Source organism: Acinetobacter sp. RUH 2624 (genome assembly GCF_000162375.2).
In the GTDB taxonomy this organism is placed as follows: Bacteria; Pseudomonadota; Gammaproteobacteria; order Pseudomonadales; family Moraxellaceae; genus Acinetobacter; species Acinetobacter nosocomialis.
The window spans coordinates 2210397-2268067 of the sequence record NZ_KI391939.1 but is presented as its reverse complement, the minus strand read 5'-3'; the positions used below and the strand labels follow the sequence as shown (position 1 = coordinate 2268067).

The 57671-nt window shown below is 38.0% G+C and carries 49 protein-coding genes and 4 tRNA genes (2 of these 53 cut by a window edge); 28 read left to right on the top strand and 25 right to left on the bottom strand.

All coding sequences use genetic code 11. The features are described from left to right. The 3 genes from HMPREF0014_RS17255 to HMPREF0014_RS17245 all read left to right on the top strand — a co-directional run. On the top strand, positions 1 to 2680 hold part of the coding region annotated (locus tag HMPREF0014_RS17255; protein ID WP_020992270.1) for a BapA/Bap/LapF family large adhesin (this coding region is incomplete at its 5' end). The annotated region extends 2720 nt beyond the left edge of the window; 2680 of 5400 annotated nt are visible. A gap of 148 nt (positions 2681 to 2828) precedes the next feature. Continuing rightward, positions 2829 to 4484, top strand: a complete 1656-nt coding sequence (locus HMPREF0014_RS17250; protein WP_006580504.1) for a poly alpha-glucosyltransferase — start codon at positions 2829 to 2831, stop codon at positions 4482 to 4484. Then, on the top strand, positions 4481 to 6205 hold the full coding sequence (locus HMPREF0014_RS17245; RefSeq protein WP_006580505.1) for a CapA family protein: 1725 nt from the start codon (positions 4481 to 4483) through the stop codon (positions 6203 to 6205). Before HMPREF0014_RS17250 ends, HMPREF0014_RS17245 begins: the two co-directional genes overlap by 4 nt. Here HMPREF0014_RS17245 and HMPREF0014_RS17240 read toward each other — a convergent pair. Next, a complete protein-coding gene (locus tag HMPREF0014_RS17240) occupies positions 6202 to 6918 on the bottom strand; it encodes a hypothetical protein (RefSeq protein WP_006580506.1) in 717 nt (238 codons plus the stop codon). The two genes, HMPREF0014_RS17245 and HMPREF0014_RS17240, sit on opposite strands and share 4 nt — an antisense overlap. A 79-nt stretch (positions 6919 to 6997) precedes the next feature. Here HMPREF0014_RS17240 and HMPREF0014_RS17235 point away from each other — a divergent pair, with 79 nt between their 5' ends. Continuing rightward, positions 6998 to 7327, top strand: coding sequence for an MGMT family protein (locus HMPREF0014_RS17235; protein ID WP_004707331.1), 330 nt, complete (start codon positions 6998 to 7000; stop codon positions 7325 to 7327). 25 nt (positions 7328 to 7352) lie between these two features. Beyond that, on the top strand, positions 7353 to 8099 hold the full coding sequence (locus HMPREF0014_RS17230) for a hypothetical protein (RefSeq protein WP_004885515.1): 747 nt from the start codon (positions 7353 to 7355) through the stop codon (positions 8097 to 8099). A gap of 37 nt (positions 8100 to 8136) precedes the next feature. Here the strand turns inward: HMPREF0014_RS17230 and HMPREF0014_RS17225 are convergent, their stop codons facing one another. The 3 genes from HMPREF0014_RS17225 to HMPREF0014_RS17215 all read right to left on the bottom strand — a co-directional run bounded on the left by HMPREF0014_RS17225 (position 8137) and on the right by HMPREF0014_RS17215 (position 9832). After that, on the bottom strand, positions 8137 to 8574 hold the full coding sequence (locus tag HMPREF0014_RS17225; RefSeq protein ID WP_006580508.1) for a universal stress protein: 438 nt from the start codon (positions 8572 to 8574) through the stop codon (positions 8137 to 8139). Between the two features lie 121 nt (positions 8575 to 8695). Next, complete coding sequence (locus HMPREF0014_RS17220; protein WP_004885518.1) at positions 8696 to 9328, bottom strand: CatB-related O-acetyltransferase; 633 nt, start codon at positions 9326 to 9328, stop codon at positions 8696 to 8698. Between the two features lie 114 nt (positions 9329 to 9442). Next, positions 9443 to 9832 (bottom strand): RidA family protein, encoded by a 390-nt coding sequence (locus tag HMPREF0014_RS17215; protein ID WP_004885520.1) that lies wholly within the window; start codon positions 9830 to 9832, stop codon positions 9443 to 9445. Between the two features lie 139 nt (positions 9833 to 9971). Between HMPREF0014_RS17215 and HMPREF0014_RS17210 the strand changes: the two genes are divergently transcribed. Then, positions 9972 to 10559, top strand: a complete 588-nt coding sequence (locus HMPREF0014_RS17210) for a TetR/AcrR family transcriptional regulator (RefSeq protein WP_002048596.1) — start codon at positions 9972 to 9974, stop codon at positions 10557 to 10559. Positions 10560 to 10638: 79 nt separating this feature from the next. Here the strand turns inward: HMPREF0014_RS17210 and greA are convergent, their stop codons facing one another. From greA to carA, 3 genes are all read right to left on the bottom strand, one after another. Further along, entirely contained in the window at positions 10639 to 11115 is a 477-nt protein-coding gene (gene greA, locus HMPREF0014_RS17205) for a transcription elongation factor GreA (protein ID WP_002048557.1), read from the bottom strand. Positions 11116 to 11202: 87 nt separating this feature from the next. Continuing rightward, complete coding sequence (carB, locus tag HMPREF0014_RS17200; protein WP_004707343.1) at positions 11203 to 14433, bottom strand: carbamoyl-phosphate synthase large subunit; 3231 nt, start codon at positions 14431 to 14433, stop codon at positions 11203 to 11205. A 14-nt stretch (positions 14434 to 14447) separates the two neighbouring features. After that, positions 14448 to 15587: a glutamine-hydrolyzing carbamoyl-phosphate synthase small subunit gene (carA, locus tag HMPREF0014_RS17195; protein WP_000106446.1), complete on the bottom strand. Its 1140-nt coding sequence runs from the start codon at positions 15585 to 15587 to the stop codon at positions 14448 to 14450. A gap of 313 nt (positions 15588 to 15900) precedes the next feature. On the opposite strand from carA, the gene HMPREF0014_RS17185 reads away from it, so the two are divergent. Continuing rightward, positions 15901 to 16488 carry a hypothetical protein gene (locus HMPREF0014_RS17185; protein ID WP_004885524.1) on the top strand — a complete coding sequence of 196 codons (588 nt, stop codon included), beginning with the start codon at positions 15901 to 15903 and terminating at the stop codon, positions 16486 to 16488. Positions 16489 to 16547: 59 nt separating this feature from the next. On the opposite strand, the gene HMPREF0014_RS17180 is transcribed toward HMPREF0014_RS17185, so the two are convergent. Both HMPREF0014_RS17180 and yhbY read right to left on the bottom strand, forming a co-directional pair. Then, positions 16548 to 17084, bottom strand: a complete 537-nt coding sequence (locus HMPREF0014_RS17180; protein ID WP_004707346.1) for a DOMON-like domain-containing protein — start codon at positions 17082 to 17084, stop codon at positions 16548 to 16550. 14 nt (positions 17085 to 17098) lie between these two features. Next, complete coding sequence (gene yhbY / locus HMPREF0014_RS17175; protein WP_000729551.1) at positions 17099 to 17422, bottom strand: ribosome assembly RNA-binding protein YhbY; 324 nt, start codon at positions 17420 to 17422, stop codon at positions 17099 to 17101. Positions 17423 to 17621: 199 nt separating this feature from the next. On the opposite strand from yhbY, the gene rlmE reads away from it, so the two are divergent. From rlmE to HMPREF0014_RS17155, 4 genes are all read left to right on the top strand, one after another. After that, positions 17622 to 18272: a 23S rRNA (uridine(2552)-2'-O)-methyltransferase RlmE gene (gene rlmE, locus HMPREF0014_RS17170; protein ID WP_000235573.1), complete on the top strand. Its 651-nt coding sequence runs from the start codon at positions 17622 to 17624 to the stop codon at positions 18270 to 18272. A gap of 134 nt (positions 18273 to 18406) precedes the next feature. Beyond that, positions 18407 to 20302, top strand: a complete 1896-nt coding sequence (gene ftsH, locus HMPREF0014_RS17165) for an ATP-dependent zinc metalloprotease FtsH (RefSeq protein ID WP_001286662.1) — start codon at positions 18407 to 18409, stop codon at positions 20300 to 20302. A 130-nt stretch (positions 20303 to 20432) separates the two neighbouring features. Continuing rightward, a complete protein-coding gene (folP, locus tag HMPREF0014_RS17160) occupies positions 20433 to 21284 on the top strand; it encodes a dihydropteroate synthase (protein ID WP_004885530.1) in 852 nt (283 codons plus the stop codon). A 132-nt stretch (positions 21285 to 21416) separates the two neighbouring features. Continuing rightward, on the top strand, positions 21417 to 21731 hold the full coding sequence (locus tag HMPREF0014_RS17155; protein WP_004707350.1) for a DUF5713 family protein: 315 nt from the start codon (positions 21417 to 21419) through the stop codon (positions 21729 to 21731). On the opposite strand, the gene HMPREF0014_RS17150 is transcribed toward HMPREF0014_RS17155, so the two are convergent. Further along, a complete protein-coding gene (locus HMPREF0014_RS17150; RefSeq protein WP_002048533.1) occupies positions 21732 to 22073 on the bottom strand; it encodes a hypothetical protein in 342 nt (113 codons plus the stop codon). Positions 22074 to 22149: 76 nt separating this feature from the next. After that, positions 22150 to 22235, bottom strand: a tRNA-Leu gene (locus HMPREF0014_RS17145). Between the two features lie 196 nt (positions 22236 to 22431). On the opposite strand from HMPREF0014_RS17145, the gene HMPREF0014_RS17140 reads away from it, so the two are divergent. Continuing rightward, positions 22432 to 24195, top strand: a complete 1764-nt coding sequence (locus tag HMPREF0014_RS17140) for an alkaline phosphatase D family protein (RefSeq protein ID WP_004707360.1) — start codon at positions 22432 to 22434, stop codon at positions 24193 to 24195. 102 nt (positions 24196 to 24297) lie between these two features. On the opposite strand, the gene HMPREF0014_RS17135 is transcribed toward HMPREF0014_RS17140, so the two are convergent. After that, positions 24298 to 24383 (bottom strand) — tRNA-Leu (locus tag HMPREF0014_RS17135). Between the two features lie 11 nt (positions 24384 to 24394). Beyond that, a tRNA-Cys gene (locus HMPREF0014_RS17130) sits at positions 24395 to 24468 on the bottom strand. Between the two features lie 152 nt (positions 24469 to 24620). Between HMPREF0014_RS17130 and folD the strand changes: the two genes are divergently transcribed. After that, positions 24621 to 25469 (top strand): bifunctional methylenetetrahydrofolate dehydrogenase/methenyltetrahydrofolate cyclohydrolase FolD, encoded by an 849-nt coding sequence (gene folD / locus HMPREF0014_RS17125; protein ID WP_001229846.1) that lies wholly within the window; start codon positions 24621 to 24623, stop codon positions 25467 to 25469. Between the two features lie 233 nt (positions 25470 to 25702). Continuing rightward, complete coding sequence (locus HMPREF0014_RS17120; protein WP_001278008.1) at positions 25703 to 26371, top strand: 50S ribosomal protein L11 methyltransferase; 669 nt, start codon at positions 25703 to 25705, stop codon at positions 26369 to 26371. A gap of 21 nt (positions 26372 to 26392) precedes the next feature. On the opposite strand, the gene HMPREF0014_RS17115 is transcribed toward HMPREF0014_RS17120, so the two are convergent. Together HMPREF0014_RS17115 and HMPREF0014_RS17110 are read right to left on the bottom strand one after the other, a co-directional pair. Further along, the gene (locus HMPREF0014_RS17115; RefSeq protein WP_001043188.1) at positions 26393 to 26815 is read right to left on the bottom strand and encodes a hypothetical protein; all 423 of its coding nucleotides are present in this window, start codon (positions 26813 to 26815) and stop codon (positions 26393 to 26395) included. A 114-nt stretch (positions 26816 to 26929) separates the two neighbouring features. Next, a complete protein-coding gene (locus HMPREF0014_RS17110) occupies positions 26930 to 28261 on the bottom strand; it encodes an MFS transporter (RefSeq protein WP_006580510.1) in 1332 nt (443 codons plus the stop codon). A 373-nt stretch (positions 28262 to 28634) separates the two neighbouring features. On the opposite strand from HMPREF0014_RS17110, the gene glpK reads away from it, so the two are divergent. Both glpK and glpD read left to right on the top strand, forming a co-directional pair. Then, positions 28635 to 30143, top strand: a complete 1509-nt coding sequence (gene glpK / locus HMPREF0014_RS17105) for a glycerol kinase GlpK (RefSeq protein ID WP_004885534.1) — start codon at positions 28635 to 28637, stop codon at positions 30141 to 30143. A gap of 153 nt (positions 30144 to 30296) precedes the next feature. Continuing rightward, complete coding sequence (gene glpD, locus HMPREF0014_RS17100) at positions 30297 to 31814, top strand: glycerol-3-phosphate dehydrogenase (RefSeq protein WP_004885535.1); 1518 nt, start codon at positions 30297 to 30299, stop codon at positions 31812 to 31814. Between the two features lie 41 nt (positions 31815 to 31855). Here the strand turns inward: glpD and HMPREF0014_RS17095 are convergent, their stop codons facing one another. Beyond that, the gene (locus tag HMPREF0014_RS17095; RefSeq protein WP_004707365.1) at positions 31856 to 33688 is read right to left on the bottom strand and encodes a phosphoenolpyruvate carboxykinase (GTP); all 1833 of its coding nucleotides are present in this window, start codon (positions 33686 to 33688) and stop codon (positions 31856 to 31858) included. A 391-nt stretch (positions 33689 to 34079) separates the two neighbouring features. On the opposite strand from HMPREF0014_RS17095, the gene HMPREF0014_RS17090 reads away from it, so the two are divergent. From HMPREF0014_RS17090 to groL, 4 genes are all read left to right on the top strand, one after another. Then, complete coding sequence (locus HMPREF0014_RS17090) at positions 34080 to 35018, top strand: diacylglycerol kinase family protein (RefSeq protein ID WP_004885536.1); 939 nt, start codon at positions 34080 to 34082, stop codon at positions 35016 to 35018. Next, a complete protein-coding gene (locus HMPREF0014_RS17085) occupies positions 34999 to 35757 on the top strand; it encodes a metallophosphoesterase family protein (protein WP_004885538.1) in 759 nt (252 codons plus the stop codon). The genes HMPREF0014_RS17090 and HMPREF0014_RS17085 overlap by 20 nt, the downstream gene beginning before the upstream one ends. Positions 35758 to 35942: 185 nt before the next feature. Next, complete coding sequence (locus HMPREF0014_RS17080; protein ID WP_000065579.1) at positions 35943 to 36233, top strand: co-chaperone GroES; 291 nt, start codon at positions 35943 to 35945, stop codon at positions 36231 to 36233. A gap of 58 nt (positions 36234 to 36291) precedes the next feature. After that, positions 36292 to 37926 (top strand): chaperonin GroEL, encoded by a 1635-nt coding sequence (gene groL, locus HMPREF0014_RS17075; RefSeq protein ID WP_002048605.1) that lies wholly within the window; start codon positions 36292 to 36294, stop codon positions 37924 to 37926. Between the two features lie 170 nt (positions 37927 to 38096). On the opposite strand, the gene HMPREF0014_RS17070 is transcribed toward groL, so the two are convergent. Beyond that, positions 38097 to 38471 (bottom strand): diacylglycerol kinase, encoded by a 375-nt coding sequence (locus HMPREF0014_RS17070; protein WP_004699662.1) that lies wholly within the window; start codon positions 38469 to 38471, stop codon positions 38097 to 38099. Positions 38472 to 38578: 107 nt separating this feature from the next. Between HMPREF0014_RS17070 and HMPREF0014_RS17065 the strand changes: the two genes are divergently transcribed. Continuing rightward, complete coding sequence (locus HMPREF0014_RS17065; RefSeq protein ID WP_004885578.1) at positions 38579 to 39541, top strand: MBL fold metallo-hydrolase; 963 nt, start codon at positions 38579 to 38581, stop codon at positions 39539 to 39541. Positions 39542 to 39585: 44 nt separating this feature from the next. Here HMPREF0014_RS17065 and HMPREF0014_RS17060 read toward each other — a convergent pair whose 3' ends face one another. Continuing rightward, entirely contained in the window at positions 39586 to 40725 is a 1140-nt protein-coding gene (locus HMPREF0014_RS17060; protein ID WP_004707374.1) for a glycerophosphodiester phosphodiesterase, read from the bottom strand. A 264-nt stretch (positions 40726 to 40989) separates the two neighbouring features. Between HMPREF0014_RS17060 and HMPREF0014_RS17055 the strand changes: the two genes are divergently transcribed. Both HMPREF0014_RS17055 and HMPREF0014_RS17050 read left to right on the top strand, forming a co-directional pair. Beyond that, positions 40990 to 44085, top strand: coding sequence for a multidrug efflux RND transporter permease subunit (locus tag HMPREF0014_RS17055; protein ID WP_004885581.1), 3096 nt, complete (start codon positions 40990 to 40992; stop codon positions 44083 to 44085). A 72-nt stretch (positions 44086 to 44157) separates the two neighbouring features. Continuing rightward, positions 44158 to 44736, top strand: coding sequence for a DUF4112 domain-containing protein (locus HMPREF0014_RS17050; protein ID WP_004707378.1), 579 nt, complete (start codon positions 44158 to 44160; stop codon positions 44734 to 44736). A gap of 39 nt (positions 44737 to 44775) precedes the next feature. Here HMPREF0014_RS17050 and htpX read toward each other — a convergent pair whose 3' ends face one another. After that, positions 44776 to 45681, bottom strand: coding sequence for a protease HtpX (gene htpX / locus HMPREF0014_RS17045; RefSeq protein WP_002048489.1), 906 nt, complete (start codon positions 45679 to 45681; stop codon positions 44776 to 44778). A gap of 257 nt (positions 45682 to 45938) precedes the next feature. Continuing rightward, positions 45939 to 46805, bottom strand: a complete 867-nt coding sequence (locus tag HMPREF0014_RS17040) for a lytic transglycosylase domain-containing protein (protein ID WP_004885585.1) — start codon at positions 46803 to 46805, stop codon at positions 45939 to 45941. A gap of 504 nt (positions 46806 to 47309) precedes the next feature. Between HMPREF0014_RS17040 and ttcA the strand changes: the two genes are divergently transcribed. Together ttcA and HMPREF0014_RS17030 are read left to right on the top strand one after the other, a co-directional pair. Continuing rightward, positions 47310 to 48215 carry a tRNA 2-thiocytidine(32) synthetase TtcA gene (ttcA, locus tag HMPREF0014_RS17035; protein ID WP_002048552.1) on the top strand — a complete coding sequence of 302 codons (906 nt, stop codon included), beginning with the start codon at positions 47310 to 47312 and terminating at the stop codon, positions 48213 to 48215. Positions 48216 to 48423: 208 nt separating this feature from the next. After that, positions 48424 to 48807 (top strand): SCP2 sterol-binding domain-containing protein, encoded by a 384-nt coding sequence (locus HMPREF0014_RS17030; protein WP_001110719.1) that lies wholly within the window; start codon positions 48424 to 48426, stop codon positions 48805 to 48807. Positions 48808 to 48898: 91 nt separating this feature from the next. On the opposite strand, the gene HMPREF0014_RS17025 is transcribed toward HMPREF0014_RS17030, so the two are convergent. Beyond that, on the bottom strand, positions 48899 to 50011 hold the full coding sequence (locus HMPREF0014_RS17025) for a transglycosylase SLT domain-containing protein (RefSeq protein ID WP_004707379.1): 1113 nt from the start codon (positions 50009 to 50011) through the stop codon (positions 48899 to 48901). A gap of 372 nt (positions 50012 to 50383) precedes the next feature. Between HMPREF0014_RS17025 and greB the strand changes: the two genes are divergently transcribed. Then, complete coding sequence (gene greB, locus HMPREF0014_RS17020; protein ID WP_002048569.1) at positions 50384 to 50878, top strand: transcription elongation factor GreB; 495 nt, start codon at positions 50384 to 50386, stop codon at positions 50876 to 50878. Positions 50879 to 50967: 89 nt separating this feature from the next. Beyond that, a tRNA-Ser gene (locus HMPREF0014_RS17015) sits at positions 50968 to 51057 on the top strand. Positions 51058 to 51356: 299 nt separating this feature from the next. Here HMPREF0014_RS17015 and HMPREF0014_RS17010 read toward each other — a convergent pair. The 4 genes from HMPREF0014_RS17010 to HMPREF0014_RS17000 form a co-directional block, all read right to left on the bottom strand. After that, a complete protein-coding gene (locus tag HMPREF0014_RS17010; protein WP_006580513.1) occupies positions 51357 to 52445 on the bottom strand; it encodes a hypothetical protein in 1089 nt (362 codons plus the stop codon). After that, positions 52442 to 53563 carry an inovirus-type Gp2 protein gene (locus HMPREF0014_RS17005; RefSeq protein WP_020992269.1) on the bottom strand — a complete coding sequence of 374 codons (1122 nt, stop codon included), beginning with the start codon at positions 53561 to 53563 and terminating at the stop codon, positions 52442 to 52444. Before HMPREF0014_RS17005 ends, HMPREF0014_RS17010 begins: the two co-directional genes overlap by 4 nt. Before the next feature lie 470 nt (positions 53564 to 54033). Next, entirely contained in the window at positions 54034 to 54267 is a 234-nt protein-coding gene (locus HMPREF0014_RS25545; RefSeq protein ID WP_020992268.1) for an AlpA family phage regulatory protein, read from the bottom strand. Between the two features lie 121 nt (positions 54268 to 54388). After that, a complete protein-coding gene (locus HMPREF0014_RS17000; RefSeq protein ID WP_006580516.1) occupies positions 54389 to 55537 on the bottom strand; it encodes a hypothetical protein in 1149 nt (382 codons plus the stop codon). Positions 55538 to 56572: 1035 nt separating this feature from the next. Between HMPREF0014_RS17000 and HMPREF0014_RS16995 the strand changes: the two genes are divergently transcribed. After that, positions 56573 to 57671: the 5' portion of a hypothetical protein gene (locus HMPREF0014_RS16995; RefSeq protein ID WP_006580517.1), read on the top strand. Its footprint extends 26 nt past the window's final position; only the first 1099 of its 1125 coding nucleotides appear in the window; it begins with the start codon at positions 56573 to 56575; the stop codon falls past the right edge of the window.

The following is a 57671-nucleotide window of genomic DNA, read 5'->3' as shown; positions in this document are numbered from 1 at the left end:
TGATGTAACGTTTAACTATAGTGCGCTTATCAGTGCAAGCTTGTTAGCCGATTATGTTCTTGTAGTACAAAAATTTGATACCGCAACGAATCAATGGGTAGCTGTAAATGGTACTGGAGATGCTAACTTACTTAGTCTTGCAGCCTTTGGTGGAAATTCAGTGACATTGGAAGGCCTAGCTGCTGGTCAATATAGAGCTTATATGACTTATGCTGGTAGTGGTGTTGGAGTTAGCTTATTAGGTACATTGTCAGTTCAGAAAGATGTATTTGATGCGACAAATATCACAGGCTACAGTACAAAAGTTGCTGAAGGTAATGTTATCCATGATGTTGGATTAAATGGACACGCAGATACTGCTTCTGGTTTTAGTACAGTAACGAGCGTTGAATTTAATGGCATAGCACATGCGGTTAATCCGACAGGTGTAACAAATATTGTTGGTGACCATGGTACATTGTCAATCTATGCTAATGGTAATTACAGCTATCAACCAAATGGTGAGGCTGCAAGCCTTGGTCAAGTTGATCAGTTTACTTACACCTTGTCAGATGGTCTAAATACATCGCAAGCGACCTTGTATCTCCATATTGATAGCGACGCTGTCGATATGACTTGGAATACAAGTGATCCATCACAACCTGCTGACATCACAATTACTCCTGTAGATGCAATTGATAATGTGGCTTCTGCTGCTGTAGATATCGTTCCTCAAGGCGACCTTGGTGTAGCTGTAGGTTCTGCAACCTATTTAGCACTGATAGGAATTACAGAGAATTTAAATGTACCTGTTTTAGGAACTCCTAGTGTTGGTTTTACTATTGACGCTGGTCACGAAGCTGAAGTGACCTTCTCATACAGTGCAGCACTATCAGTATCATTATTGAATGATTATAAAGTGGTATTGCAACAAAAAGGTTCGGATGGTTCTTGGTATAACATTAATGGTGGTACAAGTACGGGCTTACTTAATATTGGTTTATTAGGAAGCGGTGGTATTGGTGTAACTGTTCCAGATCTAGGCCAAGGTGAATACCGAGCATTTATGGTTTACACCGGTTTAGGAGTAGGTATCTTAGGTACAATGAGTGTAGTGAAAGATGACTTCAATTACACAGTTGCTCCTACAAATAACGCTATCGTTGCAGATGGTAACGTATTGACGAATGATATAACGACCTTAACTACACAGGTTTCAACTGTAACCTCTGAAGTTGTAGGTGCTTTACCACAAACAGTAGGAACAGATACTGTTATAAATGGTGCATACGGTACATTGGTTATTTCTACAAATGGTCACTATACCTACACACCAAATACAATTGATACAAGTGCAATTGGTAAAGTGGATTCATTCACTTACACAATTCGTGATGCATTAACAGGAGCAACAGATACAGCGACATTACATGTTCAGGTTGGTTCTCCAGATGTAAATATCACTTGGGACAGTGCTAACCCTGGTGCAGATGGCGTAATTCCGTTACCTGTAGCAAATGCTGATACCAATCATGCAACTATTAGTATGAAACAAGTGACTGATGCAGTTGCTGATGTACCAAGTGGCACGGTAACTATTGGTAACCTTACAGGTTTCCCGCCATTACCTGTATTAAGCAATACAGTCACTTCGAATCAATTCGTTATTGCTAATAATACGGTAAGTGATGTTCATGTTGAGTTAGACTATACGGCAACATTAAGCTTGTCAGCTCTTCCAACAACTGGTTATAAAATCCAGCAATTGGTTGGTGGAACATGGGTAGATACTGTTTACTCGGGTTCTGCGACAGCCTTGGCAGGAGTTTTAGGTGCACCAGCATACTCAGCTGATGTATCTCACTTATCTGCTGGTACTTATCGAGTGGTATTTAGTTTATCTAGTCTGATTTCTTTAGGAACTGTGACTCTAGATTCTGCAGTAACTACAAAAGCTACACATCTAGATCAATACACACCTGATGGTCAGTCTGATTGGATTCACGGTAATATCTTGTTAGGCGATACAACTGGTGGAGTTGCAGATACTTCAACTGGCTCTCAACTATATGTTGAAGTTACACCAGGTAATTACCAAATTGCTGCTGGTCAGGCGATCAATACTGGTGAAGGTACGTTGTATCTCTACCATGATGGTTCGTACCATTACAAAGCTCTTGATACTGCGGCAAATGCTACGATTGATACGATTAACTACAAACTTGTATCAGTGACTGGTGCAGAGTCAACTAGCACATTAACTATCAACTTAAGTCAAGAATTGAATAGCCTAGCTGTAAGTACAGGAGCAAATGATACATTTACGCTTGGAAATGGCTCGGATACCTTGATTTACAACACGTTGACTGCTGCTAGTGTGAATAGTCCAACAGGAGGAAACACAACTGCAGGTGGTGTAGATACATGGACTGATTTCCATGTAGGTAATACAGCAACTGATAACCAAGCCGATAAGATCGATATAAGTAACCTGTTACTTACTCATCCAAACAGTTTGACTATTGGTCAGTATGTCTCTGTAAGCTATAACGCAGCGACACAAAATGCCACCATTAGTGTAGACCGTGATGGCTTAGGTACGACTTACACAAGCACACAATTGTTGACGATTCATATAGATGAACCAAGAACATCATTAACGCTTAATGATCTTCTCAACAATGGTCAAATTATCTATTAATAGATAATTAACCAAATAAAAAAAGAGAACCCTAGGGTTCTCTTTTTTTATGTTTAAACAATACGTTAACTTAGCTTTTAAAGACTTCATGCTATGATGTATTGAAAATTTTATAGAACAACAAATAACGAATAGGGACTTAATTCGAGTGGCGGTATTTTTAGACTTTAAAAGACAACTTAAGCTTTGGTTGGAACATTTCGTTCAGCATGTTCCAAACCTTCCGGAAAAAACAATTTTGTTTATATCATTTGGTCCTAAAGATCAAAGATGTAGTGTCTGGCATACCGAAAAAACAGCTTTTTCACAAGCAACTATACAGTTACTCGATTTTATTGATAACCAGTTTTCTCCAGATCAACTTCCAGACTATATAAAAATTGATGTTGCGTACAACCTGGAAAAACAAAGTTGGAGTCAAATAGAACAACTTGTTCATCATCAATTTCATAATAATCATTACCGCAGAGGAATTGCATTTGATGAAGCATGTTCGGTGGTTTTTCTGGAGCAAGAGATATATGGCAAAGCAATTATTCGAGGTTTGAGTTATGACAAACCTAACTTTTTTGATGAAACCAATCTCAACTATGCAATTAAGCAAAAATATAACGCTCCTAAACCACAAATTAGACTACAAGAGCTGCAAGACATTTGGACTTTCGATACCTATGCAACTTTTTATGAAAATGGACAGTTTATTAATTTAGCAAGCCGTTATGATGCAAATGGTATTAGAGGTATTGCGACCAATAAAAAGCTGCATTTTAGAGAGCTCATTGAGAAAAATGCAGCGTTTTTGCACAGCCAGATTCAAGAAAATGGCAAATTCATTTATGGCTATTTTCCTGCCTTCGATCGAGATATCCGCAACTACAATACTGTACGTCATTGCACATCACTTTATGCACTATTAGAAACTTTCGAATTACAAGATAAATCTGAGTACTGGCCTAAAATTATTGCAGCAATTCAATACGCTCTTACTACTTTCTATAAAGAAAAAGACTCTACAACTGCTTTTATGATTGATGGTAAAGAAGGGGAGTTTGAAATTAAATTAGGTGCAAACGCAGCAGCTATTTTAATGTTAACGAAATATCAGGAAATTACTCAAAAAACAGATTATTTAAAATATGCAGAGAAACTTGCAAATGGTATTTTAAAATTAGTTGATTCAGATGGATTAACTACTCATGTATTAAATTATCCAGACTATGATTTAAAAGAAAAGTTTAGAATCATTTATTATGATGGAGAAGCAGCATTAGCTTTACTCAGGTTGTATCAAATAAATCAGGATAAAAGATTATTAGACACTGTTAAATTAATGTTTGAAAATTTTATTTATAAAAGATATGAAAAATATCATGATCATTGGTTAAGTTACTGTACCAATGAGCTTACAAAAATATGTCCTGAAGAAAAATATTTTATTTTTGGTTTAAATAATTATTTAAAACATTTTATTTTTATTCGAAATAGAAAAACAACGTATGCAACTTTGTTAGAAATGCTAATGGCTGCTTATAAAATGGTAAATCGTTTAAAAAAGCAAGGCTATCAAAAACTTTTTGAACAAGCTTATATGCACGAATTAAAAAAACTGATTACATTTCGGGCTGAGTTTCAAACCACAGGTTTTTTCTATCCGGAAATAGCGATGTACATGGCGCGTCCAGATAAAATATTAAATGCTTTTTATGTACGACATGATCGTTTTAGAGTAAGAATTGATGATCAGGAACATAACTTGTCTGGCTACATTGCTTACGTAAAAGATTTCGAAGGAGAGGAGATATGACTGATCCTCTATTTGAAATTAAGCTGCTAGCCTCTCTTGATCATGCTCAATTTGAAGAGGCAATTTGGACATTTGAAATTGATGGAGACATTTCTACTTTATTATTGATTGATTATGCATTAGAACAATTCCATCAAAAAAAAGTTCAAGCTGATAAAGTCTATCGGGTTTCTGAACAAAAAAATAAGAAAATTGGTGAACAATATTTGGGCTTGGAAAAAAATGAATCTTATACATTTGCCCAGCTTTTACAATTCGTAATTTTTACTCAGGCAAATGATGTTAAAGATGCCTTAAGCAATATACTGTTTGATTCCGTTGAGCAAGCTCAATTGATCTTGTCTAAGAGAGCGGAAAACTACAAATTAACTTTAAAAGCACCTAATCAATTAAAAAATCTATTTTTGTTGGTAAAACACATTTATAGCTACCCAGCCGAGCTGAAAAAACTTTTCTTTATCAAAACACTTTTTTTTAAAAATAAAGTATATCAACCGATTACGCCTTTGCTTGCTCATCCAGTACTCACCTCGGTTTTATATCTCTCACATACCTTTAGACAGATTTATATCACTTATTCCGAACAGAACCAGAGCATTGGATTTTTCTCTTTTTTAGATGATATTCACCGTCTTGAGCATTTGGTTCCTTACTACCATTTTTTTCAAGAAAAGTATGTCGAGGCAAAAAAATGTTCTTCTCAAACAGGCATTATCAATATTATGGGAGATACCTATTTCGGTGAAATGTACACTGAAAAGCGTAAGTCTAGAGGACAAACAGATGCTTTACAGCAGTATGGATATCACTATTCATTTCAAAAAATACAGCCATTTTTAGGTAAAAATGACATAAACATAGCTAACTTTGAAGCAGTCTTTTCTTTAGAAAATCAATCGCCGTTAAAAGATAAAAAGCCATTCATTCTAAAAGCCGACGCTAAAAAAACATTAGAAGAGCTTAAGAGCATTCATTTGAATTATTTGGTGTTGGCGAACAATCATCTGAAGGATTATGGTGATGAAGGGTTGGCCCATACATTACAACAGTTGGATCAGGCGAGTATTGCTTATATTGGCGCTGGACTGAACCAAAAAGATGCTCACAATTACTTTGAAATAGCTTTTGAAGCTAAGCACTATGCGATTTTTAATGGTTATTGGCATAGAGACAGTGCTTATCTAGACTATGATTTCTATGCACTAGGGTCAAGAAGTGGAGTAGCTTGTTTAAACGCTGTTTTACTTGAACAAATAATGCGTTATAAGCAGAATCATCCAGAGCGCAAAATTATTGTTATTTGTCATTGGGGTATCGATTTTAAGCCTATTACAAAAGACCAAACTAAACTCGCGACTATTCTTGCTCAAGCAGGAGCTGATCTTATAGTTGGTCATGGCGCTCATACTATTCAGCCAATCCAGATCATCAACCAAAAGCCTGTTGTGTTTGGTATTGGTAATGCTGTGTTTAATAGTGATGGAGAATATGAACAGCAAAATGCTTTGCCATTTGGTTGTATAGCCAAACTCGATTTGGCAAATGACTTACTTCGTCTTTATCCAATTTATACGGATAACTTAAAAACTTTTTGGCAACCGTATCCAGTAGATATTGAAGATTTCTCAAAGGCCAGTACTTATATGACATCTTTACTGACCCATGAGAATTATATGGCATCCCAAGATAACTTGGGGAGATATGTTGAAATTAAATTTTAAGAATATTGTTTATAAGTTGATAAGATGGTTTGAAGCTGTGTTTGAGTAAACCCCAAATTTCTTAAACCGCCACTGCCTAATTTACACTCAGCACTGGCCATAATATTGGTGGGGGTGGTTTTGGTTGCATTAGGTACACACACATGTTTTAAGCCGAAAGCATGGCCCATTTCATGAATACTACCCGCTTGAATGTTGTAATTTAATCGATTCCAGTCTAATAAAATAAAGGGTTTTCCATTATTACGGAATGTACGACTAGTAACATCATCAAATTCTAAGTTTTTTGAATACGCATCGTATATAAAGACTATGACCTCTTTACGTGCTGTTCGTTTAGGAAAGCATGCATTCACGCTTGCAGGAATCGAGCCTATAGAAATAGGACGAGCCTGGTTTATTTCATTACCAAGTTCGCAATGCATTTTTGAAAAATCTTGGTAAGAAATATAACGGTTTAATTTGAAATTAAAGATTTTATTGCCTTGGTCATCTAAATAATATGTATTTAATATGCGGACTTCTTTTCGCATTTGTGTAAGGTTATCAAAGCGTGCAGCAGAAGGATTGTCTGTAGTAAAAACGAAAGTAACTGGAACTACAGGTCTATTATTGGCAGGTTCCTCTGATAAATCTGGCGTTTGTAGAGGAGGGCGGGTCGTACAAGAAACACACAGAAGTGTCCCTGTAATCATCAGTAAGGTTTTTTTCATATTCATCGCAATGTCTCTGCATATTCTTTTAAAGAGATTTAAAGTAAATTTTTATATGATATGAACGATGTCAATTTTTATGGATTCCATTTTGACAACTCAGTATGAACTACATCGACAGATTTTAGAAGTCATTGCTCTAATTCCGTATGGAAAAGTAGCAACTTACGGACAAATAGCACGTATGGCAGGGTTACCCAAACACGCCAGATTAGTAGGTTATGTTCTTAAGCATCTTGATGCAGATCATCAAGTTCCTTGGTACCGTGTTATTAACTCACAAGGTAAAATTAGCCTAAGTAAGTTTAATGAAAAAGGTGAAAATGTTCAGCAGTTAAAGCTTGAAGCTGAAGGAGTCTATTTGTTGAATGGCAAAGTGAACTTAAAGCAGTTCGCATGGCAACCTTAAAATTATTAATAGAGAACAAATACAAATGCAGAATTATAAATGGCAGAGTCTAGCCATATTACTACTAGGTTTAACAGTGCAATCGAGTTTTGCAGAGCAGGCTATTTCAGCTCAACCTTTTATAAATGTGAAAGTCTCCTCACAAGATATACATTCGATTTGTCAGCAGTTAAGTCATAAATGTAGCGATGAAGCTAAGCTATGGAAAGTCAAAAACACACAAGATCAGACTTATTATTTAATAGATGAAACTCCACAAATTGCTGAAGTTAAAAAGCAAAATAATCAATATACGGTGTTGAATCAGTGGAATTTTAAAAATTATGAACATAGTAATAAAGAGCCACATTCTGATGATTTAGGCCCTAATGGACTCAAAATCTTTCCAGCACTATATCCACTCAATAAAAATGAGCATGCAATAGCAGTGCTAAACACATGGTTTACTGGTTATTCTGGAGGAGGGCGTTTTGAGGAAAACGCTGATTTTATTGAGCTTAAGTCTAAAGGTCAGTATCAAGTTGCCTTAAAAGATATTAATTTTTCTTCAAGTAAAATGATTCGAGCATGTTTTTCAGAACAAGAGTATAAGAAGTCACCGCATTGCCATGATGAAACATGGATGACATTAAATATTAGGTTTAAAGATATCGGTCAATCTTACTATTTATGGCAGTTAAATTATAAAAATTATTCTTGGGATGCTTTTAAAAGTAAAAAAACAATAACGGTTGAGCAATCAAGAGAAGACGTTATTCCTTTTAAAAAATAGGTGCCTATCTGGCCGAATTGAGCCAGACAGGCATTTTTTAGCGAACAATTAAAACAGGAATATGGCTTTCACCTAAAACTTTTTGTGCAACACTTCCTAATACAAGTTTTCGTACGCCTGTACGGCCATGAGAGCCCATTATAATCAAGTCAGCATTAAGCTCTTGTGCAGCTTGAATAATTTCTTCATGCACAACGAAACCTTCAAGTAATTTGGTTTCTAAGCTAAGACCTTCTTGTAAAAACTGTTGTTTGGCTTGTTCTAAAATATCAAGTAAGTATGTTCTAGTCCGCTCAATTAGTTCATTGGTTTGGCCAGTCTTGACATAAAGATCTGCAATAATTGGATCAAGTGCCATGACCTGTACGATAGTAATTTTACTATTTAATGCTTTGCCAAGTTTGATCGCTTCTTTCATAGCGACCATAGATGTTTCAGAACCGTCAATTGGTACAAGAATATGTTGGTATAACATGAGAATGTTCCTTATTGTAATGATGCTTATTTATTCAATACTTTATACTTCTTTTCTTACGATTTAAATTCGACCACGTAATCATTTGTGGTTTTTAAACAAGAAAATTTGAGAATATATTTTACTTATCTCTTAAATTTTCAATATAGATTGTTAAAGCGTCAATATCATCAGTTTGCAAATATTCCCGCATTTTTAAAACTTGTTTTTCATCTAAATCATAAATCTTTAAAGCGAGTAGTTTTTCTATTTGCTCTTGAGGAAAACGGTATTTAATAACTTTTGCCGGAACTCCACCTACAATTGCATAGGGTGGGACATCTTTAGTGACGACAGCTCCAGTTGCAATAACAGCACCTTCACCGATTTTTACACCTTGCATAATCATGGCACGGCTTCCAATCCAGCAACCATCTGCAATGATGGTGTCACCAGCTGGTAAAAAACTGCGGGTATCAAAAGGGAAAGTCGAAATCCAGTCTGGTCTATGAAGCTGATTACCACCCATCATAATCACACACTCAGCCCCAAAACATACAAAATTACCAATATAAAGCTGATCGATTGGTTTATCGGGAGTAGATGGTTTGTCGTGTAAATAGCGTACGACACAGCGTTCAAAACCTTGATCCCAGTAGGCTGAGTAGTAAGAATAATTACCTTTAATATGGATATTCGGATTTTTTACAGTTTTGGAAATAAATTCAAATTCGCACCAATGACGGACAGGGGAGCTAATTAACTTTTCAGCCATAAGGAAGATATAAAAAGGGAATAGGTCATTATACCCAATTGCGATTCAAGCTGAACCAATAATCTTAGTTCAGCTAGTGAATCGAATACTAAAGCACGTACTAATTTGTCTTCATTACTTATGAGGAATACGTGCAATGACTTTAATTTCAAAATCAAAACCTGCTAACCAAGTTACGCCAACAGCTGTCCAGTTGGGATAAGGCTTTTGTGTAAAGATTTGATTTTTAACCTTCATAATACTTTCAAACTGCCGTTCGGGATCCGTATGAAAAGTAGTGACATCAATAATATCATCGAAAGTGCAACCTGCTGCTTTTAATGTCTCTTCTAAGTTTTTAAAAGCTTGTGTTACCTGTTTTTCAAAATCAGGTACAGGCGAGCCATCTTCAAGGCTACCAACCTGCCCTGAAACAAAGAGTAAATCTTTCAATTGAATTGCGGCTGAATAGCCATGCTGTTCATATAAGGCATGACGATTTTGGGGAAATATTGCAGTTCTCATCAGGTTTGTTCTCCTTCAGTATTTAACTTCTAATCAATAAATGTCGGTTAATTTTCACATACGCCTCGTATGTAAACTTAATTGACATACGAGGCGTATGTCAATTAATATTTTTTGTGATGATTAGCAGGTGAAATATATGTCTGTTCGTGAAAGAAAAATGGCGGAAACCCGCAAAAAACTAATTGAAGTAGCACGTCATGCATTTGCGGAATATGGCTATACCGATACTTCAATGGATAAACTCACGGCCGAGGCAGGATTGACTCGTGGGGCGCTTTATCATCATTTTGGCGATAAGCGTGGTTTATTTGCAGCAGTTGTAGAACAAATTGATTCACAGATGGCCGAATATGCTCAGCAGCATCGAGAGCAGTTTGATGATCTTTGGGAAGGATTACTAGTTGAAGGGCAGACTTATATTCAAAATGCTTTGAAGCCTGAATTTCAGCGTATTGTGCTACGTGATGGCCCTGCAGTGTTGGGTGATCCGGCGCATTGGCCAAGTCAAAATAGATGTTTGCAGTCTACTCGGGAGTGCGTTGAACAGCTTTTGATAGAGGAACGAATTAAAATTGTAGATCCAGAAGCAGCAGCAGTGCTTTTAAATGGTGCTGCCATGAATGCAGCCTTATGGGTGGCTTCTAGTGAATATCCTGAACAGGTACTTCCTGAAGCATTAAATGCTTTTCAAATCTTTGCATCAGGTTTTTTAAAAGACGCATAGTGAATTTTTTACTATTTATCTTAAATGTAAAAACCCCTCAATTGAGGGGTCTTATAGCCTAAGTATATCTAATTAAAAATTAAAGATATTCTACACTTACAACTTCGTATTCAACTTCGCCTTGAGGAGTGGTAATTTTTACTTCATCACCTTCATTTTTACCCAAAAGGCCACGTGCAATTGGTGAATTTACTGAAATTTTATTGATTTTAAAATCAGCCTCATCATCACCAACAATCTTATAAGTCTTACGTTCTTCAGTATCAAGGTTTTCAATCGTTACCGTAACACCGAATACAACACGACCGTTTTGTTCTAAGTCTTTAACATCGATGACTTGTGCAGCACCCAATTTCCCTTCGATATCTTGGATACGGCCTTCACAGAAACCTTGCTGTTCACGAGCAGCATGGTATTCTGCGTTTTCTTTTAAGTCCCCATGTTCACGTGCTTCAGCAATCGCTTGAGTAATACGTGGACGTTCAACAGATTTCAGATGTTGTAATTCTTTCTCTAAGGCGATTTTACCTTCAGGGGTCATTGGATAACGTTGCATTTCGGTCCCTCTTAAGTTGAGAAAACACAGTTAAAAAAATGAAAAAATCCCGCCACCGATAAGGTGGCGGGACTTATCGGAAAAAAATTAACCTACAGTTAAATCTTGCAAGCGGTATACATCCATTGGCAATTTCACAGCAAAGGCTTGGCAAACTGCTTCTGCACCATTGATAGTCGTTGTGTAATAAACTTTGCCTTGGAGGGCAGCACGACGAATCATTGCAGAATCATATTGAGCTTGTTTGCCTTCAGTAGTGTTGACAATAAGGTGTATTTCACCATTTTTCAAGCGGTCAACAATATGTGGACGTCCTTCAGTTACTTTATTTACAGATTCACATTCCAAACCTGCTTCTTTAAGTACTTTATACGTTCCACCTGTTGCTACCAGTTTGAAGCCATAAGCTACGAACTTTTTAGCGATATCAGCAATATATTTCTTATCAGATTCACGAACAGATAAGAAAGCAATCTTTTCTTCGCCTTCAGTTGGTAGACCAGGTAAACGATCATTCGAACCTAAAACGGCTTTATAGAATGCTTCGCCAAATGTTTTACCAACACCCATTACTTCACCTGTAGATTTCATCTCAGGCCCAAGCATTGGGTCTACGCCTTGGAACTTAGCAAATGGGAAAACAGCTTCCTTCACAGCAAAGTGAGTTGGAATGATTTCTTTAGTAAAGCCTTGAGATTCAAGTGATTGACCCGCCATACAACGAGCAGCTACTTTTGCTAAAGATTCACCAATACATTTTGATACGAACGGAACAGTACGTGATGCACGTGGGTTTACTTCAAGAACGTAAATATCGTCGCCTTTAACTGCGAACTGAACGTTCATCAAACCAACTACACCAAGTTCTTTCGCCATAGCAACGGTTTGACGACGCATTTCATCCTGTACTTCTTTAGAAAGAGAGTAAGGAGGGATAGAACATGCAGAGTCACCAGAGTGAATACCAGCTTGTTCGATGTGCTGCATGATACCGCCTATTACGACATCTTTACCGTCAGATACGCAGTCAACGTCAACTTCAGTTGCATCATCAAGGAAGTGATCAAGAAGAACAGGCGCTTCATTAGAAGCCTGTACTGCTTCACGAAGGTAACGTTTAAGTTCATCTTCGTTATATACGATTTCCATTGCACGACCACCTAATACATAAGATGGACGAACAACTAACGGATAACCAACTTTCGCAGCTTCAGAGATACCTTCTTCAGCAGATTTTACGATGCTGTTGTTTGGTTGGCGAAGCTGTAAACGTTGAATCATTTGTTGGAAACGTTCACGGTCTTCTGCGCGGTCAATGGCATCTGGAGAAGTACCGATAATAGGAGTACCAGCTTCTTCTAAAGCACGTGCTAACTTAAGTGGAGTCTGACCACCGTATTGTACAATTACGCCTTTTGGCTTCTCAGTACGTACGATTTCAAGAACATCTTCAAGTGTTACAGGTTCGAAGTATAAACGGTCAGATGTGTCATAGTCGGTAGAAACAGTTTCAGGGTTACAGTTCACCATGATTGTTTCGTAACCGTCTTCACGCATTGCTAAAGCAGCGTGTACACAGCAGTAGTCAAATTCGATACCTTGACCAATACGGTTCGGACCACCACCAATAACCATGATCTTGTCACGATTTGATGGATTTGCTTCACACTCTTCATCATAAGTTGAATACATATATGCAGTACCGGATTCAAACTCGGCAGCACATGTATCAACACGTTTGTAAACTGGATAAACGCCCAAGTTCCAACGTTGCTTACGGAATTGCTTTTGAGAAATACCCATAAGGTTCGCAATACGAAGGTCAGATAAACCTTTACGTTTGAACGAACGGATATTTTCAGCAGTTAGATCGCCAAAACCTAAAGTTTTTACTTGGGCTTCTGTCTTAACGATATCTTGAATTTGGATCAAGAACCAACGGTCAATCTTAGTTGCTTCAAATACGTCATCTAAAGAAAAGCCATGACGGAATGCATCTGCTACGTACCAAATACGCTCAGGACCCGGAACTTTAAGCTCTTTTAAAATGGTTTCTTTTACGTTTGTTGCACCAGCTTCGATTTTTTCATCAAAACCACTTACACCAACTTCAAGACCACGTAATGCTTTTTGTACAGATTCTTGGAAGTTACGGCCAATTGCCATGACTTCACCAACAGATTTCATCTGAGTGGTTAATACAGGTTCTGCTTGTGGGAATTTCTCGAAGTTAAAACGAGGAATCTTCGTTACAACATAGTCGATTGATGGTTCAAAGCTCGCAGGAGTTACGCCGCCAGTGATGTCATTTTTCAATTCATCAAGGGTATAACCAACAGCTAGTTTCGCAGCAATTTTTGCAATCGGGAAACCAGTTGCTTTAGAAGCAAGAGCAGACGAACGAGATACACGAGGGTTCATCTCGATCACAACCATACGGCCGTCTTTCGGGTTAATACCGAACTGAACGTTAGAACCACCTGTCTCAACACCAATTTCACGAAGAACCGCAACTGAAGCATTACGCATCAATTGGTATTCTTTGTCAGTTAATGTTTGAGCTGGTGCTACAGTGATTGAGTCACCTGTGTGAACACCCATTGGGTCAAAGTTTTCGATCGCACATACGATAATACAGTTGTCGTTTTTGTCACGAACAACTTCCATTTCGTATTCTTTCCAGCCAATTAAAGATTCATCAATCAATAACTGGTGAGTAGGAGATAGGTCAAAACCGCGTTCACAAATTTCAAGGAATTCTTCACGGTTATATGCAATACCACCGCCTGAACCACCCATTGTAAATGATGGACGGATAATTACTGGGAAACCAAAGCGAGATTGGATTTCCAATGCTTCTTCCATGGTTTCAGCAATAGCAGCTTTTGGACATTCCAAACCGATTTTGCGCATAGCGATGTCGAAGAGTTTACGGTCTTCAGCTTTTTCAATCGCTTCTTTCGTTGCACCAATAAGTTCTACGTTGTATTTCGCTAATACGCCGTTTTCATCAAGTGCAAGTGCGCAGTTCAATGCAGTTTGTCCACCCATAGTTGGAAGGACTGCATCTGGACGCTCTTTTTCAATGATTTGAGCAACAGTTTGCCAAGTAATTGGCTCAATGTAAGTTGCATCAGCCATTGAAGGGTCAGTCATAATGGTCGCTGGGTTAGAGTTAACCAAAATAACACGGTAACCTTCTTCACGAAGCGCTTTACATGCTTGAGCACCAGAGTAGTCAAACTCACAAGCCTGACCGATAACAATTGGACCAGCACCAATAATTAAGATGCTTTTAATATCCGTACGTTTAGGCATTATTCGCTCCTTAATTACTGTTTAGATGCTTCGATAAGTTCGATGAAATGATCGAACAATGGTGCACAATCATGTGGACCCGGGCTTGCTTCAGGGTGACCTTGGAAGCTGAAAGCTGGTTTGTCAGTACGATGGATACCTTGTAAGGTGCCATCGAACAATGATTTATGCGTTGCTTTTAAGTTAGCCGGTAATGTCTCTGCATCTACAGCAAAACCATGGTTTTGAGAGGTGATCATCACTGTACCATCTTCAAGATTTTGTACAGGGTGGTTCGCACCGTGGTGACCATGATTCATTTTTACAGTTTTTGCACCAGAAGCGAGTGCCAAGATTTGGTGTCCTAAACAGATACCAAATACAGGTAATGTTGTGGTTTCAACAATAGTTTTTACAGCTTCGATAGCGTAATCACAAGCAGCTGGGTCGCCAGGGCCGTTTGAAAGGAATACGCCATCTGGATTAAGTGCTAATACTTTTTCAGCCGGAGTTTCAGCAGGAACAACAGTGAGTTTGCAACCGCGGTCTGCAAGCATACGCAAGATGTTGGTTTTGACACCATAATCGTATGCAACCACGTGGTATTTTAACTCAGGTTGAGTAAAGCCTTTACCTAATACCCACGAACCTTCAGACCATTCAAAGCCTGTTGGATCACAGCACTCTTTTGCAAGGTCTAAACCATTTAAACCACCAAAAGCGCGAGCTTTAGCAATCGCTTCTTCTTCAGTAATATTTTCGCCGGCAAGGATGCAACCATTTTGTGCACCTTTATCACGTAAAATACGAGTAAGTTTACGTGTGTCAATATCAGCAATTGCGACAACATTGTGTGCTTGCAGATATTCACTTAATGATTGCTCAGAACGGAAGTTGCTGTGTAATAGTGGAAGGTCACGAATAATTAAACCATTCGCCCATACTTTATGGATACGACCAGATTCAACGTCTTCTTCGTTGCAACCAGTGTTACCAATATGAGGGTAAGTTAATGTCACAATTTGTTGTGCATAACTTGGGTCAGTCAAAATTTCTTGATAGCCTGTCATGGCTGTGTTAAAAACGACTTCTCCAGTCGTACTTCCCGTTGCGCCGATTGACGTTCCTTTAAAGATCGTTCCATCTGCGAGGGCTAAAATGGCGGGGGTGCTCAAACCAAAGCTCCTGAATTTCGGCTGTAAAAAAGCGAGTAGACCTAAAAAAGATAGGCAATGTTCTAAAAAAACATGCCCCTCCCTATCGGTCTGCCCGCTTGTAACTTAACAGCGCATTATACGCATGGAACCCTAAAAAGTCTATTTATTTTCGATTAAAAAATATAATTCCTTGCTTGCTTTTTGCAAAAAAACTCATCCGCTTGTCTGAAATTGATACTTTTAGCAAATTGTCTAACAATCTGGTGGCTGAAATAAGTCAATTCCACTTATTGTAATGCTAGCTAAAAAATAAACAATATGAGGAAATAGCATGAGCAATAATCAAGTTTCAAAAGATATAGCTGAGAATGCTTCGTCTGTAGCAGAGACGGTTAAAGCCGAAGTAACTGAAGCAAAAGAAGCTGTAGCGAAAACAACAACTCGAGCTAAAAAAGCAGTGAGTACAAAAGCAACACAGGTAAAAGAAGTTGTAGCTGAAAAAACAGAACAGGTGAAAGAAGTCGCTCATGAAGCAACTTCGCAAGTTAAAGAGGCTATTGCAGAAACTCAAGAACAAGTTAAAGCTGTAATTACCGAGACTGAAGAAAAAATTGAGGCTGAAACTCAAGAATTGAATCAGAATATTCAAAACCAGCTTGCTCAGATTAAACAAGATATTTTGCATCGTCTTGATGTGATTAAAGCTCAGTTCAATACTTCTCAAGAAGGACTAAATGAACTGAAAAATACATTAAAAGCTGAAATTAATGCATTAATTGAAGATTTAACGAAAGTGACTAAAGAACTTAAGGGTGACATTAGTCAAATTTCTTTAAAACATAAAGATTCTTTAAGTGAGAGTTTAAAGCGCACAAAAAATAATGCGGTTGAGGCTTGGAACAAAGCAAGAGATCACTAAGAATTGAAGATTAAAATTCAATAAAAAAGCGAGAATTAATTTCTCGCTTTTTTATTTTTTTAAAACTGATGCAGCCAATCACGTTTATTGTGAAAATCAGCATTCTTGCCACTATGCTGCATTGCATAGTACTGCATACCATCTTTTGTTTTTAAAACAGCAGTTAAACCTAAATAAAGGTTTGCCCATTTCAAACGGTGCTGCTGCATAAACTGACCTAAATCAAGACTTACATTTAAACCATAATGGGTACGCTTGAGATGATTTAGTTCGATATCGTAAGCAACGAGGGGAGGCATGCTTTCTGGATATCGATATTCTTCAAACTGGTAGGTCTGCCATGCTTGAGAAGGGGAAAGGTTAATTTCCCGGTAGAAATCTTCATCATGCACGCCGATAAAAATTTCAAAACAAGTATCTTCCCACAAAAAATCTTGACGAGGATGAGCCGCGACTTCTTGGGGCCAGATAATAAGTTGGTTTGGATCACGAATCCAAAAACCCACATTTAATGTATGCGGGGCTTGCTGTTCAATTGCGCCAACAACAGAAACAGCATGAAAACGATCAAAAGCTGAAAGTTCGTAACTTGCCATAAGTAGTCAATAAGTTAGTTTGCTAAGTGAGCGTGACGAACGAGGTTAGATAAGTGTTGGTTTTGCTTAGCTGCTTTTTTGTAGAGTAAAACGATTTTACCAATTTTCTGCACAGCTTCAGCGCCAGTTGCTTCTACAATTGCATCAATTACAGCTGCGCGAGCTTCACGGTCTTCACCAGCAATTTTTACTTTGATGAGTTCATGATCATTTAAAGCACGAAGCGTTTCTTCGATTACAGCATCTGTTAAGCCTTGTCCACCAATCATGACAACCGGATTAAGCACGTGACCAATTTGACGTAAACGTTTACGTTCATGAATAGATAAAGCGGCCATTAAAAATACCTGATTTTAAAAACGACTTAGTATAGCAAAAAACTTAAAATCAAATGTACGAAAAACTGTATAAATAATCGATCAACATTATTGGAAAAAAACTGTAAAAGTTATTGAGATTACGTTACATCCGTACTGTAATGAGAGTAATTTTCACGTACAATGAGCAATCAGAAGTTTTTTTGATATTTAGTGAGTTATGGCAACACGCATCACAAACCAAAAATTGTCTAAAAGTAGTCGTGCGTGGATGAGGGAACATCTAGACGATCCTTTTGTAAAAAAAGCACAAAAGGAAGGATATCGTGCACGAGCAGCCTATAAACTTCTTGAAATTCAAGAAAAATATAAGTTGATCAAGCCAGGCATGACAGTGGTTGATTTGGGAGCAGCTCCTGGGAGTTGGTCGCAAATTGCTGGGAAACTTGTTGGTAGCAAGGGTTTAGTTATTGCTTCCGATATTTTACCTATGGATGCTTTGCCGGATGTCACTTTCTTACAAGGCGACTTCAGAGAAGAAGCTGTATTTGAAAAATTGTTAAATATTTTAAACGGAAGACAAGTAGACATTGTAATTTCTGATATGGCCCCCAATACATCAGGTAATAGGGCTGTTGATCAACCTCGACAGATTTACTTGTGTGAACTTGCTTTAGACTTTGCTCAGAAAGTCTTGGGTCCAAATGGACAGTTTGTTGTTAAAGTGTTCCAAGGCGCAGGATTTGATGAGTTTCGTAAACAAGTCGTTGATAGTTTTGATGTGTTAAAAACAGCAAAACCAGCAGCTTCTCGGGCACGATCTAAAGAAGTTTTTTTGGTTGGACAAGGGCGTAAGAAAGCATTGCAATAAAGTTTACTTGCCAAGCTCCTAAAAATTGTGCATTTTGTATCTTTTAGGTTATCCGCAAGCAAGACAATTGCTGTTTTTAAGACGATCGGCCAAGATTGGGCATGATCAAATTAGATCGATATGGGAATAAAGCTTTGAGCGATTACTTCAAGAATGCCGTATTGTGGCTAATAATACTGGGTGTTCTGATTTTAATTTTCAGTAATATCAGTGACCGCAATAAGCCTACTGCAATGAAATATTCAGATTTTGTTGCAGCGGTGAATGCTGGCCAAATTAAGCAAGTCACGATTGACGGTTTAAATATTAGTGGTGAAAAAACTAATGGATCTCAGTTTGAAACTGTTCGTCCGCAAGTTGAAGACACTGAACTTATGCCAAGCTTAAACAAGCAAAATGTTGTTGTAGAGGGCACAGCACCACAACGTCAAGGCATTTTGATGCAACTTCTCATTGCTAGTTTCCCTGTACTGTTAATCATTCTGTTATTCATGTTCTTTATGCGTAACATGGGTGGTGGTGCAGGCGGTAAAAATGGTCCGATGAGTTTTGGTAAATCGAAAGCGAAAATGCTTTCAGAAGACCAAATCAAAGTGACTTTTGCTGACGTTGCTGGTTGTGATGAAGCGAAACAAGAAGTTGTGGAAATTGTAGATTTCTTAAAAGATCCTGCAAAATTCAAACGCTTGGGCGCTACGATTCCACGTGGCGTACTTATGGTTGGTCCTCCAGGTACTGGTAAAACGTTATTAGCCAAAGCAATTGCTGGTGAAGCAAAAGTTCCATTCTTTAGCATTTCTGGTTCTGACTTTGTTGAAATGTTTGTGGGTGTGGGTGCGTCTCGTGTCCGTGACATGTTTGAACAAGCAAAACGTCATGCACCATGTATCATCTTTATCGATGAGATTGATGCAGTAGGTCGTCACCGTGGTTCGGGTACAGGTGGTGGACATGATGAGCGTGAGCAAACCTTAAACCAAATGCTCGTAGAGATGGATGGTTTTGAAGGTAATGAAGGCGTAATCGTTATTGCTGCGACTAACCGTGTTGATGTATTGGATAAAGCATTATTACGTCCAGGGCGTTTCGACCGTCAAGTTATGGTTGGTTTACCTGACATTCGTGGTCGCGAACAAATCCTGAATGTGCATTTGAAAAAATTGCCTTCAGTTACTGGTGTAGATGTTAAAGTTTTATCTCGTGGTACCCCTGGTTTCTCTGGTGCTCAGTTGGCAAACCTTGTAAATGAAGCTGCTTTGTTTGCTGCTCGCCGTAATAAGAACACTGTCGATATGCATGACTTTGAAGATGCAAAAGATAAGATCTATATGGGTCCTGAACGTAAATCAATGGTTTTACGTGAAGAAGAGCGTCGTGCAACTGCTTACCATGAAGCTGGACATGCAATTGTTGCTGAGATTTTACCGGGTACTGACCCTGTGCATAAGGTAACAATTATGCCGCGTGGTTGGGCTTTAGGTGTAACTTGGCAGTTACCTGAACAAGATCAGATTAGCCACTATAAAGACAAAATGTTGAATGAAATTGCAATTTTGTTTGGTGGACGTATTGCTGAAGAAGTTTTCATTCAGCAACAATCGACTGGTGCTTCAAATGACTTCGAACGTGCTACAAAAATGGCTCGTGCGATGGTAACGAAGTACGGTATGTCTGATAAAATGGGTGTTATGGTTTACGAAGATGAAAACCAAAATGGATTCTTCGGTAATGTAGGTAGCCGTACAATTTCTGAAGCTACTCAACAGCAAGTTGATCAGGAAGTACGCCGTATTTTAGATGAACAGTATAAAGTTGCTCGTGATATCTTGGAAAATAATAAAGATATCGCACATGCAATGGTTAAAGCGTTGATGGAATGGGAAACCATTGATCGTGATCAAATCCGTGACATCATGGAAGGTCGTGAGCCTCAACCACCTAAAGTTTATATTGCTGAAAATCCGGTATCTGCGTTTGAACCACCAAAAGATGGTCCATCTACTCCACCGCCATTACCAGCAATGAATTAAGTTAATTAATAAAAAAGCCACAATCATGTGGCTTTTTTATTTGTCTTAAATTTCGATAAAGCTGAAAGAAATCGACAGCATGTAAAGCATACTTGTTAAAATAGCCGTTGATTTTGAACCGGAGCTTTTTATGCAGTTAATTTCTTTACCTAAGCAGATTTTACAGTGTGGACAGCTTCAATTAGATTTATCTCAACCTCATGTCATGGGTATCTTAAATGTTACCCCTGATTCTTTCAGTGATGGTGGCAAACATAACCAATTAGACCAAGCGGTTGATCATGCACTTAATATGATTGAGCAAGGTGCGACTATTATTGATATTGGAGGAGAATCTACAAGACCTGGTGCTTCAGAAGTTGCAGTAGAAGAAGAAGTGCGCCGTGTGGTACCTGTTGTGGAAGCTTTATCTCGTCATAATATTATTTTATCGATCGACACGAGCCAGCCAGAAGTTATTCGCGCAGCAAAAGCAGCAGGGGCACATATCTGGAATGATGTTCGCGCCTTAACACGTCCTAATGCTTTAAAAACCGCTGTAGAGCTAGATATCCCTGTGGTGATTATGCATATGCGTGGTGAGCCAACTACAATGAATCAGTTGGATCAATACGCTGATGTAACATTAGATGTAATGCAAGAATTGCAACAACGTATTGATGAGGCTTTGGCTGTTGGGGTAAAAAAGCACAACATTATTGTTGACCCTGGATTTGGTTTTGCAAAAAATGCTCAGCAAAATTTAAAACTATTAAAAGAATTTTGGAAACTTAATGAATTGGGCTATCCAATTTTATCTGGTCTTTCTCGTAAACGGTTTATCGGAGAAGCTTTAAAAGGTGCTGCCGCTGATCAACGTGCTGTCGGAAGTGTTACTGGGCATTTGCTTAGTATTCAACAAGGAGCTTCCATTGTCAGAACACATGATGTAAAAGCAATGCATGACGCTATCTCGGTTTGGCAAGCTATGCAACAAGCTTGAAATTTCCTTGTATAAATAGACTAGGGTATGGGTGTCTTAAATAAAGTGGATGAGTGAGTCGGGTAAAAATCTCGTGATTTTTGTGAAAATATGTTATAAGCGGCAAGTTTTTGCTGTTGTGTAATCTTTTGTATGTTCGAAGACCTACTTCTCCCGATGTTTGATGATGAATATTATCCAGATATTTTGGTCGCTGAACTTAAGCAGCTTATTGAACAATTTGCTAAAAAAGTTCAAAAGCCTGCTTTAGCTGATCAAGATGTTTATCGATATGCTCATCAGACTATAAGTGAAATTAATGAAATGAAACCGCAGTTTGAAGATCTAGATTCATCGCTTGATGATAGTGCTGCTGATTATATTGCGGAGGCAATGATGATGGTGGTGCAAGATGCAGGATTTTTAGATCTTGAAATGGAAGAGCTGGTTATGAATCGAGAGTGGTAATTACTCTCGATTTTCAAAGCTTTCAAGTGCATCTAATAAATGACATGAAGACCCTAAATGAACTTCATCTATTTTCTCAACTTCCAATATTAAATTTCCATTCTGCTGTACTTTGACATCTGCTAATAAGCTTACCCAATATTTTTTCTCTTTCTGCTGTAATGCTTTTAATTGAGTAATCACATCTTGAGAAGCTTCAATTAAATAGTCATCTTGAGTGATAGAGCAGCGTATAAAATGCCAATATTTATTTTTAAATAGGATAGTGCCGTTAAAAATATCTCCAGCATTTGTAGAAGGTATAAAGAGTAGAGAGGATATAAATATTAATATTCTTATCATGGGATCATTTTCATTAGGCATAAAAAAAACCAGCTTACGCTGGATTCTTTGTAGCACCAAATTCAATAGTTGAAAATGGTGCCCAGGGCCGGACTCGAACCGGCACGCTTTGAGGGCGGGGGATTTTAAATCCCCTGTGTCTACCTATTTCACCACCCGGGCATGTGCGCAATAATAGAGGACAAGTACGCGATTGGCAAGAGAAAATCGGAGAGTTTGCTTTATTTTCAATCAGTTCTTATCGGTATTTATATAAATTAACCAATTTTTGTCATGATTTGTTCATCAAACTGAGATCAGCTGTTCATGTTATGTACTTAAGTTTAAAGCACTCATTGCTTAAAACTTAGAGAATTTTATGTCAGAGAAAATTTCACGCCGAGAATTAATTCAAAAAAGTCTATTCGGTTTTGGGGCTTTATCTATACCTGTTGCTTTTACAGGTTGCAACGATGGTTCCGATGAAGAAAATCCGCAAGTACAAGCAGATTTTCTTCATGGGGTTGCAAGTGGAGATTCTTTGCAGGATAAAGTCATTTTGTGGACACGAGTAACTCCAGTAGATTTAGGAGTGCGTTTAAAAGTTGTATGGGAAATTTCAACCGATAATCAGTTTAAACAAAATTTAAAGACAGGAATGGTTGAAACAACGAAGACTGATGACTTTACAGTGAAAGTTGATGCAGCTGGGTTACAAGCAGATACGGTGTACTACTACCGTTTTAAATTTGGTAGTAAAGTCTCACCAGTAGGACAGACGAAAACATTACCAACTTCTACGAATAAAGTGAGTTTTGCAGTATGTTCTTGCTCGAATTATCCTGCGGGTTACTTTTATGTCTATCGGGAAATGGCTAAACAGAATGTCGATGTCATTATCCATTTGGGGGACTATATTTATGAATATGGGGCAGATGGCTATGCGGCGGAAGATGCAGTAAAACTTGGGCGTACGCTACCTACTGATAATAATAAAGAAATTATTAAATTAGAGGATTATCGCAAACGTTATGCACTTTATCGTCAGGATAAAGATTTGCAAGCTGCTCATCAGCGCCATCCTTTTATTGTAATTTGGGATGATCACGAACTAGCGAATGATGCTTGGCGTGATGGCGCGGAAAATCATCAAAGCGATGAAGGGTCTTTTTCGGACCGTAAATTAGCTGCTCTACAAGCTTATTTTGAATGGATGCCAATTCGCCCAGTCTCTAGTTCTGACCATTTAAATATTTATCGTCAGTTTAACTTTGGTTCACTTGTCCAATTAACCATGCTAGATACGCGTATTATTGCGCGTGATAAGCAGCTTGAATACAAAGACTATATGACAGCCTCTGGTTTGGATATTGCCAAATTTCAGGCAGATTTAACTAATCCAGCGCGTACTTTAATGGGTTATACGCAAAGAGATTGGCTGGTTGATAAATTGAAGCAATCTACAGCTACATGGAATGTTGTGGGGCAGCAAGTCTTGATGAGTAAAATGTGGATTCCAGCTGAGCTATTGGCATCTTTAGGGCAAATTACTTCAGGGGGAACTTCGCCTGAAACACTTGCTAAAATGAATACACAAATCACCGAGTTGGTTACTTTAAAACTTCGTTTGCAACAAAATGATCCGACATTAACAGCCCAAGAAAAAGCAAGAATTATGACGGTGGCACCATACAATTTAGATGCTTGGGATGGTTACTATGCTGAGAGAGAGTTTGTATATGACAAATTGGCAGAGTTTAATAAAAAGATCATTGTGTTAGCGGGGGATACTCATAACGCATGGGCATCTTATTTATATAGCCAGAAAGGGAAGTATATTGGAGTTGAATTGGCAACTAGTTCTGTATCGTCTCCTGGTTTAGAAAAATATTTAAGTATTCCACAGGCTCAACTGCAACAGTTTGAATTTGCTTTTACTACATTAATTGATGAATTAGCCTACTGTAATTTAAATCAACGAGGATACTTATTGGTTACTCTAGATCAGGCACAAGTTCATTCTGAGTGGAGATTTGTAGATTCAATTAAAAATACCGAATATCAGATAGATTCAAGCCGACAAAACGATATTGTATTGGATCTAAATTTGATGCCGTTAAAGCAAGATCAAAAGACTGCTTGAAACTATAGAAAAGTAGAGGGTTGCTGAGGTAACCCTTTTTTTAGGCATAAAAAAACCAGCTTACGCTGGATTCTTTATGACACCATATTCAGTACTTGAAGATGGTGCCCGGGGCCGGACTCGAACCGGCACGCTTTGAGGGCGGGGGATTTTAAATCCCCTGTGTCTACCTATTTCACCACCCGGGCTTTACCAAATTTGGAGGCGGAGGTCGGAATCGAACCGGCGTCCACGGAGTTGCAGTCCGCTGCATGACCACTCTGCCACCCCGCCTACATTTGGTGATGCACATATTAGCAACCTTTACAAAAAAAACAATACTGTTTTGAGCGAAGATGCACATAAAAACAACATCTAGAATAAAATTGTCGAAATTATCATGTATTATTGGCACATTAAATTCATGTCTACCTTGGAGATGTGCTGTGGCATTGGTTTTAGACGGTCGTGCATTAGCAAAGCAAATTGAAGAAAATTTGTTGGTACGTGTTGAAGCTTTAAAAGCGAAAACAGGTCGTACCCCAATTTTAGCGACTATTTTGGTTGGGGATGATGGTGCTTCTGCAACTTATGTACGTATGAAAGGGAATGCCTGCCGCCGAGTAGGTATGGATTCATTAAAAATCGAATTACCACAAGAAACCACAACAGAACAATTATTAGCTGAAATCGAAAAGCTTAATGCCAACCCAGATGTTCACGGTATTCTTTTACAACATCCAGTTCCTGCACAAATTGATGAGCGTGCGTGTTTTGATGCGATCTCATTAGCAAAAGATGTTGATGGCGTAACTTGCCTTGGTTTTGGCCGTATGGCAATGGGTGAAGCTGCATATGGTTCAGCAACTCCTGCGGGTATCATGACAATTCTTAAAGAAAACAACATCGAAATTGCCGGCAAACACGCGGTTGTGGTTGGCCGTTCAGCAATTTTAGGTAAACCAATGGCAATGATGTTGTTACAAGCAAATGCAACAGTAACGATTTGCCATTCACGTACACAGAACTTACCTGAGCTTGTGAAACAGGCTGACATTATTGTTGGTGCTGTAGGTAAAGCTGAACTTATTCAAAAAGACTGGATTAAACAGGGTGCAGTTGTTGTAGATGCTGGTTTCCACCCACGTGATGGAGGCGGTGTAGGCGATATTCAATTACAAGGTATTGAAGAAATTGCTTCTGCTTATACACCAGTACCGGGTGGTGTTGGTCCAATGACCATTACTACTTTGATTCGCCAAACTGTAGAAGCTGCTGAAAAAGCTTTAGGTTAATTTAATTTATTCACGACGGCGTCCTACCGTTTAACGCAAATGTTAGGAGCTCGTATGTTACTTTTCTTTCGGGAAAAGTAACCAAAACCATTTGTCATCCGCAAAACTCGTCAGCTACTGGTTAGCTATAGATGAGTCACAGAAACATTTTAGTTTAATGTAGTCCTACCTCGAACAATTGCGGATGACGTTAACGCGTATCAAATAGTAATTGTAAATTGTTGAGCTTATTTATGAGCTGCACCTTTCAACTGTCTAAAGCCCCTGAACATTTACTTCAAGCCCTACATGAAGTCATTCCTCATTGTGAATTAATGGCACAACAGTTGCCAGAAACTCCAATTTCTTTATGGTTGATTCCACCAGTTTTCCCGACCGATCGTTTAGATGACGAAGTTATTCGCCGTATTTGGAATGACACGCCGTATTGGATTTTCTGTTGGGCATCAGGTTTGGCGATGGCTCAGTGGATACTTGCAGAGCCGCACCATGTTAAAGATAAAGTGGTGTTAGATTTCGGAGCAGGTTCTGGTGTAGTGGCAATTGCTGCGAAAATGGCTGGAGCAAAACGCGTAATCTGCTGTGATATTGATCAGGTTAGTCTAAATGCTTGCCGTGAAAATGCTTTACTTAATGATGTAGAGCTCGAATATCTGGATGATTTATATAAAGCTGAGCAGGTTGATGTTTTACTCGCTGCTGATGTGTTATATGACCAATGTAACCGCTTTTTCTTAGACGAATTTTTAAAATTTGCACCAGAAGTATGGGTAGCCGATAGCCGTGTTAAAAATTTTAGTCATCCAAAATATGAAAAAATTGAAGAAAGAAGTGCGACAACGTGGCCAGATTTGGATGAAGCAAAAGAATTTAGAAATGTAAGTTTTTATAAGACGCTGTAAAAGAACAGCGTCTTTTTTATGTTATGAACAAGTATAACGAACAACTTTCAATGTACTTGGGCGTGCTTCAAGTGCTTGGCGTGTCGCATAATCTTCACCATTATTTAAGCTAGGTGTATTTGATAAGCCAAAAGACGCGCGAGTTTCACCGAGTTGAATTCCATAATGCTCATCTTTAGCTGGATTAGGAATTTCGTTGATACTTAGAATTGATAATTTATAAACTTTCTGGGCACCTAACACATTCTGACAAGCACGTTGTAATTTGCGCTCATCAAGTTGCTGGTTACTACGGCCAGCTAAAGTATAAGCTAGAGTCGCTGAAGTTTTAGTTTGGTTTTCAATCTGATAGCCAGTTGAACCATTATATTGTCGAGGCGTAGTCTGACAAGCAGTTAAAATAAACATACTACTTAATGCCAAACATAAAATACTTTTATTCATCAGTATCATCCTTATTTTCTTATACGCAGTATCTCATAAAATAGAAGAGTTGTTTGTGGTTATTCACTAGTTTAGAGCTAACATCGGCTTATGATATTAGCTCTAATAAAAATATTAATGTTCTTTGATTTTTGAATGATGTTTGGTGTCTTTCATAAAGATGTAAATCAGCAATGAAATGAAAATCATAATACTGACATAAATGAAATACCAAGATTCATGACCAGCTTCTTTAAAACTTAAGGCGAAGAATTCGGCTGTTCCTCCAAATAAAGTGTTTGCAATTGCATAAGGGAGAGCTACGCCCAAAGCACGAATATGTGCTGGGAAAAGTTCAGCTTTCACGACAGCATTAATTGAAGTGTAGCCAGTCACCATGATCAGGCCCCCAAAGCATAACCAGAATGCAGTCCAGTAGTTATGCGTGTTTGCGAGAGCATCAAATAGAATGTAGGTGAATAAAACACCTGTTACCCCGAAGAAAATCATCAGTGGTTTACGCCCAATTCGATCTGATAATGCACCCGCCAATGGCTGTAAACACATAAAAATAAATAATGCTAGAGTAGTAATTTGAGTCGCTTCAGGTTTGGTAAAACCAGATGTATTGACTAAATATTTTTGTAGATAGGTGGTGTAAGTATAAAAAGCGAGTGTACCACCAGCAGTTAAGAACAATACTGTAAAGGCTTCTTTAGGATAATGCTTAAATAAAGCAAACATTCCTGATTTTGGCTGATCTGTCTCTGTTTGAGCATTTTTAAAAGATTGTGTTTCTAATAGCCCACGGCGAATACGGAATACCACAATTGCTAAAAGTGCACCAATGAAAAAGGGAATACGCCATCCCCAGTCATGCAATTGCTGCTCGTTGAGTACCATTTGCAAGATGAGTAGTACACATAAAGCTGTAAGTTGTCCTGCAATTAAGGTGACATATTGGAAGCTTGAGAAAAAACCACGGCGGTTCTTTTCAGCCATCTCACTTAAATATGTGGCACTTGCACCGTATTCACCACCTACACTTAAGCCTTGAATTAAACGTGCAATAACTAAAAGTAATGGTGCAAATACGCCAATACTTTCGTAGGAAGGGGTAACCGCAATGAGTAGAGAGCCAACACACATTAAGGTGACAGAAAGCGTAAGGCCAGCTTTACGTCCTTTACGGTCTGAATAAATCCCCATTATCCATGCGCCAATCGGACGCATAAGGAAGCCTACTGCAAAAATTGCAGCTGCTTGAAGAAGTTGAGCAGTTTGGCTCCCTTTTGGGAAAAAAGCATGAGCAAAATAGAGCGTAAATGCGGCATATACATACCAGTCGTACCATTCGACAAGGTTGCCAGCAGAACCGCCCAAAATTGATTTTAGACGAGTTTTTGTATCTAAATTAGAATGTGGAGGTGTTGCGGTAGAAGGTTGATCAACCATGAGTCGCTCCATGTTTCGCTTGGGTTGAATGCTAAAGAAGAGAAGATTTATTCCGTTTTTACATATTATCTTGAGGAGTATTTCACTTTATTTTTTTTATGTCTGTAAAACAATGTTTATTATTTAAGCAAAGGAATAAGTTGAATATTTATGTGATTTCAAATTGGCCGATCAGTTCATTTTTATAAGCTTACTCGGATTTTTAGAATATTATTTTTTCCCAAGTAGTAAAAACCGATAAAGAATGAGTAATGTTTGGGCGAAGAAAACCTATATCCCTTAAAAATAATGATATATTCCAAAGAAAATTTTAAATAAATACAGTTAGGCATAATGTCTTTGCATTGTGGACTAGATGTGTGTGGATAATGAAAGGGACATTCAGATGTCAAATTGCCCAAAGAAATATATTGTTGCTTTTGATCAGGGCACAACAAGCTCAAGAGCAATTGTTTTAGATCATGATGCAAATGTTGTCAGTATTGCTCAAAGAGAGTTTACCCAGATTTACCCTCAGCCGGGCTGGGTTGAACATGATCCAATGGAAATTTGGGCAACTCAAAGCGCTGTGTGGGTAGAGGCTTTGGCTCAAGCAGGCATCAAGAGTGAGCAAGTTGCGGCAATTGGGATTACAAACCAGCGAGAAACCACCATTGTCTGGGATAAGAAAACAGGTAAGCCTATTTATAATGCCATTGTTTGGCAAAGTCGACAGACGACTGAAATATGTAATCAATTGCATAAAGCTGGTTGGCAAGAATATATCCGTAAGACCACAGGTTTAGTGATTGATCCATATTTTTCGGCCACAAAAATTAAATGGATTTTAGATCATGTGGAAGGCAGCCGTGAGCGTGCTGAGCGAGGAGAGTTATTATTTGGTACGGTGGACACCTGGCTCATTTGGAAACTAACTAATGGGGCCGTCCATGTCACTGATTTTACCAATGCTTCACGGACTATGCTGTTTGATATCGAAAAGCTTGAATGGGATGAAAAACTTTTACAAGCTTTAGATATTCCTAGAGCAATGCTACCTGCGGTACGTAGTTCATCGGAGGTCTATGGCTACACACATACCATTAGTGGCCAAGAAGTAGGTATTCCTATTGCGGGAATCGCGGGTGATCAACAGGCTGCACTTTTTGGTCAAATGTGTGTTGAGTCAGGGCAGGCTAAAAATACCTATGGTACAGGCTGCTTTCTACTCATGAACACAGGTAAAAAGATTGTTCGTTCAGAGCATGGATTACTGACCACTATTGCATGCGGTGCAAGCGGTGAAGTGAATTATGCTTTAGAAGGTGCCGTGTTTAATGGTGGCTCTTGTGTACAGTGGTTACGCGATGAATTGAAGGTTATTAAGAACGCTAAAGATTCTGAGCATTATGCAACACGAGTAAAAGACAGTAATGGCGTATACGTTGTTCCAGCTTTTACCGGATTAGGGGCACCGTATTGGGACCCGACAGCACGTGGGGCAATTTTTGGTCTGACGCGTGGGGCTAGTATTGAACATATTATTCGTGCAACTTTAGAGTCCATTGCTTTTCAAACTCGAGATGTTTTAGATGCTATGCAGCAAGATGCAGAAGAAGAACTTCGTACGCTCCGTGTTGATGGTGGAGTAACGGAAAATAACTTCTTGATGCAATTTCAGTCTGATATTTTAGCAACCCCTGTAGAACGTCCAATAATGAAAGAAACCACTGCTTTGGGCGCTGCTTTCCTTGCAGGTTTAGCAACGGGTTTCTGGCAAGATCTTCACGAGTTAAGAAATAAATCTGCCATAGAAAAAGTTTTTGAACCCAAAATGTCTGCTGAACAATCTGAGTTTATTTATAAGGGTTGGTTGAAAGCAGTGAAACGCAGTCAAAGTTGGGCTGAGGATTGATTTGTTCTTTAATGACTTAAATTAAAAGTAGAGTAATCAATTAGCGGCTCAATGTTTATTTATTCAAAATTGATTATTCTACTTTTTTGATTGTTGTTTCATCAATTTGATGTTTTAATTTTTATAAGATCAACAATAAAAAGAATATGAGAAATGACAGTACAAACTAATGATTATTCAAAAGTATATGATATTGCTGTAATTGGTGGCGGTATTAATGGAGTGGGTATTGCCAACGATGCAGCAGGCCGTGGACTATCGGTATTTTTGTGTGAAAAAGATGATTTAGCCAGTCACACCTCATCTGCTAGCAGTAAATTAATTCATGGTGGTCTACGCTATTTAGAACATAAAGAATTCAGGTTAGTCAGAGAAGCATTAGCAGAGCGAGAAGTGTTGTTGGCTAAAGCGCCACATATTATTGCACCAATGCGTTTTATTATGCCTCATCGACCGCATTTGCGTCCTGCATGGTTAATTCGAGCAGGTCTATTTTTTTATGATCATTTGGGAAAACGAGAAAAATTATTAGGTTCAAATCTGATCTATTTCAAAGAAGATAGTCCCTTAAAACCAGCGATAACACGTGGCTTTGAATATTCTGACTGTACTGTAGATGACGCACGTCTTGTGGTGTTAAATGCGCTACAAGCTAAAGAGCAGGGTGCCAAAGTCGTGACACGAACACGATGTGTGAAGGCGTATAAAGAACAAGAACTTTGGCACTTGGAACTACAAAGTGGAGCTGAGGTTTATCAGATACGTGCAAGAGCTTTAGTAAATGCAGCTGGTCCTTGGGTTGAAGAAATTATTAGTGAAAATCTAAATTTAAGATCTCCTTATCAAGTCCGATTGATCCAAGGAAGCCATATTGTTGTGCCAAAGCTATATAACTGTCATAAGGCTTTTATTATGCAAAACGAAGACCGACGGATCGTTTTTGCAATTCCTTATTTAGAAAAATATACCCTCATTGGTACAACAGATCAGGAATACACAGGTGATCCACAAAAGGTAGAGATTACTGATGTAGAAATAGATTACCTTTTGACAGTGACAAATTCACATTTTAAAAAGCAGTTAACGCGAGCAGATATTGTAAGTCAGTACTCAGGTGTACGTGCTTTATGTGATGATGAGTCTGATAACCCTTCTGCAATTACCCGCGACTATACTTTGGCACTACAGACGGAAGATAAAACGGCACCATTGTTATCGGTATTTGGTGGAAAGATTACGACTTATCGGAAACTGGCTGAGGCCGCTTTAGAACATCTGTCTCCGTTCTTTAGTGAAATGGCAGAGGAGTGGACTGCCAATGAACCATTACCGGGTGCTGAGAACTGGACTACATTAGTTGATTTAATCAACCAGATTCAATTAAGTGTAAATGGAGTTTCAGAATCCCTTGCCAAACGTTGGGCACATGCATATGGCACAAGAGTTTGGAACATGCTTCATGAACAAAATAGTATAGAACAATTGGGGCAAAATTTTGGTCATGATTTATTTGAATGTGAAGTTAAATATTTATGTGAATATGAGTGGGCAAATACTGCAGAAGACATACTCTGGCGAAGATCTAAATTAGGTTTGGCGTTTAATGAGAAACAGGTGAAAGTGTTAGAAGCTTACTTGTCTAAACGTCGATTAAAAGATGATGCCGCATAATAAAAAAGGCCGCATGAAGCGGCCTTTTTTATATTTAGCAATTAGAAGCCAGTTTTTACAGCTTCAAGTAATGCTGCTTGACGTTCTTTTAATGCTTTTGGTAAGCGCTCGCCAAGTTTATTGAATAACTCAGTGTGGCTTTCAATTTCAGTAACCCACTGGTCTTTATCTTGAGTAGTGATAAGGTCAAATTGTTCTTTACTGAACTCAGTACCTTTCCAGTTCAAGTCTTCATATGTTGGAACAAAACCGATTGGTGTTTCAACAGCGTTTGCACGGCCTTCACAGCGGTCAATGATCCACTCAAGAACACGCATGTTTTGACCGAAACCAGGCCATACGAAGTTGCCTTCAGCATCACGACGGAACCAGTTTACGTTGAAGATTTTCGGTAATTTGTTGCCAGAAGCTTCAGCTTTCTCGCTTACTTTTGCACCAAGGCTTAACCAGTGGTCAAAGTAGTCAGCCATGTTGTAGCCAGCAAATGGAAGCATTGCGAATGGGTCACGACGAACGATACCTTGTTGACCAACAGCAGCAGCAGTAGTTTCAGAACCCATAGTTGCCGCTTTATATACACCGTCAACCCAGTCAAAAGCTTCAGAAACTAAAGGAACTGTATCTGCACGACGACCACCGAAGATAAATGCAGAAATTGGAACACCTGCTGGGTTTTCCCAGTCAGCATCGATAGATGGACATTGACCAGCTGCAACAGTGAAACGAGCATTTGGATGTGCTGCTTTTTCGCCGTTTACGTGAGGTTGACCTTTCCAGTTCGTTAAGTTTGATGGAACTTCTTTAGAAAGACCTTCCCACCATACTTGACCATCTTCAGTTACTGCTACGTTTGTATAGATAACATCTTTATGAAGTGTTGCCATACAGTTCGGGTTAGTTTTGGTATTTGTACCAGGTGCTACACCGAAGAAACCAGCTTCTGGGTTGATTGCATATAAGCGGCCATCTTCACCTGGTTTGATCCAAGCAATATCGTCACCTACAGTTTCGATTTTCCAACCTTCATAACCTGCTGGTGGAATTAACATTGCAAAGTTTGTCTTACCACAAGCAGATGGGAATGCAGCAGCGATGTAGTGTTTTTCACCTTGAGGGTTAGTCACACCAAGAATAAGCATGTGTTCAGCTAACCAACCTTGTTCGCGTCCCATGACAGAAGCGATACGAAGAGCTAAACATTTTTTACCAAGTAATGCGTTACCGCCGTAACCAGAACCGAAAGACCAGATTTCACGAGTTTCTGGGTAATGAACGATATATTTCTCTGGGTTACAAGGCCATGCAACGTCTTTTTGACCTTCAGCAAGTGGAGCACCTACTGTGTGTACACAAGGAACAAATTCGCCGTCTGTACCTAATACATCATAAACAGCTTTACCCATACGTGCCATTTTGCGCATGCTAACAGCAACATAAGGAGAATCAGTTAACTCGATACCGATATGAGCAATATGGCTACCTAAAGGACCCATAGAGAAAGGAACAACGTACATCGTACGGCCTTTCATTGAACCTTCAAATAAACCATTTAATTTTTCACGCATAACAGCTGGATCTTCCCAGTTGTTTGTCGCACCAGCATCTTCTTTATTTTGAGAGCAGATGTAAGTACGATCTTCAACACGCGCAACGTCAGATGGGTCAGAATTTGCAAGATAAGAACCAGGATGTTTTTCTTGGTTTAATTTCTGCATGGTGCCGTTAGCGATCATCAAGTCGATTAGACGTTGATACTCTTCTTCGCTTCCGTCACACCATTCGATTTTTGCTGGTTTGGTTAAGTTTGCAATTTCTTCAACCCATGCTATAAGCTTAGGATGACGAACGAATTCTGGTGCGTTCACTGTGGTCATGGTGAGGCCTATTCAAAATATGTACAACGTACAAGTCTATTCATTGGGGTACAATGAAAGATCAAATAAAAAAGTGGCTGTATTAAAGCATAAAATCATAAAAAAAATAAGACTAAAGACTAACAATTAGATATTTGGAATTCCGATTGTTTTTATATGAAAATCATTTGCTTATGATGTTTTATATAGTTTTTACTTTTATATTTTTATGTTGTATGTGTGTTATTTACTTAAGTTATTTTATTTAAAATCAATAAATTAACTCTTAAATTTTTTTTGAGAATTATTATTGATTAAACAAATGAAGATCATTCAAAATTTACATAAAGAGACTTTTAATAGGTGATTTTATATACAAAATAGAATAAACATCTTACTTTACGATAATAAAATGCGGCCCTTGAAACCTCTTTCGATCATCTATAACGAAAAATCAGGATTTCACGCTTCAAAACATGAAGATGTTTATGAGCAACTGATGACTGTATTTACTGAACATGGTTTTGAAATACAAGTATTTGAATTAAATGAAAATACATTGTTCGATGATCTGATGAATAATGTTATTCATCGGCATTCACAAAACGAAAATATAGGGGTGGTTGTTGCAGCTGGTGGGGATGGCACATTAAATGCTGTTGCATCTAAACTTAAGAATACTTCTATTCCAATGGGAATCTTGCCTTTAGGTACTTTTAACTATGTCGCTAAAGTTTTAGATATTCCGCTAGATCTTTTAGAAGCAGCAGAAGTGATTGCTACAGGCATTCCTCGGTCAGTACATATAGCAGCAATCAATGATCATATTTATTTAAATAATGCTAGTTTAGGTCTATATCCACTCTTTATCAAAAAGCGCGAACTCTACAATAAATATTTAGGAAGGCTTCCTTTACATGCCTATACATCCGCTTTAGATGTTTTGTTAAGAGAAAATAAGTCAATGAAGCTATCTATAACAGTAGATGGTAAAAAATATCCCGTTAAAGCACCTCTTATTTTCTTTGGGAATAATCAATTACAACTATGTGATATGAAACTTAGAATTGCAGAATGTGCAGCACAGGGACGAGTTGCTGGAGTTGTAATTACAAAAAGTGATAAGCTGAGTTTACTGAATATGCTTTGGCAGTGGATTCAAGGTAAAGTTGAAGATGCCCAAGATGTATATAGTTTTTGTGCAGATCATGTTGTAGTCGAATGTGCAAAAAAATCGAAACTTACAGTTGCTTTAGATGGTGAAATCATAGAGATGAAACCACCTTTAAATTTCACTGTAGAAAAAAATGCTTTAAATATAATGGTGCCGAATGTTATTACATCTGTCTGATTTACACTTTGGAACGGAAAAACAAGAGTGTTTAGAGGCAATTAGGCACTTCTGTATTCAGCAACAGCCTGAAGTAATTGTTATAAGTGGAGATATTACTCAACGTGCCAAATACGAACAATTTTTTAAATGTCGGCAATATTTAGATAGTCTCTATATTCCTTATTTAGTGGTGCCAGGCAACCACGACATTCCTTTGTATCATGTCTGGAATCGTTTTTTTTCTCCATTTACTCGTTATCGATATTTTTTTGGTGAACTGGAGCCAACTTTAGAAACTGAACATTTTTATATTGTTGGTGTAAATAGCATACGCCGTCGTTACCATACGCGTGGTCATATTTCGATTGAACAAATTCAAGATACTTATGAGCGTTTACAAAAAGGGCCTAAAGATAAATTAAAGCTAGTGGTTTTCCATCAACCTTTTTATACACCACCAGATAATAAGCATGGAATAAAGGATTGTCCGGTTTTAGGAAAAATCGCCTTAGAGAAGTGGAGTACAACTGGATTATTCGGAATGCTGCATGGTCATCTTCATAAAACGGCTATATATGATTTAACTCAAATTTACCATCTGGAAATAGATCATCCTATTTATGATATTCATGCGGGTACAGCAACTTCTACTCGTTTATATCATCATAATCCAAATAGCTTTAATACGGTTTCAAATACAGGAAAGATTCAGCATTATTGGTTTAATGAACAGCAGGCTGAATTCACTACAGATTGATTTGGTTTAGATGAGATTAAATATTTGATTGTTTAAAAAATATTCAAAAAACAGAAAAATTTTTCTTATTTCCCCTTGAAGCCATTTTTTTCATCCCCACAAAAGTGACATCTAAATATTTTGTTATTGCTCTGGATTAAAGCAATAACGATTAATCAAAAAGACTAAGTCTGATGGAGTTAATTATGAGCAACATTCGTCCATTACATGATCGCGTTGTGATTCGTCGCGTAGAAGAAGAAACCAAAACTGCTGGCGGTATTTTATTGCCAGGTTCTGCTGCTGAAAAGCCATCTCAAGGTGAAGTAATTGCAGTAGGTAATGGTCAAATCACTGATAACGGCGTACGTGCTTTGGATGTTAAAGTTGGTGACAAGGTGTTATTTGGTACTTATGCAGGTACAACAGTTAAAGTAAACGGTGAAGAACTCTTAATCATGAAAGAGTCAGACATCTTAGCTGTATTAGAAGGCTAATCGATCCATAACTCAATTCATTATCAGATTCAGTATTTAAAAAGATTCGGAGTTTAATATGTCAGCTAAAGACGTAAAATTTGGTGATTCAGCTCGCTCAAAAATGATTGCAGGGGTAAACGTACTTGCAGATGCGGTTAAAGTGACTTTAGGTCCTAAAGGCCGTAACGTTGTAATCGACCGTTCTTTCGGTGCGCCGCACATCACTAAAGACGGTGTAACTGTTGCCAAAGAAATTTCATTAAAAGACAAGTTTGAAAACATGGGTGCTCAACTTGTACGTGAAGTTTCAAGCAAAACTAACGACATCGCAGGCGACGGTACGACAACTGCAACTGTACTTGCTCAAGCAATTTTAAACGAAGGTATCAAATCAGTAACTGCTGGTATGAACCCAATGGATTTAAAACGTGGTATCGACATTGCAGTAAAAACTGTAGTTGAAAATATCCGTTCTATTGCTAAGCCAGCTGATGATTTCAAAGCAATTGAACAAGTTGGTTCTATCTCTGCTAACTCTGATACTACTGTTGGTAAACTTATCGCTCAAGCGATGGAAAAAGTAGGTAAAGAAGGCGTAATCACTGTAGAAGAAGGCTCTGGCTTTGAAGACGCATTAGACGTTGTAGAAGGTATGCAGTTTGACCGTGGTTATATCTCTCCATACTTTGCTAACAAGCAAGATACTTTGACTGCTGAACTTGAAAATCCGTTCATCCTTCTTGTTGATAAAAAAATCAGCAACATTCGTGAATTGATTTCTGTTTTAGAAGCAGTTGCTAAAACTGGTAAACCACTTCTTATCATTGCTGAAGATGTTGAAGGTGAAGCGCTTGCAACTCTTGTTGTAAACAACATGCGCGGTATTATCAAAGTATGTGCTGTTAAAGCTCCTGGTTTCGGTGACCGCCGTAAAGCAATGCTTCAAGACATCGCGATCTTGACTGGCGCAACTGTTATTTCTGAAGAAGTTGGTATGTCTTTAGAACAAGCGACTCTTCAAGATTTAGGTACAGCGCACAAAATCACTGTTTCTAAAGAAAATACAGTTATTGTTGATGGTGCTGGTGATGCTGCTGCTATCGCTGAGCGTGTTCAACAAATCCGTGCTCAAATCGAAGAATCTACTTCAGAGTATGACCGTGAAAAATTACAAGAACGCGTTGCTAAATTGGCAGGCGGTGTTGCTGTAATTAAAATCGGTGCAGCAACTGAAGTTGAAATGAAAGAGAAGAAAGACCGCGTTGACGACGCTCTTCACGCAACTCGTGCAGCAGTTGAAGAAGGTGTTGTTGCAGGTGGTGGTGTTGCGCTTGTACGTGCCGTAAATGCGCTTGAAGGCTTAAAAGGTGCTAACGAAGATCAAACTGCAGGTATCAACATTTTACGTCGTGCGATCGAAGCTCCACTTCGTCAAATCGTTGCGAACGCTGGTGATGAGCCATCTGTAGTAATCAATGCAGTTAAGAAAGGTGAAGGTAACTTCGGTTATAACGCTGCAACTGGTGAATATGGCGATATGTTAGAAATGGGTATCCTTGACCCAGCTAAAGTAACTCGTTCTGCACTTGAGCACGCTGCTTCTGTTGCTGGCTTAATGTTGACTACAGAATGTATGATCACTGACATTCCTGAAGACAAACCAGCTGCTCCAGACATGGGCGGTATGGGTGGAATGGGCGGCATGATGTAATAAACATCAACGTCTAAATAAAAAATCCCTGCAAATGCAGGGATTTTTTTATTTCTTATATAAATTAAGAAAAAGTTAAGTTGATATTCTTAAACTTATAGTCAGGAACAGTAGCTGTAGTTCCTCTTTTTTGTTACACCATGCTTATCCTCTTATAAGCATGGTTTTTTTTAACCTAATAAAATGATAAGCCATGTCACTGCAATAATTGAAAGCGCGACAAATTGAGCAGCACTTCCCATATCTTTAGCATTTTTAGAGAGTTGGTGTTTTTCAAGTGATACACGGTCAACTACCGCTTCAATCGCAGAATTGAATAGTTCTACAATAATTGCAAATAAACACACAACCACCATAAGTGCATGTTCACCGCGAGTTACATCTAGAAAAAAGCTAGTAGGGATAAGCACAACATTAATTAAAACAATTTGTCGGAAAGCGGCTTCATTTTTATAAGCTGCCTTAAATCCTGAAATTGAATAACCTGTCGCATTCAAGATGCGCTTTAGTCCACTTTTGCCTTTGTAGGGAGAATAACTATTCATTCACTTATATTTTTAACACTTTTCATGCATTATATATCGCGGCCCTTAAAAAAAATATTAAATCTTTTTTAAAGATTTTGACTTTATAACTTGATAGAGAAGAAGAGATGAAAAAATTATTTGTAGCATTAGGACTTGTCATGGGTGGGTTACATGTAAGCTATGCAGAGCCTGCCTCAGCTCAACAAGTACCGGGATATTATAAGCATCAATTTGGTAATTACCGCATTACCTCATTACTTGACGGTACCATCTATTTAGACCCTAAGTTATTTAAAAATTTGAGTCAGGCTGAGAAGACTAAAATTTTAACAAAATACGCCGCTGTTAATGAGAAAGGGGTTCAAACTTCGGTAAATGCATTCTTGGTAGATGACGGTAAAAGTTTAACTCTTGTTGATAGTGGTGCTTCAAGTTGTTTTGGCCCACAGTTGGGTTCAATTGCTAAAAATCTTGAATTGGCAGGCTATCAACTTGCTAACGTGAAAACGGTTTTGTTAACCCATCTACATCCAGACCATGTTTGTGGTATTGCTCAAAATGGAAAAGCTGTATTTCCTAATGCAACTATTTATGCACATGAACGTGAAGCTGACTATTGGTTAAATCCAGCTTCTGAAAAAACTGTACCCGCAGATAAAAAAGAAAACTATTTAGGCACGGTTAAAAATATAAAAGCTGCGCTTGCACCGTATCAAGCGAAAAAAGCTTTCAAGACCTTTAAAGATGGCGATGTCATTCAAGGTTTTGAAGTAATCAATACACAAGGGCATACACCGGGTCACCACAGTTTCCGTTTAAAGAGTAAAAATCAACAAATTGTCTTTGTGGGAGACATTGTCCACTCACATTCTTTACAGTTTGATGCTCCAAAAACCGGCGTAGATTTTGATGTAAATTCTGAGCAGGCAATTAACACTCGTTTGAAAATGTTTGCTGAAATCTCAAATAAACAGCAATGGGTAGCTGCTCCACATTTGCCATTCCCAGGAATTGGCCATGTGTATAAAGTAAATGCAGAGCAATACCAATGGATTCCTCTATATTTTAATAACAGTGTTGATAAGTAAAAAAACAGGGCATTGAATGCCCTGTTTTTTTATTAAGTCTTTAACTATTTAGTTGCTTTCTCAAAATTATTGACTGCTTCACGGCCGAGTGCTGGGTCATCTGTAAAGATACCATCTACACCTGCTTTGAAATATGCTTCAAACTCTTTTAGAGCACCTGTCGGGCAACGCTCGGCAGGTTTGTCGCTACATTTTAAAGGCTGAGGTAAAAAGTTATTTTCTGGACGGAAAGTATATGGGTGTACTTTTAAGCCAGCGGCATGTGCATCGCTAATAAATGAAGTAGTTTGTACTGAACCATCATTATTGAAATTGAGAATATAGTTTTTGCTTGGGCCTACACCATTTGCATATTTAGCAACATCTTTTAAGCTTTGCGCTGTAGCTAAATCACCATATGTTTTAGAAACACCAGATTCAACAAAGTCTGCTGGTCGAGAGGTTTTTGCATCATATAACTGAATGATTTGTGCATGTTTAAGTGTTTTATGTAGATCAAGTTGATCTTTTAAATACTTTAAATTGCTGACTTCGAACGATTGCAAATAGATAGGGGCAATATCACGTGTATATTGATATTTGGCAAGAGTTTTAAGAAGTGTGTCTTCCATGGCCAAATTCTTGTTTTTAAAATAAGTTGGATGTTTGGTTTCAATATATAAGCCAATAATCTTTCCGGTTTTTTTATAATTTGCTTCGGCAAGTTCAATGACTTGTTCAAGTGTTGGAATTGAATACAGATCGTTATAAGCCGTATTTGCTGGTCGGAACTCAGGAATACGTTCACGTGCTTTAACTTGTTGTAATTCATTTAAAGTGAGGTCTTCCGTAAACCAACCCGTTAAATTGACACCATCAATATTTTTTGTGGTTTTACGGTCTGCAAATTGGGCAAGAGTACTGATATTGGTAGTACCACCAATTTCGTTTTCATGACGAGTAACCAATACACCGTCTTTTGTTGAAACCAGATCAGGTTCAATAAAGTCAGCACCATCATCAATCGCTTTTTGATATGAAGCCAAAGTATGTTCAGGACGTAAAGCGCTAGCGCCGCGGTGTCCAATCACTAAAATTTTAGGAAGTTGATATTCTGGTGTAGTTGGAGTTGTTTCGGTTTTATCATCGTCATTGCAACCGACCAAGCCAATTAAACTTAAGCATAAAAGTGCTTTTCTAAACATAATTCTACTCATATTGTTTTAGTTGAAACGACTCAAGTATTAGGATTTAGTTTGACGTGATCATGAAGAATTCATGAATTTTAAGTGACACTATTTAACTGGTTCTTTATTGCTTTGTTGGAAATAGTGAATCACGCTTTGTTTTTGTCTTAATTACATTTATTGTTTTAATTCCACTTGTCTTTTTTACACCGCTCGTTGATGATCACAAGGTCTCAAAGCGGCATTTACTCCTGTTAATTAACGACATCATACCGAGCAGCCATGCTATCTAAATTTTTTATTCAGCGCCCCATTTTTGCCAATGTACTGGCGATCATTGTCATGGCTTTTGGTATTTTTTCGGTGATGCACTTGCCCGTAGAACGGTATCCCGATATTGCACCTCCGAAAATTACAGTGTCGGCAAGTTATAGCGGGGCAGATGCACAAACGGTCGAGCAAAGTGTTACCCAAATTTTAGAACAACAAATACAAGGGATTGATCACTTACTCTATTTTAGCTCATCAAGTGATTCATCAGGACGTAGCCGAATTACCATTAGTTTCGATAACGGAACCAACCCCGATACTGCTCAGGTCCAAGTCCAAAATAGTATTAGTGGTGTCATACGCCGTTTACCCGATGAAGTACAACGTCAAGGGGTGACAGTCAGTAAGTCACTAGGCGATACCTTTATGGTAATTGGTTTATACGACTCGACTGGTAAAACCGGAAATATTGAGCTGTCGGACTATTTAACTACACATGTCGTTGATAACTTAAACCGTATTGAAGGGGTGGGTGAAACGGATGTGTTCGGTTCGCAATATGCGATGCGTATCTGGTTAAATCCAGACAAGTTAAAGCAATATAATTTAATGCCCAGTGATGTGGCTAATGCAATCACTGCTCAAAATACCCAAGTTGCTGCAGGTGCAATCGGTGATTTACCAGTCATTGATGGTCAATATCTAAATACAAAAGTGACGGCAGGTTCTCGACTAAAGACTGTTGATGATTTTAAAAATATTGTCGTAAAGTCAGATAAAACGGCGAGTTATGTTTATTTAAAAGATATTGCAAGAGTTGAGCTCGGTGCAGAAAACTATCAGTCTTTCAACACGATTAATGGTTATCCTGCTGCGGGTGTAAGTATATCTCTGTCCTCGGGCGCAAATGCTATTCAAACTTCTAAGCTCATCCATCAAACCTTAGATCAGCTCGCCGCTAAATTACCAGCAGGCTATAAAATCGTTTATCCACGAGATAATACGCCGTTTGTTCAAGAGTCGATTAAGGAAGTTGTAAAGACGCTTGTAGAAGCCATTATTTTGGTAATTTTGGTGATGTTCCTGTTTTTGCAAAGCTGGCGTGCAACACTCATTCCGAGTATTACCGTTCCGGTTGTGATTTTGGGAACTTTTGCAGTCTTATATGTGCTTGGTTTTAGTATTAATACTTTAACGTTATTTGCACTGGTACTTGCTATCGGCTTGTTGGTTGATGATGCGATTGTGGTAGTTGAAAACGTTGAGCGGCTCATGCATGAACAGCACTTAACTCCAAAAGAAGCTGCAATTGAGTCAATGGGGGAAATTAGCGGTGCATTAGTCGGCATTACATTGGTTTTAACTGCTGTTTTTATTCCAATGTCTTTTTTAGGTGGTTCAATTGGCGTGATTTACCGTCAGTTTTCCATTACTTTAGTTGCCGCTATGGCATTATCGCTTACGGTTGCACTCATTTTAACGCCTGCATTGTGCGCATTAATTTTAAAACCTAATCCTGAACCTATGCGCTGGGCAGTGTGGTTTAACCAAAAAATTGATCAACTTAAAAATAAATATATCAAGCTTGTTCAGACGAGTATTCATTACAGTAAATCGGTTATTGTGATTTTTGTGGCACTGATTGCAGTTTTTATGCTCTTCTACAGTGGTTTAAAAAGCGGCTTTATTCCTAAAGAAGACCAAGGTATTTTAAGTGTGCAAATTAAGCTGGTAGACAGTGCTCCAATTTCTGAAAGTCAGAAAATTGGTGAACAAGTGCGCCAATACTTTCTCACTAAAGAAGATAACAATGTTGATCTGGTTTTAATTCGTTACGGTCGAAATAATGCCGGGACAGGACAAAATTTAGCGCAAGGCTTTATTGCTTTAAAACCTTGGGATGTACGTACGGCGAAAGAGGACTCGGCTGACGCTATACAAAAGCGTGCAATGAAATATTTCAGAAATTTTAGTAATGCTCAAATTAACGTGACCTTACCTCCTTCGGTAAATGGTTTGGGGCAGACTGATGGCTTGGATTTCTGGATTCAAGATTTAAATGGACAAGGGCAAAACTTCTTAGATGGTATGTTCCGTCAGTTACAGGCTCAAAGTAAAAACTATTCAACGTTTGAAAACTTTGATAAGCAGTCTACCAATAGTAAAGCAAATCTGAATATCAAAATTGACCAGAAACAGGCTTTGGCAAATGGTTTGGAACTCTCTGCAATTAATAACACTTTGTCGAGTGCATGGGGCGGAACTTACGTAAACGACTTTATTGATCGTGGACGTATTAAACGTGTCATGATTCAAGGCGATGCCGAGTTCAGATCTAAACCTGAAGATTTATATAATTGGTCTGTGCGTAATAATCAAAATGAAATGGTGCCTTTTAGTTCGTTTGCTAACTTTAGCTGGGGTGGGGCACCAGAAATTGTAAAACGCTATATGGGATATAGTGCTTTACAGTTACAGGCTGATGTTGCCGGTGGTAGCAGTTCTGGTCAGGCTATGAAAGATGTTGAACAACTCGTCAACCAGCAAAAAGATATTGGTTTGGCTTGGACTGGTCTGTCTTTTGAAGAACAGAAGTCGACCAATCAGGCGGTATGGTTATATCTGATTTCGGCAGGTTTTATTTTCTTATGTTTAGCTGCTTTGTATGAGAGCTTAAGTATTCCTGCTGCCGTGATGACTTCTATTCCGCTAGGTGTAGGAGGAAGTGTCATTTTCTCTTATATCTTTGGTTTACCAAATGACGTGTATTTCCAAATTGCACTTCTAACCACGATTGGATTGTCATGTAAAAACGCAATTTTAATTGTTGAGTTTGCTGCATTAGCCCAAGAGAAAGGAAAGAATGCTATTCAGGCCGCTTTAGAAGGCGCGAGCTTGCGTTTAAGACCGATTTTAATGACTTCTTTAGCCTTTGGTGCAGGTGTGATTCCACTTGTATTTGCACAAGGCGCTGGTGCGGTGAGCCGCCAAGAAATTGGTATTAGTATTTTAGGTGGCGTAATGTTTGGTACTGTACTGGTTCTATTCTTTATTCCAGTTATGTATGTGTTATTGCGTTCATTGTTTAAATCGAAAGCTTCAAGTTAAAAGCAAACAATTTAAAAACCGGCGTTAAATCAAGTATATTAAGTTTAACTTCTCTTCATATATTTGATTTAGATGCCTCAAGAAAAAAAACTAACACAGCAGCAGGTCATCGCACTAGAACGGGACCTTGCCAAGTTTGCAACCATGATGGATAGCGCCGTCCGTATTCCTTTTACAAAGCAGGGTATTGGTGCCGATGCTGCTTTAAGTACTATTCCAATTGCTGGTGATGTTGCGGGTTTTGTCCTGACTTGCTACGCCATATATAAAGCCAAGCAAATTGGTGTGCCACAGCACAAGCTTACTCCCGTCATAAAATTGGCTGTAGTCGATGCTGTGGTGGGGTGTGTACCAGTTGCAGGAACCATTTTCGATATTTTTATACGTCCTAGTAGAAAAGCATTAGATGTGGTTCATACCCATATACGTGAAGAATATGCGATTCAAAGTGATATACATGTTATTCACCCGTATTTACATGAAAAGCTTGAAAAGAAACAGCAACACTCAGCCTTCTGGCGTAATCCTGTTGTGAGTTGGCTATGGCTACATATACCGGATTTATTAGGGGTATTGGTGCTTGTTCTGATTGGTTTAGCAATGTGGTGGGGGATTAGTTTTCTTTGGGGACTGGCCCATCATTCAGCCTAATAAAAAAGCCTCCAACTGGAGGCTTTTTTATTTACTGGGTTATGGGCAATCTAACTGATGTAGAGCTGCGACACGCTGTTCAATCGTTGGGTGAGTTTGGAACAAAGCAGCTAAGCTGAAACCTTGTTCTTTACCTTCCGCAATCGCGAACGCTTTCATTTCTTTTGGCATTTGGTCTGGTAACTCTGTTTCAGCTTGCAAACGTAATAAAGCAGAAATCATTGCTTGTTTACCAGCTAAACGTGCACCGGCTTCATCTGCACGGTATTCACGGTAACGAGAGAACCACATTACAATAGCAGAAGCTAGAATACCGAACACGATATCTAAAACCATCGTAATGAGGAAGTAACCCATACCAGGTGCTTCATTGTCTTGACGACCAAAAACATTACGGTCGATAAAATCACCTACTACACGAGCAAAGAACATAACAAAGGCGTTTACAACACCTTGGATGAGTGCCAAGGTAACCATGTCACCATTTGCAACGTGACCAATCTCGTGCGCAAGCACGGCACGTAGCTCATCTTTGTTCATACGCTCAAGTAGACCGCTTGAAACGGCAACTAACGCATCATTTTTATTCCAGCCTGTTGCGAAAGCATTAGACTGATATGAAGGGAAGATACCAACTTCTGGCATATTAATACCAGCACGTTGAGAAAGTTCAGCGACTGTTTGCAATAACCAGCTTTCAGCTTGGTTACGAGGAGCATTTGGGTCAATCAGTTCTGTACCAGTAGTTTTCTTAGCCATCCATTTGGACATAAATAGAGAGACTAAAGAGCCCACCATACCAAACACAAAACAGATGACTAAAAGGTTGCCTAGATTTAAGCCACCCGCGCCATGGTAACTACCGACACCGAAGAGTGACAAAATAATGCCAGCTACAACCAGTACCGCGAGGTTGGTAAGCAAAAACAAACCAATCCGCATCATTGAGAAAATCCTCTTATAAATAAAATATTATCTGATTTATAAATTATAAATCACTCAGCTAATATGCGGCGCTTGGGGGAAAAATTCAAGGAAAAAATAAGGAATCGATACATTCTTTCCGGTATACGAATGTATTCAAATTAAACAAGTTATTTATAAGGCCCGTCTAAATACTAGGGTCGGGGTAATAGATCATTACAATTTTTAGACGATGGGCCTTATTAAAGTATGAGCTGCAAAGTATGCGGTTTTTAATTTTACTCAATTCTGATATGGGCAATTGCCGTTGCATTATTGGTGACATAAGTCCCTGTTGGTGCATCTGTATAGGTGCCATCAGACAATGTCACGATTTGGCGTGCAGAAGAATATTTAACAGGTTTAGCCGATACTTGTTGAGTTGTGGTGGTTTGGGTCAACTCTGGCTGATTTACAGTCTCGGTAGAAATATTTGAATTACTAAAAGATGAAAGGCTTACACCAGAAGAATATAAGTTTTGATATCGACTTGTGACTCGTCGTACATAATCTTGGGTTTCACGGAATGGCGGAATGCCGCCGTATTTATCCACGTTCCCTTCACCTGCATTATAAGCCGCAAGAGCCATTTGCGTATTGCCGTTAAATCGTTTGAGCAACCAACTTAGATATTTAGCACCAGCAAAGATATTTTGCTGAGGATCATAAGCATTAGATACGTTAAAACGGCGAGCAGTAGCTGGCATGAGTTGCATTAAACCTTGCGCACCCACAGGAGAGTGAGCATTCACATTAAAACCAGATTCGGTATGCATGACTGCCTTAATTAGACCTTCGGATACACCATGCTGTTGTGCTGCCTGTTTAATAATATGGTCAAAAGCATTTTTATTTTTGCTATAGCTTGGTAGAACAGAAGCTTCTGAAGCGCCCCAGTTTGTATAACTATGAATATTACTATCGGGGTAGTAAGTCACCTTTACTTTCTTGAGTGAATGGTCATAGCTTTTACGGTTAGTAAGTAAAGTGCTGCCATTTTTGTCTTGGTAAATGTACATTTGACCCGCTAAAGTCGGTGTTATACCTACCGAAAAAGTGGTCATCCCCAGTAAACACGAAAAAAGATATTGAACCGAATTTTTCATTTTATGTTATTCACAATTTTAAGGTATTCGTAACTAGTCAAAGAGTTTATCAAAAAATATTACAGAAAGAAGTTTTGTGTAATTTTTTTTATTTTTGCTCTTTTAAAAAATCAAGCTGTTTTGTTCGAATGATCATCAAAAAAAATTAAAAAAAATTTTTAAAATGATTCTATTGACTTGTCTAACTATTTGAAAATTAAAGGCAAAAATCATTGGTTAAAAAATGATCAATTTAAATAAAACCCTTAACAGAAGGTGAAAACAGTTTGTCAAGTATTAAGAAATCCACAATTTTATCCACAGGTTTTGTGGAAAACTGTGGAAAAGTCCAAAAAGTAAGCATTTTGCGCAAAAAATGAACTCGTCGGTCAAAATGGAGCACCGCTTTTGCATCATGCCTGAGCATTATGACGACTTCAAGAATTGAAACTATTCTTTTGATGCGATTCCCGTCCGAATCATATAAAATTGCGCGGTATTTTTATTTATGGGTATATCTCGTCTATGTACGCGCCAGTTGAGTCCAATGAAGGATTTAATTTTAAGCCTGAACTTCCAACAAGCTCGGCCTATTATCGTTTGCTTAAGAAGCTTCGCCGTCAAGTTGGACATGCCATCCGTGACTTCAACATGATTGAAGATGGTGACAAGGTCATGGTGTGTGTGTCTGGTGGTAAAGACAGTTATACCTTGCTCGACATTTTGTTGCAGTTCAAACGTATTGCACCAATCAACTTTGATATTGTTGCGGTTAACCTTGACCAAAAACAGCCGGGTTTTCCAGAAGATGTGTTACCACGCTATATGGAAGAAAATAACATTCCATATTACATTTTGGAAAAAGACACTTATACCATTACCAAGCGTTTAACACCTGAAGGTAAAACATACTGTGCAGTGTGTTCACGTTTGCGCCGTGGTTCGCTTTATGGCTTTGCTCAAGAAATTGGTGCCACTAAAGTTGCGTTAGGCCATCACCGTGATGACATCATTGCAACTTTCTTCTTGAACTTATTCCATGGCGGTAGCTTAAAAGCAATGCCACCTAAGCTTTTGTCTTCGGATAAGAAAAATATTTTGATTCGTCCTTTAGCTTATGTTGAAGAAAAAGACATTATCAAATATGCCGAATTACGTAAGTTCCCAATTATCCCGTGTAACCTTTGTGGTTCACAAGAGAACTTACAACGTGCCATGCTTAATGAAATGTTACGTGAGTGGGATAAACAATATCCGAAACGTTTACACAGTATTTTTGGTGCGTTACAAAACGTGTCTCCGTCTCAGTTAGCAGACCGTGATTTGTTTGATTTCGAAGCGCTAGATTCTCAGCGCGAGATCGACTTTAAAGACCCTGAAGAACTTAAAAAACGTTTAGATGTCGTGAACTTAAGTTTTGCTGCTGAATAAAACAATTAAGTAAGTCAATTAAAGGCACTTTATAAACAAGTGCCTTTAATGTATCAAAATACTAAAAAATGAATGTTCCGTACAAAAAGTCATAGCCCAACCTTAAAATTACATGCTATAACAACGCACAAGCAGAAGTGCTTCATATGATGTTGTCTGGATAGGCAACTAACTAGAGAAATTGAACAAATAAATTTGAGGAAGAATCATGCCTGCATTTTTAACTGATGATTGGTTTGCGACTGTCGAAAAATTAACTGCTGAAGCAGGTGATCTTAATTTGCCACCAGCTCTTGCGAATTTGGCAATTAATTTAGTAGTTACAGATGCTTCTGGAAATACCGAATTAGCGTTAGATGGGGGTAAAATCCAAAAAGGTTTGTCTTCAAATGCCAAAACAACTTTAAACATGGATGCTGAAACTTTACGTAAAGTATTCTTAGAGTTTGATATGGCTGCAGCTATGCAAGCATTCATGACTGGTAAAATTAAAGTTCAAGGCGACATGTCTCAGTTAATGGCTTTACAAACAGCTAAACCAAGCCAAGAACAAAAAGATTTGTTCAAGAAAGTATTAGAACAAACAGCTTAATTCTAAAAGAATTCATATAAAAAGCTTACCCCAAGAGGTAAGCTTTTTATTGATACAAACAATGAATTTATCAACTTTTAAAACAATAAAACTAGATATTGATTCGTGTTTGAGCCGTTTTAATATGCTCAAGATAAGCACGGATACGAGTCACATACTGTACCGCTTGTTTGTATCGACCATTTCGCATTTGATTGCGTTGTAAATAGTCATAGAGATTAACCCATTGGTTTGGGTCTTTTCCTTGGGTTTGTAAGCGCTTCTGGATCTGGTTGACTGCTCCCGGACCCATATTGTAGGCCACAAGGGCATACCAGTTACGATCTGGGTAGGGAATATCACCATACTCACTTAGCATGAGATCATAATATTTCGCACCGCCCTGGATGCTTTGCGCTGGATCGCTACGGTTACTTACACCCATTGCCCGAGCTGTACTGTTGGTTAACATCATTAACCCGCGTACACCTGTTGGTGAAACAGACTCTGGCTTAAGATACGATTCTTGATAGCTCATTGCTGCAAGCAAATGCCAATCTAAATCATACTTGGCCGCGCTTTGTTTAAAGCTGGCTTTGTAAATAGGTAGACGTGTACTTATATCACGTTGAATCGTCGACCAAGACTCAGGTTTTACAACGTTACGGTTGTAAAATGAAGCCAGTTGTTGAGTCAGACCATTTTGCTTGCTTTGACAAACAAAACCACTGGCTGTTTGTGTAAGAGGATCATCTGCTTGTTTAAACACCCAGCTTAAATCGGGATTTAATCCATTTTTTTGCAAATTTACGATGTCACCACAACTTGCAGAAAAAGACATTAAACCTTTGTTCTCGATTGAGCTTAAGCTCGCGGTCGTCATGGCAAGATTTGCTTTACCTTGCTGGACCCACTTGAGTGCGGTGGCGTTATCTGCCACGATTTTGAAGTCCAACTTTACATTTAAGCTTTGTGCATAGTTACGAGCCAAGTCATAACCGAAGCCATGTAAAAATTGATCTTCTTTAAAAACAGTAGTTGGGCTTTCTACAGCAACTACGGTTAATGTGTTGGTGTTAACTACAGTATTGTACTGTAGGGTTTTTCCTGCATTAATACTATGAAAGGGAAAAAACATAGTGCTGAGTGCAAGAACTTTCAATGGGAGAGAAGAAAATAAAGAGCTAAGGCCAAGCCTCGACCCAGAACTTGAATTACTGTGCATGTTGTCTCCGCTACAGATAATTTATGCCCTAAAAGCCAGACAAAAAGCTGCCATAACTTTTAAAAGTTGATAAATTCAATAAGGGGTGGGCAGTCATGACGTCATTCAAAATGACATGAAATGAAAAAAATAAACTATGTAGAAAATCTACAAAGTTTTTGGTTGGGTTAAAAAATACTCAACATTTAAGATGCGCGCATCATAATCTTCAAAAAAAAGATTGTCAAATTTTGAACAATTAAATATTCGATATATCAACATAACAACATGAATTTATTAAGGAAGAAAATTTATACACTTCTGATATGAGTAAATAGGGTATAAAATGCTACATCTTGTAAGCAGTATGTTGTTCATCAGTGGTTTTTTATCATGAAATCTAACTTAATCACTCGGTCAGGACATGACAAATTAGTTGCTGAATTAAAACAACTTTGGCATGAAGAACGACCAGAAATCACAAAGAAAGTGAATTGGGCGGCAAGTCTTGGCGACCGCAGTGAAAATGCCGATTATCAGTACAATAAGCAGCTGCTTAGAAAAATTGATCGACGGGTACGCTATTTAGGAAAACGTTTAGAAGAGTTAAAAATTGTCGATTATGCTCCCGAGCAAGAAGGCAAAGTTTACTTTGGCGCTTGGGTCGAAATTGAAAATGAAGAAGGTGAACAAAAAACTTTACGTATCGTAGGGATTGATGAAATTTATGATCATCATCCTCAACATATCTCGATTGAGTCGCCAATGGCACGTGCACTCTTGAGTAAACAAGTCGATGATGAGGTTGAAGTGCACACTCCTTTAGGTAAAAAGCTTTGGTATATCAATGCAATTCGTTATGAAAAGCCTAAAAATGATGAAATTTAAATAGATTTGTTTTTATTTTGAGCGTTTGAATTAAAAATTAAATAAAAGATTTGCTAACTTGCATTTTTGTTTATATTATAACGCTCGTTGGAAGCGTGGCAGAGCGGTTTAATGCACCGGTCTTGAAAACCGACGAGGGTGTGAGTCCTCCGTGAGTTCGAATCTCACCGCTTCCGCCAAATATCTAAATAAGCCCTTGTTTTTACAAGGGCTTATTTTTTACTTGTGTATTTACCCCTCAACCCACCCCACATCAAATGTTGGATTAAATTAAATAATTTTGGATTGGTAAGGGTGGAATTGGAAAAGTAAATTTAGCAGTTGGCAATTCCATCTAAGAATAATAGAGCAGAAATTAAGTTCAAATTTCCTTAATTTTTTTTGTACTTTTCTGAAACGCATATTTTTTGCACTATATAAAAAGTCCTCAGTCTCCAAAGAGAACTGAGGACCGGTTTAACCTCGTATTACTATTTTTTTAATAAAATTTATGTTCAATACGAACTGTTGGATTATGGTCATCAATTCGAATCCAGAAATCAGAACCAACGATTTGAGCTTTTAACACTTTCAATCGTTCTCCAACATGAAGCTGATTGAGATCGTAATAGTTATGCTCTTGAGATTGATATAAGGGAAGTACACCTGCATTCATTGATGCGATCATTCCTAAAGCAACATAGTCAGCAGCATCTTCAATGAAGAATGGCCGTAGATCTGTATACAGGTTAGATTCTCTGAAATCTTGCCAATCTGAAGACTTCTTTTGCACAAAGAAAATCAGACGTAAAGTCTCACTGCCAAATATATTCATTTCACGTTTCGATAATATACCTAGCACATCATTATTCTTTCGATTCTGCCACACTCGCTTGATGATTGGCTTTGCTTTGTCAATTAGAATTTCCTTAGCTAATTGATCAATGAAATGCTCATCACCAAATTGAGGATATAAACCATTCACTTTTTTGCGTTGGATGACAAGAGAGTGAACCTCAAAGAGATCGGTTTCAGATGCAATGACATCCATAAAACGATCATATTGATTATTTAAGTACGTAAATTTAGTATTCCAAGATGTGAATTGAGTTTGAAAGTCTCGCGTTGTAATCCTGACTTTAAAATCACTCAAAAATCGATCGATTATCGATTCATATTGAATATGATCGTTCACTTGTAAGTAAGGAAGATTATGATCCCAGATTGTTTGTGCCAATACAGCAATCATTGGATTAATCTTAATGTTGGGGATTTTCCGCAGTATAAGAGGATTTTGTCCGCAGTCGCAGATTACAGGAAAAATCATTTGTCCTGCCTTGGTAAAGTACAGGTTCGGTCGAAATTGCTTATCAGTTGGTTGCGGTGTAAATATCCTCATATTTTTTGAAGACTGAATTTTCATTCCTGCCTTGAAGTAGTAATCAAGATTCCTACCGTAATTGATTGACAATATCTGTTGGTATACAGGTTGCTGTATGAATAGACCAACTTGAGTAGTTTGGTTGATGAAGTCTAGTGATGACAAGGTTTCTAGAGCATCTAACTGTTTAATAAATTTCTTAGTCATGATGATTGCTCCATATTATTATCGTTCTGAGTTTCAATTTCTGATTGCTGATTTACTTTGCGTGGACGACCAGCCTTTGATTTCTTTTGTGGGGCTTGACTGAGTTGAAATCGACGAGCGCCTTCCAAATTTGAAAAAGCAAAAAATTGATCCGCTTTGCATATGTACTCAAAGGTTCTAAATAAGTACTTTAATTTGTCTACATCTGAATAGTGAATCATGCCAATTCCACAATAACGGTAAGACCCTTTCTTGAAGTTGCAGTTATTGGTTGAACCTTGCCCACCCGTAATTTTTACATTCCAGATCTCAGCGATTGCTTGACCAATCGTAATGTCTTCACGGTGTTTGTTCGCATCGAAAAATAAGAATGAATGAATATGGAATCCTCGCTGTGGCGTATATTCATAACGGAATATATGACCGATGATCTCTTTCATAAGTGGATGGTTACGTTTCATCCGAAGAAATCGTTTGACACACCCTTTTAAATATTCAAGATCATGCTTTGAATGGATCTCTTGCAGCACATGTGATTTCTTTAACAGAGTGCTAGATTGATGAATAAGATAGAAATCCAAGCGAATCACTAATATTTTGGAATGCTGTTTGATAAGTGATTGCACTAAGGCACTACATTGATCTTTCATTCGATTACAGGAAGATGCTCGATCGTAGAGCTTGCGTTTTATTTCGGGCTTATTCATAAAGCAACGGATGTGAGAAATGAACTGATTGATTGCCTGTTCATAAAGAATGACGGTACTGTGATCAAGGGGCAACAATCCATTCAGATTTGTCTGAATGGTTTCAAATTCTTCAGTGGTTAATTGATCCAACCCATAGTTGAATGCTTGACATTCAATTCCTTCAATAATTTGAGGATGGGTGGGACGATTGATGATACTACTCATGCATTTAAGTAGGGGATAGATAGCTGCATCACAATTTAATTGTGAATGAAGTCTGCGTAGAGGCATCTGTTGAACTGATACTCCAACGAGTTCGCTTTTACTCTCTAGCACTTTAAGGACAAATTCAACTTTTTTTATAAGTGGTTCAATGTGACGATCAAGTGGGCATATAAAGATTGTCCGATGAAAATCATCACTATACATTGATGTTTCCAGATCTTCTTTTACATAGCTGAGGGATCGTAATTTGCTTATAAACTTGCGGTTAGTCTTCTTCAGTTTAGATTTAGGGTGAGGTCGACGTATTATCATGGAAATGCACCTTTAAGTTGTGGCACATACCATCACGGAAATGAGACATAGCTCTGTCTATGGACACGGTTTAAAACTGTGTCCTAAACATGGTTCAGTATGATGTGGTATCAAGTGATCGGATACGTTTGAGTACATATAAAGATGTACCTTAATGTATTGATCATTCATGGATGAACAAAATGGTATTGTTTTTAACTAACAAGTTAGTATTAAATTAATATAAATCAAGATTCTGATATTATTAACTTAATTTAACTTAATAATACTAATACCGTTAATCAACATTACGACATCATCGACAAGCTAATGTCCAATTCCGCGGGTAAGCGCAGGGTTTTTGACATATGCTTTGTGAGCAGTTAGCTCACTAAGTCATGCTGATTTCGTAATGCTGCTTTTGATTCAATCCAGTTCAGCACCTCACTCAAACGCCAACGAGAAGAGTGAGATAACTTAATCGCTCTGGGGAACGTGGAATCATATCGTTTAGACTTGGGGTTCAACCTGTCGTAAATTGATGATCGTGAAAGCCCAGTTAGTTTTTCAAGTTCAGGTAGCCTGATCAATTGATGTTTAGCAATAAGCGTATTCATAAAGAATTCCTTGGTGTTAGTGATTAAAACTGTGTTGGCCAACAAGGAATAATTTATAAAATAAGCAAAAAATTTATGATTTCATGTGCGTGGACACAAGTTTGTAAGTTTATGTTTTTTATTAAATTAATTTTTTTAATCTCATTTTTAAATCTGGATTTGAATCTAAAAGTTTAAGAGTGAATTTATGGTGATCTACAGTAGGATTGGAAGTATTTTTCAAATTTTTTGACTGCTTAACTTTTGATAATTCTGGGCAATGTTGTTTTTTTAGTCTTTCAGCTTCAGTTTTAAAATTTGACTTTATACGATTATTGTCCTTTTTCATTTTATTAAGTTGATCAATATTATGTGGATAAAAATAATCCTTAAGTCGTTTTGGTCTTTTCTTACGATAGGGGGATTTAAAAGCTGAAGGTTCTATTCCAAGGAGTTGGTCAATCATGTTGTTTTTATCCTCAAGGCTACGAACCTTGGCTTCATAATGATGTATCAACGAACAATTAAAATAATTATTTGCTTTTTTACATGCATAGTCGATTAGGGTATCGAAGCGAGCATCCTGACCATCTGCTATTCGTTCTAATTCATTCAGCTGTCTTTGATTTTTGTTGGTAATATTAGAGAGTCTGTGAAATTTCTGTATGGTTTGAAACGTGGTATCGGTAAATCCGAGCAGTTTCCACAAGGGCTTTGGATTATTGCTATAAGCTGTGTAAAGTATTTCTAAATATTTAGTAAAGCTTTCTATTTTTAATCTATGATTTTCTTTAGAAAGATCAGAGCGTTGGGTTTGTTCAATATGCGTTTTAATTTCATTAGGAACAAGTTCAATATTTTTTGTATCTTGATGGAATGCATAAATATGAAAAGTTTGTTTTCGGAGTTCTGAAATTTGATGCATACCAACTTGATTTTGAACTGCAAAGCGAAACTTTTTAATAGCAGTTAATACTTCATCATAGTGCTTGGGTAGCATTTCAGAATCCAATTTTCTTACTGAATCTCGTTCAACACCTGGATTAGTTTCAGGATCTAAGTAAGGGTATAAACGGATTTGCTTTTCTATTTCTGACTCTTTAAATAAATCGATTGAATGTAAGTAGTAAATCATACTTTTAAATCTTTCTTCACTCTTAACTAATAGAAGTGTGGGATGCAAAGTACGTAGAGGGGAGTGTAGGTATGATTTTAAATTGGAAAAAACAAATCGCTCTAAGTGATCGATCAAAAAAATTTCATAATCTAGATCCGCACTTTTATTAGTCATACTTCTATCCTTTTTTAATGCATTTTTTTGTTATACTAACAGAAAGTAAATCTGACTTAAATGTAGCCAAAAGTTTACGGTAGTTTTTTTTTCACTTGTTATATGAAAATTATTTGATAAAAATTAGTTGAAAAAAATCCTAAAAATTATAGTCGAGATCCTAGGATTTTTACCCTGATAAGTTATAGTGTTTTTTTACTTAAATTTATGAATTTATGATGGATATTTTTCAAATAATTATGAATAACTTAAACAAGATAATTTTTGAATAAAATTAGGTGAAAAAGAAAGTTTATTTTCTTGTTAGTAATATAAGGAATTTATCGAGTTGATTTAGGGAGAACTAGATAGTGAGTGATTCAAAAAAAAGATGAGCAATCTAAAAGAATATAACTGAGAAAATAAAAAAATTGTATTGATGCACTTTTCTAATCTTTATAAAATTTTTTCATTCGGAAAGAAGCGTTGCTTTTAAAATAATCATGTTGATTTTCTTTGAACTCAAAATGATCAACGCGATAATCATTTTTAATGAGTATCAATATTTCTAATGAATACAAAAAATTCTAAAAAAACATCTTAGCATCAATTTTAATTGCATAATTTTTAATAGACTAAAATAGCATATTAATCTAGTTCCCTTGACGGCAGACGGAGTGGGGGCTATCCTTTCGATGCTGGCCTACATTGCCAGTCGGTTTTGACAGACCGTGCGTATAGCGTATCAGGTTCATATTCTTCCTGAGTATGATACTTGTGCGAAACCTTCTCGTCCCCCTTTGCGGTAGAACGGGAGGGGGACGCGTTCGCGCGTGCTGGTTCTATATGCCCAGTCTGTCAACCCCTTCTTGTTCTACCACCATAATCAATTGACAGTGATTCGGTAGAACTTCTAAGTGCATATAGGAGTCGCCTCATGCGTCTACAATTTTTAGAATTTCTTGATTTGAATCTACCCCAGTGCTGTGTATGGCTTTGTCATCACTAAACCAATAGCAGCATACATAAAACAATAATTTTATCTGGGGTAAACAAATGAAGGATCTCCATCCTCTGTTTGTCTGTGTGCTCGGATCATTTTTACTGATCGGCTGTGGAAATAAAAATACTTCCACTGAAGTTTTACGCCCTGACGAAAATGCAGCACTCAGCCAACGACTTGAACCAACACATCGACCTGTTCTGGTCGAGGCCAAATTAATACAACCATTTTTAAAACAACAACTAGCCGAAGCTGATGTTTCAGGTTTCCGTGATTATCTGCATGCTCAAGATGGTAATCGATCTGCGCTGCAACAGTTCCGAGACAAACTGCAACTCAAAGCAAATCAAATCTTGGTGCTGGGAGTAGAAAAACCAGGACAGCAATCCTTACAGGAATTTCTAAACAATGACCTGTTTGCCAGTGCGAATGATCTCGTGATTAACCATGCTCGTTTTCTTAAAACTCCTGTTGAAGGGCAAGGCAAAGGTGAGTTTGAAACTACGGAGCAGTACCAACAACGTCTACACGCTGAAAATGCTAAACATAAAAAACTTACGGCTCAGGTCAACGTCGACTTAGGGCGACTCGAAGATGCTTTAAATTACTTGGCTGCACCGATCCCAATCAATGTACTGAGTCCCACAGCGGAAGATTCAGCGCAATATGATGTAGATCGTCAAGTGATGCACATCCAAGCCTCATCTACCACCACAGCGGATTATTATTCCTCAGTGGTCTCGACCTTAAATCTGATCTTTAGTGCCTCAGTGAAGGATGCCGAAATCATACTCGGCAATTTGAGAGATGAACGAGATAAACGAAACTATCTAGGTTTTATCTTCAGTGTGCAACAAGGACAACTCCGCATCGATCAAGTCATCCTCTATCAACACAACAACAACGATGACCGCTACCTACGCTTAGCTACGATTAATCCTTCACAACTGTATTTAAGCACCCGTCCATTAATTGCAGATGAATCTAATCAAAGTCTCAATTCCAAACAGCCATATCCACTTCAACAAAAACTACTGTTTCAATTTGGCCTAAAAAACTACCGAGACCCTGAGCAACAAGCCCCAGAACCCATCTTGGAATCTAGACCACCAACAGAAGAAGAGCTCACTCAACTGAGTTTAGAGGCTGCAT

What these genes read in the sequence shown, in the direction of transcription:
- HMPREF0014_RS17235 (WP_004707331.1), top strand. Translation starts at nt 6,998, where the DNA reads ATGGATTCCATTTTGACAACTCAGTATGAACTACATCGACAGATTTTA.
- HMPREF0014_RS17155 (WP_004707350.1), top strand. Translation starts at nt 21,417, where the DNA reads ATGTTCGAAGACCTACTTCTCCCGATGTTTGATGATGAATATTATCCA.
- ttcA (WP_002048552.1), top strand. Translation starts at nt 47,310, where the DNA reads ATGTACGCGCCAGTTGAGTCCAATGAAGGATTTAATTTTAAGCCTGAA.
- HMPREF0014_RS17150 (WP_002048533.1), bottom strand. Translation starts at nt 22,073, where the DNA reads ATGATAAGAATATTAATATTTATATCCTCTCTACTCTTTATACCTTCT.
- greB (WP_002048569.1), top strand. Translation starts at nt 50,384, where the DNA reads ATGAAATCTAACTTAATCACTCGGTCAGGACATGACAAATTAGTTGCT.
- HMPREF0014_RS17000 (WP_006580516.1), bottom strand. Translation starts at nt 55,537, where the DNA reads ATGACTAATAAAAGTGCGGATCTAGATTATGAAATTTTTTTGATCGAT.
- HMPREF0014_RS17115 (WP_001043188.1), bottom strand. Translation starts at nt 26,815, where the DNA reads ATGAATAAAAGTATTTTATGTTTGGCATTAAGTAGTATGTTTATTTTA.
- greA (WP_002048557.1), bottom strand. Translation starts at nt 11,115, where the DNA reads ATGCAACGTTATCCAATGACCCCTGAAGGTAAAATCGCCTTAGAGAAA.
- HMPREF0014_RS17110 (WP_006580510.1), bottom strand. Translation starts at nt 28,261, where the DNA reads ATGGAGCGACTCATGGTTGATCAACCTTCTACCGCAACACCTCCACAT.
- folP (WP_004885530.1), top strand. Translation starts at nt 20,433, where the DNA reads ATGCAGTTAATTTCTTTACCTAAGCAGATTTTACAGTGTGGACAGCTT.
- HMPREF0014_RS17010 (WP_006580513.1), bottom strand. Translation starts at nt 52,445, where the DNA reads ATGACTAAGAAATTTATTAAACAGTTAGATGCTCTAGAAACCTTGTCA.
- yhbY (WP_000729551.1), bottom strand. Translation starts at nt 17,422, where the DNA reads ATGGCCGCTTTATCTATTCATGAACGTAAACGTTTACGTCAAATTGGT.
- HMPREF0014_RS17030 (WP_001110719.1), top strand. Translation starts at nt 48,424, where the DNA reads ATGCCTGCATTTTTAACTGATGATTGGTTTGCGACTGTCGAAAAATTA.
- HMPREF0014_RS17095 (WP_004707365.1), bottom strand. Translation starts at nt 33,688, where the DNA reads ATGACCACAGTGAACGCACCAGAATTCGTTCGTCATCCTAAGCTTATA.
- HMPREF0014_RS17050 (WP_004707378.1), top strand. Translation starts at nt 44,158, where the DNA reads ATGCCTCAAGAAAAAAAACTAACACAGCAGCAGGTCATCGCACTAGAA.
- groL (WP_002048605.1), top strand. Translation starts at nt 36,292, where the DNA reads ATGTCAGCTAAAGACGTAAAATTTGGTGATTCAGCTCGCTCAAAAATG.
- HMPREF0014_RS17090 (WP_004885536.1), top strand. Translation starts at nt 34,080, where the DNA reads ATGCGGCCCTTGAAACCTCTTTCGATCATCTATAACGAAAAATCAGGA.
- HMPREF0014_RS17060 (WP_004707374.1), bottom strand. Translation starts at nt 40,725, where the DNA reads ATGTTTAGAAAAGCACTTTTATGCTTAAGTTTAATTGGCTTGGTCGGT.
- HMPREF0014_RS17080 (WP_000065579.1), top strand. Translation starts at nt 35,943, where the DNA reads ATGAGCAACATTCGTCCATTACATGATCGCGTTGTGATTCGTCGCGTA.
- carB (WP_004707343.1), bottom strand. Translation starts at nt 14,433, where the DNA reads ATGCCTAAACGTACGGATATTAAAAGCATCTTAATTATTGGTGCTGGT.
- HMPREF0014_RS17070 (WP_004699662.1), bottom strand. Translation starts at nt 38,471, where the DNA reads ATGAATAGTTATTCTCCCTACAAAGGCAAAAGTGGACTAAAGCGCATC.
- HMPREF0014_RS17140 (WP_004707360.1), top strand. Translation starts at nt 22,432, where the DNA reads ATGTCAGAGAAAATTTCACGCCGAGAATTAATTCAAAAAAGTCTATTC.
- HMPREF0014_RS25545 (WP_020992268.1), bottom strand. Translation starts at nt 54,267, where the DNA reads ATGAATACGCTTATTGCTAAACATCAATTGATCAGGCTACCTGAACTT.
- HMPREF0014_RS17065 (WP_004885578.1), top strand. Translation starts at nt 38,579, where the DNA reads ATGAAAAAATTATTTGTAGCATTAGGACTTGTCATGGGTGGGTTACAT.
- HMPREF0014_RS17215 (WP_004885520.1), bottom strand. Translation starts at nt 9,832, where the DNA reads ATGAGAACTGCAATATTTCCCCAAAATCGTCATGCCTTATATGAACAG.
- rlmE (WP_000235573.1), top strand. Translation starts at nt 17,622, where the DNA reads ATGGCAACACGCATCACAAACCAAAAATTGTCTAAAAGTAGTCGTGCG.
- HMPREF0014_RS17025 (WP_004707379.1), bottom strand. Translation starts at nt 50,011, where the DNA reads ATGCACAGTAATTCAAGTTCTGGGTCGAGGCTTGGCCTTAGCTCTTTA.
- glpD (WP_004885535.1), top strand. Translation starts at nt 30,297, where the DNA reads ATGACAGTACAAACTAATGATTATTCAAAAGTATATGATATTGCTGTA.
- HMPREF0014_RS17180 (WP_004707346.1), bottom strand. Translation starts at nt 17,084, where the DNA reads ATGGCAAGTTACGAACTTTCAGCTTTTGATCGTTTTCATGCTGTTTCT.
- HMPREF0014_RS17085 (WP_004885538.1), top strand. Translation starts at nt 34,999, where the DNA reads ATGTTATTACATCTGTCTGATTTACACTTTGGAACGGAAAAACAAGAG.
- HMPREF0014_RS17005 (WP_020992269.1), bottom strand. Translation starts at nt 53,563, where the DNA reads ATGTATAGTGATGATTTTCATCGGACAATCTTTATATGCCCACTTGAT.
- HMPREF0014_RS17225 (WP_006580508.1), bottom strand. Translation starts at nt 8,574, where the DNA reads ATGTTATACCAACATATTCTTGTACCAATTGACGGTTCTGAAACATCT.
- HMPREF0014_RS17120 (WP_001278008.1), top strand. Translation starts at nt 25,703, where the DNA reads ATGAGCTGCACCTTTCAACTGTCTAAAGCCCCTGAACATTTACTTCAA.
- glpK (WP_004885534.1), top strand. Translation starts at nt 28,635, where the DNA reads ATGTCAAATTGCCCAAAGAAATATATTGTTGCTTTTGATCAGGGCACA.
- HMPREF0014_RS17245 (WP_006580505.1), top strand. Translation starts at nt 4,481, where the DNA reads ATGACTGATCCTCTATTTGAAATTAAGCTGCTAGCCTCTCTTGATCAT.
- HMPREF0014_RS17040 (WP_004885585.1), bottom strand. Translation starts at nt 46,805, where the DNA reads ATGAAAAATTCGGTTCAATATCTTTTTTCGTGTTTACTGGGGATGACC.
- HMPREF0014_RS17220 (WP_004885518.1), bottom strand. Translation starts at nt 9,328, where the DNA reads ATGGCTGAAAAGTTAATTAGCTCCCCTGTCCGTCATTGGTGCGAATTT.
- HMPREF0014_RS17185 (WP_004885524.1), top strand. Translation starts at nt 15,901, where the DNA reads ATGAGCAATAATCAAGTTTCAAAAGATATAGCTGAGAATGCTTCGTCT.
- HMPREF0014_RS17240 (WP_006580506.1), bottom strand. Translation starts at nt 6,918, where the DNA reads ATGAAAAAAACCTTACTGATGATTACAGGGACACTTCTGTGTGTTTCT.
- HMPREF0014_RS17210 (WP_002048596.1), top strand. Translation starts at nt 9,972, where the DNA reads ATGTCTGTTCGTGAAAGAAAAATGGCGGAAACCCGCAAAAAACTAATT.
- HMPREF0014_RS17055 (WP_004885581.1), top strand. Translation starts at nt 40,990, where the DNA reads ATGCTATCTAAATTTTTTATTCAGCGCCCCATTTTTGCCAATGTACTG.
- htpX (WP_002048489.1), bottom strand. Translation starts at nt 45,681, where the DNA reads ATGATGCGGATTGGTTTGTTTTTGCTTACCAACCTCGCGGTACTGGTT.
- HMPREF0014_RS17230 (WP_004885515.1), top strand. Translation starts at nt 7,353, where the DNA reads ATGCAGAATTATAAATGGCAGAGTCTAGCCATATTACTACTAGGTTTA.